At 68.9% G+C, this 55,147-nt stretch carries 57 protein-coding genes and 1 pseudogene (1 of these 58 running past the window's edge); 28 read left to right on the forward strand and 30 right to left on the reverse strand.

Annotated features, from left to right (window positions below):
* Positions 1-25 precede the first annotated feature (25 nt).
* Positions 26-1,177 (forward strand): hypothetical protein, encoded by a 1,152-nt coding sequence (locus ACWEOO_RS04700; RefSeq protein ID WP_452141796.1) that lies wholly within the window; start codon positions 26-28, stop codon positions 1,175-1,177.
* 371 nt (positions 1,178-1,548) lie between these two features.
* Here the strand turns inward: ACWEOO_RS04700 and ACWEOO_RS04705 are convergent, their stop codons facing one another.
* Positions 1,549-2,346, reverse strand: coding sequence for an NAD(P)H-binding protein (locus tag ACWEOO_RS04705; RefSeq protein WP_359928367.1), 798 nt, complete (start codon positions 2,344-2,346; stop codon positions 1,549-1,551).
* Positions 2,347-2,402: 56 nt separating this feature from the next.
* On the opposite strand from ACWEOO_RS04705, the gene ACWEOO_RS04710 reads away from it, so the two are divergent.
* Entirely contained in the window at positions 2,403-2,786 is a 384-nt protein-coding gene (locus ACWEOO_RS04710) for a winged helix-turn-helix transcriptional regulator (protein WP_452141797.1), read from the forward strand.
* A 436-nt stretch (positions 2,787-3,222) separates the two neighbouring features.
* On the opposite strand, the gene ACWEOO_RS04715 is transcribed toward ACWEOO_RS04710, so the two are convergent.
* A complete protein-coding gene (locus tag ACWEOO_RS04715; RefSeq protein WP_452141798.1) occupies positions 3,223-3,630 on the reverse strand; it encodes a hypothetical protein in 408 nt (135 codons plus the stop codon).
* A gap of 254 nt (positions 3,631-3,884) precedes the next feature.
* Here ACWEOO_RS04715 and ACWEOO_RS04720 point away from each other — a divergent pair, with 254 nt between their 5' ends.
* Positions 3,885-4,850 carry a BtrH N-terminal domain-containing protein gene (locus tag ACWEOO_RS04720; RefSeq protein WP_452141799.1) on the forward strand — a complete coding sequence of 322 codons (966 nt, stop codon included), beginning with the start codon at positions 3,885-3,887 and terminating at the stop codon, positions 4,848-4,850.
* A 151-nt stretch (positions 4,851-5,001) separates the two neighbouring features.
* On the opposite strand, the gene ACWEOO_RS04725 is transcribed toward ACWEOO_RS04720, so the two are convergent.
* Positions 5,002-7,398 (reverse strand): arylsulfatase, encoded by a 2,397-nt coding sequence (locus ACWEOO_RS04725; protein ID WP_452141800.1) that lies wholly within the window; start codon positions 7,396-7,398, stop codon positions 5,002-5,004.
* On the opposite strand from ACWEOO_RS04725, the gene ACWEOO_RS04730 reads away from it, so the two are divergent.
* On the forward strand, positions 7,358-7,768 hold the full coding sequence (locus tag ACWEOO_RS04730) for an FAD-dependent oxidoreductase (RefSeq protein ID WP_452141801.1): 411 nt from the start codon (positions 7,358-7,360) through the stop codon (positions 7,766-7,768). The two genes, ACWEOO_RS04725 and ACWEOO_RS04730, sit on opposite strands and share 41 nt — an antisense overlap.
* A gap of 22 nt (positions 7,769-7,790) precedes the next feature.
* Here ACWEOO_RS04730 and sepH read toward each other — a convergent pair whose 3' ends face one another.
* Positions 7,791-9,194: a septation protein SepH gene (gene sepH, locus ACWEOO_RS04735; RefSeq protein ID WP_452141802.1), complete on the reverse strand. Its 1,404-nt coding sequence runs from the start codon at positions 9,192-9,194 to the stop codon at positions 7,791-7,793.
* Positions 9,195-9,382: 188 nt separating this feature from the next.
* On the reverse strand, positions 9,383-11,839 hold the full coding sequence (pepN, locus tag ACWEOO_RS04740; protein WP_452141803.1) for an aminopeptidase N: 2,457 nt from the start codon (positions 11,837-11,839) through the stop codon (positions 9,383-9,385).
* Positions 11,840-11,873: 34 nt separating this feature from the next.
* Between pepN and ACWEOO_RS04745 the strand changes: the two genes are divergently transcribed.
* Both ACWEOO_RS04745 and ACWEOO_RS04750 read left to right on the forward strand, forming a co-directional pair.
* Positions 11,874-12,818 (forward strand): aldo/keto reductase, encoded by a 945-nt coding sequence (locus ACWEOO_RS04745; RefSeq protein ID WP_452141804.1) that lies wholly within the window; start codon positions 11,874-11,876, stop codon positions 12,816-12,818.
* The gene (locus ACWEOO_RS04750) at positions 12,815-13,576 is read left to right on the forward strand and encodes a YaaA family protein (protein ID WP_452141805.1); all 762 of its coding nucleotides are present in this window, start codon (positions 12,815-12,817) and stop codon (positions 13,574-13,576) included. The genes ACWEOO_RS04745 and ACWEOO_RS04750 overlap by 4 nt, the downstream gene beginning before the upstream one ends.
* A gap of 4 nt (positions 13,577-13,580) precedes the next feature.
* Here the strand turns inward: ACWEOO_RS04750 and ACWEOO_RS04755 are convergent, their stop codons facing one another.
* On the reverse strand, positions 13,581-14,150 hold the full coding sequence (locus ACWEOO_RS04755; RefSeq protein WP_452141806.1) for a L,D-transpeptidase family protein: 570 nt from the start codon (positions 14,148-14,150) through the stop codon (positions 13,581-13,583).
* A gap of 336 nt (positions 14,151-14,486) precedes the next feature.
* On the opposite strand from ACWEOO_RS04755, the gene ACWEOO_RS04760 reads away from it, so the two are divergent.
* Positions 14,487-15,116 carry an HNH endonuclease family protein gene (locus tag ACWEOO_RS04760; RefSeq protein WP_452141807.1) on the forward strand — a complete coding sequence of 210 codons (630 nt, stop codon included), beginning with the start codon at positions 14,487-14,489 and terminating at the stop codon, positions 15,114-15,116.
* Between the two features lie 66 nt (positions 15,117-15,182).
* On the opposite strand, the gene ACWEOO_RS04765 is transcribed toward ACWEOO_RS04760, so the two are convergent.
* Both ACWEOO_RS04765 and ACWEOO_RS04770 read right to left on the reverse strand, forming a co-directional pair.
* On the reverse strand, positions 15,183-16,130 hold the full coding sequence (locus tag ACWEOO_RS04765) for a MarR family transcriptional regulator (protein WP_452141808.1): 948 nt from the start codon (positions 16,128-16,130) through the stop codon (positions 15,183-15,185).
* Positions 16,131-16,296: 166 nt separating this feature from the next.
* Positions 16,297-17,250 carry a DUF389 domain-containing protein gene (locus ACWEOO_RS04770; protein WP_452142043.1) on the reverse strand — a complete coding sequence of 318 codons (954 nt, stop codon included), beginning with the start codon at positions 17,248-17,250 and terminating at the stop codon, positions 16,297-16,299.
* Positions 17,251-17,352: 102 nt separating this feature from the next.
* On the opposite strand from ACWEOO_RS04770, the gene ACWEOO_RS04775 reads away from it, so the two are divergent.
* Entirely contained in the window at positions 17,353-18,768 is a 1,416-nt protein-coding gene (locus tag ACWEOO_RS04775) for an APC family permease (RefSeq protein ID WP_452141809.1), read from the forward strand.
* On the opposite strand, the gene ACWEOO_RS04780 is transcribed toward ACWEOO_RS04775, so the two are convergent.
* A complete protein-coding gene (locus ACWEOO_RS04780; protein ID WP_452141810.1) occupies positions 18,710-19,909 on the reverse strand; it encodes a Cmx/CmrA family chloramphenicol efflux MFS transporter in 1,200 nt (399 codons plus the stop codon). The genes ACWEOO_RS04775 and ACWEOO_RS04780 overlap by 59 nt on opposite strands.
* Before the next feature lie 110 nt (positions 19,910-20,019).
* Here ACWEOO_RS04780 and ACWEOO_RS04785 point away from each other — a divergent pair, with 110 nt between their 5' ends.
* A complete protein-coding gene (locus tag ACWEOO_RS04785) occupies positions 20,020-20,628 on the forward strand; it encodes a rhomboid family intramembrane serine protease (protein WP_452141811.1) in 609 nt (202 codons plus the stop codon).
* On the opposite strand, the gene ACWEOO_RS04790 is transcribed toward ACWEOO_RS04785, so the two are convergent.
* Positions 20,621-21,541, reverse strand: a complete 921-nt coding sequence (locus ACWEOO_RS04790; protein WP_452141812.1) for a threonine/serine dehydratase — start codon at positions 21,539-21,541, stop codon at positions 20,621-20,623. The genes ACWEOO_RS04785 and ACWEOO_RS04790 overlap by 8 nt on opposite strands.
* A 50-nt stretch (positions 21,542-21,591) precedes the next feature.
* Between ACWEOO_RS04790 and ACWEOO_RS04795 the strand changes: the two genes are divergently transcribed.
* Complete coding sequence (locus ACWEOO_RS04795) at positions 21,592-23,484, forward strand: propionyl-CoA synthetase (RefSeq protein ID WP_452141813.1); 1,893 nt, start codon at positions 21,592-21,594, stop codon at positions 23,482-23,484.
* On the opposite strand, the gene ACWEOO_RS04800 is transcribed toward ACWEOO_RS04795, so the two are convergent.
* Entirely contained in the window at positions 23,452-24,231 is a 780-nt protein-coding gene (locus ACWEOO_RS04800; RefSeq protein WP_452141814.1) for an alpha/beta fold hydrolase, read from the reverse strand. The two genes, ACWEOO_RS04795 and ACWEOO_RS04800, sit on opposite strands and share 33 nt — an antisense overlap.
* A gap of 17 nt (positions 24,232-24,248) precedes the next feature.
* Between ACWEOO_RS04800 and ACWEOO_RS04805 the strand changes: the two genes are divergently transcribed.
* Both ACWEOO_RS04805 and ACWEOO_RS04810 read left to right on the forward strand, forming a co-directional pair.
* Complete coding sequence (locus ACWEOO_RS04805; RefSeq protein ID WP_359928324.1) at positions 24,249-24,899, forward strand: SDR family oxidoreductase; 651 nt, start codon at positions 24,249-24,251, stop codon at positions 24,897-24,899.
* A 60-nt stretch (positions 24,900-24,959) separates the two neighbouring features.
* Entirely contained in the window at positions 24,960-25,367 is a 408-nt protein-coding gene (locus tag ACWEOO_RS04810) for an OsmC family protein (protein WP_452141815.1), read from the forward strand.
* Here the strand turns inward: ACWEOO_RS04810 and ACWEOO_RS04815 are convergent.
* Together ACWEOO_RS04815 and ACWEOO_RS04820 are read right to left on the reverse strand one after the other, a co-directional pair.
* Positions 25,357-26,151 carry a sugar nucleotide-binding protein gene (locus tag ACWEOO_RS04815; protein ID WP_452141816.1) on the reverse strand — a complete coding sequence of 265 codons (795 nt, stop codon included), beginning with the start codon at positions 26,149-26,151 and terminating at the stop codon, positions 25,357-25,359. The genes ACWEOO_RS04810 and ACWEOO_RS04815 overlap by 11 nt on opposite strands.
* 52 nt (positions 26,152-26,203) lie before the next feature.
* Complete coding sequence (locus ACWEOO_RS04820; RefSeq protein WP_452141817.1) at positions 26,204-26,665, reverse strand: Lrp/AsnC family transcriptional regulator; 462 nt, start codon at positions 26,663-26,665, stop codon at positions 26,204-26,206.
* Between the two features lie 93 nt (positions 26,666-26,758).
* Between ACWEOO_RS04820 and ACWEOO_RS04825 the strand changes: the two genes are divergently transcribed.
* A complete protein-coding gene (locus tag ACWEOO_RS04825) occupies positions 26,759-27,592 on the forward strand; it encodes a TIGR03619 family F420-dependent LLM class oxidoreductase (protein ID WP_452141818.1) in 834 nt (277 codons plus the stop codon).
* Between the two features lie 23 nt (positions 27,593-27,615).
* Positions 27,616-28,041 carry a nucleoside deaminase gene (locus ACWEOO_RS04830; protein ID WP_452141819.1) on the forward strand — a complete coding sequence of 142 codons (426 nt, stop codon included), beginning with the start codon at positions 27,616-27,618 and terminating at the stop codon, positions 28,039-28,041.
* Positions 28,042-28,073: 32 nt separating this feature from the next.
* Here ACWEOO_RS04830 and ACWEOO_RS04835 read toward each other — a convergent pair whose 3' ends face one another.
* Complete coding sequence (locus tag ACWEOO_RS04835) at positions 28,074-28,979, reverse strand: LppU/SCO3897 family protein (protein WP_452141820.1); 906 nt, start codon at positions 28,977-28,979, stop codon at positions 28,074-28,076.
* A 45-nt stretch (positions 28,980-29,024) separates the two neighbouring features.
* A complete protein-coding gene (locus tag ACWEOO_RS04840) occupies positions 29,025-29,984 on the reverse strand; it encodes a helix-turn-helix transcriptional regulator (protein WP_452141821.1) in 960 nt (319 codons plus the stop codon).
* A gap of 92 nt (positions 29,985-30,076) precedes the next feature.
* On the opposite strand from ACWEOO_RS04840, the gene ACWEOO_RS04845 reads away from it, so the two are divergent.
* Positions 30,077-31,030 carry a helix-turn-helix transcriptional regulator gene (locus tag ACWEOO_RS04845; protein WP_452141822.1) on the forward strand — a complete coding sequence of 318 codons (954 nt, stop codon included), beginning with the start codon at positions 30,077-30,079 and terminating at the stop codon, positions 31,028-31,030.
* Positions 31,031-31,089: 59 nt separating this feature from the next.
* Complete coding sequence (locus tag ACWEOO_RS04850; protein WP_452141823.1) at positions 31,090-31,638, forward strand: isochorismatase family protein; 549 nt, start codon at positions 31,090-31,092, stop codon at positions 31,636-31,638.
* On the opposite strand, the gene ACWEOO_RS04855 is transcribed toward ACWEOO_RS04850, so the two are convergent.
* Entirely contained in the window at positions 31,628-32,299 is a 672-nt protein-coding gene (locus tag ACWEOO_RS04855) for an HAD family hydrolase (protein ID WP_452141824.1), read from the reverse strand. The two genes, ACWEOO_RS04850 and ACWEOO_RS04855, sit on opposite strands and share 11 nt — an antisense overlap.
* 193 nt (positions 32,300-32,492) lie before the next feature.
* A pseudogene (locus ACWEOO_RS04860) lies at positions 32,493-33,200 on the reverse strand (LysR family transcriptional regulator); the annotation flags it as partial.
* A gap of 75 nt (positions 33,201-33,275) precedes the next feature.
* Between ACWEOO_RS04860 and ACWEOO_RS04865 the strand changes: the two are divergent.
* Positions 33,276-33,782: a hypothetical protein gene (locus tag ACWEOO_RS04865; RefSeq protein WP_452141825.1), complete on the forward strand. Its 507-nt coding sequence runs from the start codon at positions 33,276-33,278 to the stop codon at positions 33,780-33,782.
* 17 nt (positions 33,783-33,799) lie between these two features.
* On the opposite strand, the gene ACWEOO_RS04870 is transcribed toward ACWEOO_RS04865, so the two are convergent.
* The gene (locus tag ACWEOO_RS04870) at positions 33,800-34,726 is read right to left on the reverse strand and encodes an aldo/keto reductase (protein WP_452141826.1); all 927 of its coding nucleotides are present in this window, start codon (positions 34,724-34,726) and stop codon (positions 33,800-33,802) included.
* A gap of 71 nt (positions 34,727-34,797) precedes the next feature.
* Here ACWEOO_RS04870 and ACWEOO_RS04875 point away from each other — a divergent pair, with 71 nt between their 5' ends.
* Positions 34,798-35,625, forward strand: coding sequence for a phosphotransferase (locus ACWEOO_RS04875; protein ID WP_452141827.1), 828 nt, complete (start codon positions 34,798-34,800; stop codon positions 35,623-35,625).
* 30 nt (positions 35,626-35,655) lie between these two features.
* Positions 35,656-36,408: an SAM-dependent methyltransferase gene (locus ACWEOO_RS04880; RefSeq protein WP_452141828.1), complete on the forward strand. Its 753-nt coding sequence runs from the start codon at positions 35,656-35,658 to the stop codon at positions 36,406-36,408.
* Here ACWEOO_RS04880 and ACWEOO_RS04885 read toward each other — a convergent pair.
* Complete coding sequence (locus ACWEOO_RS04885; RefSeq protein ID WP_452141829.1) at positions 36,379-36,855, reverse strand: NUDIX hydrolase; 477 nt, start codon at positions 36,853-36,855, stop codon at positions 36,379-36,381. The genes ACWEOO_RS04880 and ACWEOO_RS04885 overlap by 30 nt on opposite strands.
* Positions 36,856-36,972: 117 nt before the next feature.
* Between ACWEOO_RS04885 and ACWEOO_RS04890 the strand changes: the two genes are divergently transcribed.
* The 3 genes from ACWEOO_RS04890 to ACWEOO_RS04900 are packed head-to-tail and all read left to right on the forward strand — an operon-like array spanning position 36,973 to position 38,601.
* A complete protein-coding gene (locus ACWEOO_RS04890; RefSeq protein WP_452141830.1) occupies positions 36,973-37,368 on the forward strand; it encodes a tautomerase family protein in 396 nt (131 codons plus the stop codon).
* 43 nt (positions 37,369-37,411) lie between these two features.
* Positions 37,412-37,855, forward strand: coding sequence for an NUDIX domain-containing protein (locus ACWEOO_RS04895; protein WP_452142044.1), 444 nt, complete (start codon positions 37,412-37,414; stop codon positions 37,853-37,855).
* Positions 37,855-38,601 carry a DUF3626 domain-containing protein gene (locus tag ACWEOO_RS04900; protein ID WP_452141831.1) on the forward strand — a complete coding sequence of 249 codons (747 nt, stop codon included), beginning with the start codon at positions 37,855-37,857 and terminating at the stop codon, positions 38,599-38,601. The genes ACWEOO_RS04895 and ACWEOO_RS04900 overlap by 1 nt, the downstream gene beginning before the upstream one ends.
* Here ACWEOO_RS04900 and ACWEOO_RS04905 read toward each other — a convergent pair.
* The 6 genes from ACWEOO_RS04905 to ACWEOO_RS04930 all read right to left on the reverse strand — a co-directional run bounded on the left by ACWEOO_RS04905 (position 38,586) and on the right by ACWEOO_RS04930 (position 46,106).
* Positions 38,586-39,812, reverse strand: a complete 1,227-nt coding sequence (locus tag ACWEOO_RS04905) for an RNA polymerase sigma factor (protein ID WP_452141832.1) — start codon at positions 39,810-39,812, stop codon at positions 38,586-38,588. The genes ACWEOO_RS04900 and ACWEOO_RS04905 overlap by 16 nt on opposite strands.
* The gene (locus tag ACWEOO_RS04910; RefSeq protein WP_359928265.1) at positions 39,809-40,132 is read right to left on the reverse strand and encodes a YciI family protein; all 324 of its coding nucleotides are present in this window, start codon (positions 40,130-40,132) and stop codon (positions 39,809-39,811) included. Before ACWEOO_RS04910 ends, ACWEOO_RS04905 begins: the two co-directional genes overlap by 4 nt.
* An 86-nt stretch (positions 40,133-40,218) precedes the next feature.
* Entirely contained in the window at positions 40,219-41,979 is a 1,761-nt protein-coding gene (locus tag ACWEOO_RS04915) for an ABC transporter ATP-binding protein (protein WP_452141833.1), read from the reverse strand.
* Positions 41,972-43,723 carry an ABC transporter ATP-binding protein gene (locus ACWEOO_RS04920; RefSeq protein ID WP_452141834.1) on the reverse strand — a complete coding sequence of 584 codons (1,752 nt, stop codon included), beginning with the start codon at positions 43,721-43,723 and terminating at the stop codon, positions 41,972-41,974. The genes ACWEOO_RS04915 and ACWEOO_RS04920 overlap by 8 nt, the downstream gene beginning before the upstream one ends.
* A gap of 74 nt (positions 43,724-43,797) precedes the next feature.
* Positions 43,798-44,823, reverse strand: a complete 1,026-nt coding sequence (locus ACWEOO_RS04925; protein WP_452141835.1) for an NAD(P)/FAD-dependent oxidoreductase — start codon at positions 44,821-44,823, stop codon at positions 43,798-43,800.
* A gap of 41 nt (positions 44,824-44,864) precedes the next feature.
* Positions 44,865-46,106 (reverse strand): serine hydrolase domain-containing protein, encoded by a 1,242-nt coding sequence (locus tag ACWEOO_RS04930; protein ID WP_452141836.1) that lies wholly within the window; start codon positions 46,104-46,106, stop codon positions 44,865-44,867.
* A 16-nt stretch (positions 46,107-46,122) separates the two neighbouring features.
* On the opposite strand from ACWEOO_RS04930, the gene ACWEOO_RS04935 reads away from it, so the two are divergent.
* The 3 genes from ACWEOO_RS04935 (at position 46,123) to ACWEOO_RS04945 (ending at position 48,267) form a co-directional block, all read left to right on the forward strand.
* Positions 46,123-46,470: an HIT domain-containing protein gene (locus tag ACWEOO_RS04935; RefSeq protein WP_452141837.1), complete on the forward strand. Its 348-nt coding sequence runs from the start codon at positions 46,123-46,125 to the stop codon at positions 46,468-46,470.
* Positions 46,471-46,517: 47 nt separating this feature from the next.
* A complete protein-coding gene (locus ACWEOO_RS04940) occupies positions 46,518-47,252 on the forward strand; it encodes a class I SAM-dependent methyltransferase (protein WP_452141838.1) in 735 nt (244 codons plus the stop codon).
* Between the two features lie 241 nt (positions 47,253-47,493).
* Positions 47,494-48,267 carry a class I SAM-dependent methyltransferase gene (locus tag ACWEOO_RS04945; protein ID WP_452141839.1) on the forward strand — a complete coding sequence of 258 codons (774 nt, stop codon included), beginning with the start codon at positions 47,494-47,496 and terminating at the stop codon, positions 48,265-48,267.
* Positions 48,268-48,429: 162 nt separating this feature from the next.
* Here the strand turns inward: ACWEOO_RS04945 and ACWEOO_RS04950 are convergent, their stop codons facing one another.
* A complete protein-coding gene (locus ACWEOO_RS04950) occupies positions 48,430-48,954 on the reverse strand; it encodes a hypothetical protein (RefSeq protein WP_359928244.1) in 525 nt (174 codons plus the stop codon).
* A 552-nt stretch (positions 48,955-49,506) separates the two neighbouring features.
* A complete protein-coding gene (locus ACWEOO_RS04955; RefSeq protein WP_452141840.1) occupies positions 49,507-50,025 on the reverse strand; it encodes a hypothetical protein in 519 nt (172 codons plus the stop codon).
* A gap of 432 nt (positions 50,026-50,457) precedes the next feature.
* On the opposite strand from ACWEOO_RS04955, the gene ACWEOO_RS04960 reads away from it, so the two are divergent.
* From ACWEOO_RS04960 to ACWEOO_RS04970, 3 genes are all read left to right on the forward strand, one after another.
* Positions 50,458-51,630, forward strand: a complete 1,173-nt coding sequence (locus ACWEOO_RS04960; RefSeq protein WP_452141841.1) for a phosphotransferase family protein — start codon at positions 50,458-50,460, stop codon at positions 51,628-51,630.
* Positions 51,631-51,674: 44 nt separating this feature from the next.
* Positions 51,675-52,703: a MarR family winged helix-turn-helix transcriptional regulator gene (locus tag ACWEOO_RS04965; protein ID WP_452141842.1), complete on the forward strand. Its 1,029-nt coding sequence runs from the start codon at positions 51,675-51,677 to the stop codon at positions 52,701-52,703.
* Positions 52,704-53,119: 416 nt separating this feature from the next.
* The gene (locus tag ACWEOO_RS04970; RefSeq protein WP_452141843.1) at positions 53,120-53,356 is read left to right on the forward strand and encodes a hypothetical protein; all 237 of its coding nucleotides are present in this window, start codon (positions 53,120-53,122) and stop codon (positions 53,354-53,356) included.
* Here ACWEOO_RS04970 and ACWEOO_RS04975 read toward each other — a convergent pair.
* The 3 genes from ACWEOO_RS04975 to ACWEOO_RS04985 form a co-directional block, all read right to left on the reverse strand.
* Positions 53,350-53,802, reverse strand: a complete 453-nt coding sequence (locus tag ACWEOO_RS04975) for a DinB family protein (protein ID WP_452141844.1) — start codon at positions 53,800-53,802, stop codon at positions 53,350-53,352. The genes ACWEOO_RS04970 and ACWEOO_RS04975 overlap by 7 nt on opposite strands.
* Positions 53,803-53,849: 47 nt before the next feature.
* Positions 53,850-54,356, reverse strand: a complete 507-nt coding sequence (locus tag ACWEOO_RS04980) for a hypothetical protein (protein ID WP_452141845.1) — start codon at positions 54,354-54,356, stop codon at positions 53,850-53,852.
* A 427-nt stretch (positions 54,357-54,783) separates the two neighbouring features.
* Positions 54,784-55,147: the final stretch of an amidohydrolase gene (locus ACWEOO_RS04985; protein WP_452141846.1), read on the reverse strand. The gene runs 914 nt beyond the window's last position; only the last 364 of its 1,278 coding nucleotides appear in the window; its start codon lies beyond the right edge, outside the window — the gene reads right to left on this strand; it ends in the stop codon at positions 54,784-54,786.

Consider the following 55,147-nt stretch of genomic DNA (forward strand, 5'->3'; position numbering starts at 1 on the left):
CGACGTAAACCGGTAGGGTGGCGTCATGACGGAAACGGATCTCGGCGCGCAGCGTCGGCAAGGGCTGTGCGAGTTCCCGGGCGTGAGCTGTGCGAACCCGAAGCAGGCGGACCCCGGGACGCCGGGCCGCCCGCCGAAATACTGCGGGCGAGAGGGAGCGGGCGTCGACGGGAAGCCCGTCCTGCACAACAAGGCGAACGCGTGGGCCGCGAAGAACCGTCTGGCCAGACAGCCGGTGCGGCGTGACACCGCGGCGCCGGCCGGCTCCGAACCGACGACGGGTCCGGTGACCGCGGCCCGGATGACGCTCGAGCAGCTGATGAAGGGCAACCTGCCGCGTCTGGTGGAGGAGCTGGAGGGATACCTCGCGCAGATCGCGGAAGCAGTCCGCACGTACGGCGATGCGGAAGCGGTCGCCGCCGAGGTGGAGCAGTTGCAGGCGTCGTCCCGCGCACAGCTCGCCGACGTCGAGCGGCAGCGAGGTCAGGAAGAGCACCGTCGGCGCCAGGCGGAGCAGCTCGCGGCCGAGGCCGAGGATGCCCGGGATGAGGCCGACGAGGCTGCACGGGAAGCAGTCACCGCGCTCGACGAAGCGCGCGTGGATGTAGCGGTCGCCGAGGAAGCGGCTCAGCAGGCTCGGCTGGACGCGGTGGCCGTCCGTGAGAGCGCGGCGGCTGACCTGGAGAAGGCCCGGCAGGAGATCGCGGCTGCCGGTGAGGCCGCGGCTGCGGAGGTTGAGCTGGTCCGCGCCGAGGCAGAGCAGCGGATCCGCGACCTGCAGGCCACGGCCGAGGAGCAGCTCCGCCAGGCCCGCAGCGAGGCGGAGGCCGCGCGGATCGCTCAGGCTGCGGCCGAAGCCGAGCGCCAGACCGCGCAACAGTCGGCCGACCAGTTGCGCACCGAGCTGCGCCAAGAGCGCGAGCGGCACCGCGCCGAGCTCGACGCGGTCCGCAGCGACTTCCGTGCCGACCGCGAACAGCTACGCGCGGATCATCAGTTCCAGCTGGCCGACGTCAAGAAGGCCGCCGAGGACCGCTTCACCGCACTCAACGCCGCCCAACGAGCAGCAGAACAGGTAGCCGAAACCCTCCGCCACCAACTAGAGACCCGCCCCACCCCAGCCCCGGCCTCCCCCCACGGCAAGGAAGAAGCCGCAGAGGTTCTCCCAGCCAACTGAACAGGCCCGCACTCCGCTCCCACCACCTCCCACGGCAAGCACGGGGCGGCGGAGGTTGTGGCAGCCGACGGAACGCCAGGTCGTCGAGCGCCTGCCCTCCTCTTCAGTCCCGCCGCCGCTTCCCGTGGCAAGGAAGAAGCAGAACAGATCGTGGCCAGGCAACCGAACCACAGGTCGTCGAGCGCCCGCCCGTCCGCTTCGGTCCGCGTCCTCCCGCGGCAAGTGCGGAGTGGGGAGGTTGTCGCAAGCAGGGAGCGGCGGATCGTCGAGCGACTGCCCTCCGCTTCGGTCCGCCGCCAACCGTGGCAAGGACTAAGCGGGGAGGTGGTGGCAGGCGGCTGGACGGCGGGGCGTGGGGCGGCTGTGCTTGTTTAGCGGAATGCGTGGATGTTTCGGTGGACCCAGTCGGCGAAGGTGTGTGGTGGGCGGCCGAGGACTGTCTCGATGTCGGGGCTCGGCTGTTGTTCGGCGGGGGTTGGTGTGCCGAGGACGTTGAGGGTGGCCTCGACGACAGGCTCCGGCATGAAGGTCAGCATGCCGGCGCGTGCCTGGTCGCGGGTCAGTTCCGTGAAGCTGATCGGCGTACCGATAGCCGTCTGGATCACGTCGGCTTGCTGGCGGGGTGAGATGGCGGCGGGGCCGGTCAGGGTGTAGACGGTGTTCGCGTGGCCGGGCTCGCGGAGGGCCGCGGCGGCGACCTCGGCGATGTCCTGCGGGTCGACGGCGGGCAGGGCGACGTCCGCGAACGGCGCGGCCATCGCACGCCGGGTGCGGATCGACTCCGCCCACGCGAACGCGTTGCTGGCGAAGTTGCCGGGACGCAGGATCGTCCACTCCAGACCGGACCCGGTGACTGCGTCTTCGTGGATCGCAGGGTGGCGCTCGGTCGCGACGCCTTGCGACGACAGCAGCACGACGCGCGGGACACCGGCGTCGCGGATCACGTCAACGACGGGCTGGAGGTTGCCGCCGGCAAGGAAGTCGGCGGAGGTGAGGAGGAAGACGGCCTTCGCGCCGTCGAGGGCCGGGGTCAGGGTTTCGGGACGGGTCAGGTCGGCCTGGTGTCCGTCGCCGTGTCGCGAGACGGGGAGGACATCTTCGCCGGCGGCGGTCAGGGTCTGGACGAGTGGGCGGCCTACGTTGCCGGTTGCTCCGGTGATCACGATCATGAGGACGACGCTACTGGCCTCGGGATAGTAGGTACCTAGAGGATAGTATTGGGTTTGTGAAGGAGAACACAGCAGTCGATCCGGTCGCAGCCTGTCCGATCGCGCCGGTCGTGGACCTGGTCTTCAGTCGGTGGACGACGCCGATCCTGTGGACGCTGAACGAGTACGGCCGGCAGCGGTTCGTCGAGCTGCAGCGGCGGATCGGGGTGATCACGCCGAAGGTGCTCACCCAGCGCCTGCGCCAGTTGGAGCGCGACGGCCTGATCACCCGCACGTACCACGCGGAGGTTCCGCCCCGCGTCGAGTACGACATCAGCCCTCTCGGCCGCAGCCTCGCCCCGCTCTTCCACTCCCTCGCCGAGTGGTCCCCGAATCTGGCGAAAGTAGCGGAAGCCCGCCACCACTTCGACACCCACGAACCCGCCCACCGCCGCCCCTGACCCACCGCCCCCTGACCCCGCCGCGCTCCTGACCCGCCGCGCTCCGCCGCACCCCTGACCCTGACCTGCCGCGCCGCTGACCCGCGCGGGCTTGGCCGTGCGGCGTGGGTCGGATTGCCGACGCCCCACTCCGCCTTTCAGGCTTGATTCGCGCACCTTGACCCTGTGCCGCCGATGAGCCGGGCGTTCCTGGCCCACGCCGCGGCTCCGCCCGGCTGCGTACCAGGGGATATCCAGTGACGTCGGGGGTTCTTCCGTCGCATACCAACTGAGAACCCTCAACGCGAGGGGATATCCCTTCGTGTGCGGAAGTTGTGTCAGCTCGACAGGACGTGTCAGGCCGGTAGGTAGTGCACCTGAGCGTGGATCCGTCCGCGCGTACGGTGTCTCGCCGGTGCACTACCTGTCGTCCGTGCACACCGTCCCGCCCGGCTGGTCAGGCGACGCCGACGAGTTCGCGGGTGGGGAGGGTGGCGAGCAGGGTGAGGAAGTGGGTGGTCGCGTCGGGGAGGCGGAGGAGGCCCGCTTCGTTCCGGCGCCAGCCGAACTCGAGCTCGCCGTCGAGGGTGCGCTCCGCGAGCGGTACGGCGTACCGGCTGAGCGTCACGCGGGACTGGCCGGTCTGCGGGTGGTGGTCGCCGCAGCCGCACTCGGCGGGGATCGTCACCGCGGTCAGTGCGTCCGGCGCGTAGGTGCGCAGGCGCAGCGTCGTACCGCGGGCGGTGAACCGGGCGATCGTGGCGTCGGGCAACTGGACGAGCAGCTCTACCGGCACAGCGTACGAGCCGGGGAGGAGCCGGAGACCACGAGAGGCGAGCAGATCGGCGAGAGCCGGGAGATTCATGCGATGTTCCTGTGTGTGCTGTGTCGGCGGGCGGGCCACGGAAAAGGTCAGGGCCTCGTGCGCCGGGAGTCGGCGCTCGTCAGCGACAACAGCAACAACACAGCATCTGCATGCCGAAGATCATGACAGCACGGACGGCCGAGCACCAAACACCGTCCGCGATCTGGGACGCCTGTCCGTGATGTGTCAGGCACAGTGTCAACGCAGTGTAGGGGGCTGGACTCTCCGGTTGCCGGAGGGTCCATGATGCCGGTGTGTCAGGTGACGAGCACTGCGAGACGACAACGCTGGGCGTGCTGCTCAGGCATCAGGGGCTCGAGCTGTCCGAGCCGATGATCTTCGGCCTGGGATCCGCGCTGTCGTTCATCTACTGGGACAGCAAGCAGCTGGACTTTCCCTTTCTCGGCGGACGGATCAAGCCGTTCGAGCTGACCAGGAACCTGGCTGAAAGGCTCGGGCTGGAGCTCGTGGTCCGGGAGACGGCGTCACCGCGGAAGGCCTGGGAGAACGTCGCCGCGTCGATCGACAACGGTCAGCCGGTGGGATTGCAGCTGGACAGCTACTACCTGGAGTACTTCAGCTCGAAGGTGCACTTCGGCGGTCATGTCGTGGCCATGTACGGGTACGACGACCACTCCGCACATCTGGTGGACACGCGCCAGCAGGGCGGTGAGGTGACCACCAGCTTGACCAGCCTCGCCGAGGCCAGGGCCGCGCGAGGACCGATGACCGCCAGGCACAGATCTTTCACCCTCACCGCCCCGAGAGGTATGCCGGAGTTACCGGAGAGGATCGTTCCGGCGATCACCGCGTGCGCGGACGCGTTCCTGCATCCCCCGATCGCCAACGTGGGGCACCGAGGCATCGAGAAGGCCGGCAAGCTGGTGCGGACGTGGCTCCAGCGGACCGACACCCCGGAGCGGGACCTGCCACAAGCCGCACTCCTCATGGAGAAGGCGGGCACGGGCGGCGCCTTGTTCCGCAATCTCTACCGCGACTTCCTCGGCGAGTGCACCGAGATCCTCGACAACAACGACCTCCGCACCGGCCACAGGTTGTACTCCGAGGCGGCCACCGTCTGGACCGAGGTCGCAGCACTGATCACCCGCGCCGGCGAATCAGAAGACCCGCAGTACCTCGTGAAAGCCGGCGCCGCTCTGCACGACGTCGCCCAGATCGAACGCAACGCCATGCAGGCGCTCAGCCGTATCGGCGCTTAGCACCGTCGTACCCGGACTCGACGAACTGCCCGAACCAGCGCTGGCCTCCGGATGGTCCAGCAAGTGCAGCAGGAAGAACCCACCCTGCCCGTAGGTGCCGAACATGAATGATGAGCAGTTGCCGTGCTGGGTGTACCTCGGGAGTTCCGGTTCACTCGCGTGACATCATCGCGACGGCCTCGCGCTCCAGGTCGACGTAGGGTTCGCCGCTGACGTCGATGGCGACGCTCTTGATCGTCCCACCGGTGAACGACCAGGGCGCTTGACCGGGGTAGTCCTGGGTCACTGGGTCGCTGCTGTCGCGGCCGACGCACAAGCCGTCGCCGGCGATCGAGAACTTACCCGGCTGAGTCTTGATGCGGCTCTCGCCGACCTTGACGTCACCGTGGAACAGCGACAAGGTGCCCACCGCGACGCCAGGCGGGTCCTCGCCCTCCTTCTCGAAAGCGGCGGACAGGATCACGTCCTTCCCGGTCGGCAGCTCCTCGGACGCGACAATCTTCTGCTCGAGGCTCCCGACGAAGCTGTAGACGTAGTGCAGCCGGTTGTCCTTGACGTAGAGGCAGTGGCCGCCGAAGCGTGAGCCGTGTGCGAACAGGACGCCTTGAGCCCCTGGCTCGGCGACATCCACCCGCGCGGCGATCGCGTACGAACGGTTGCGGATGCTGACCGCCTGGGACTCCGGCACCTCGGCGACGCCCGGGTAGTAGAGATAGCGATTCCGCGGCGGCGCGAGTACCGGTCGGGGCGTCGTGAGGAGCTCCAGTGCGGAGCGGTCGTCAAGCGGGAAGGCTGCGTTGCTGCCGGCCTCCGCATACCAGAGGTTGATCAGTTCGCCCAGACGCTCGGGTTCCTCGGCGGCGAGGTCGTGCACCTCGGAGCGATCGACGTCGGTGTGGTAGAGCTCCCACGTGTCCTTGCCGTAGGCACCCCACCCGCTGATGGTCGGGTGAGTCGTGACGGCCTTCCATCCCTGGTGCCAGATGCTACGAGAGCCGAGCATCGAGTAGAACTGCGTCTGGCGTGCGCTGGGCAGCGACGCGCTGTCGAAGCTGTAGCGCATGCTGATGCCGTCGAAGTGGCTCTGCTGGTGCCCGGCGATGGTCGCGGGGGCTTCGACACCGAGCACGTCGAGGATCGTCGGGACCAGGTCGATCGCGTGGTGGTACTGCTCGCGGAGCTCGCCCCTGGCCTTGATGCCCCTTGGCCAGGAGATGATGCACGGGTCGGACGTACCGCCCTGGAACTCGTAGCGCTTCCACATCTTGAACGGCGTGTTGAACGCCATCGCCCAGCCGTTGGGGTAGTGGTTGTAGGTCGCCGGGCTGCCGAGTTGGTCGATCTTGGCGAGATTCTCCTCGAGGTCGTCCGGGATCCCGTTGGCCACCTTGTTCTCGTTGACCGACCCGTTGGGGCCGCCCTCGCCACTGGCGCCGTTGTCGGAGACCAGGAGGATCATCGTGTTCTCGCTCTGGCCGGTCTCCTCGAGGTAGTCCAGCAACCGGCCGATCTGGGCGTCGGTGTGCGCCATGAAACCGGCGTACACCTCTGCCATGCGGCTGAACAGCCGCTGCTCCGCACTCGACAGCGAGTCCCACGGCCTCGTGTAGTCGAGGGCCGGGTAGGGCTGGCCATCCGGACCGGTCCGGGACTCGGGCGTCCCGATCGGATTCAGCTGTGGCAGCTCGGTCTCGGGCGGGACGACGCCCATCTCCTTCTGACGTGCGAGGGTCTGCTCCCGCAGTACCTCGTAGCCGCTGTCGAACTGACCCTTGAAGCGATCGATCCACTCCTTGGGCGCGTGGTGTGGCGCGTGGCAGGCGCCCGGCGCGAAGTAGAGGAAGAACGGCTTCTGCGGTGCCATCACCTTGGCGTCCTTGATGAACTCCAGCGCCTTGTCGGTGATGTCCTCGGTCAGGTGATAGCCCTCCTCGGGCGAGCGCGGCGGGTCGACGGGGTGGTTGTCGTAGATCAGGTCCGGATACCACTGGTTCGTCTCGGCCCCCAAGAACCCGTACCACCGCTCGAACCCCCGGCCGCTCGGCCAGTTTCGTCGCGAGGAGGCGAGGTTCATCTCGGCCTCCGGGCACAGGTGCCACTTCCCGACCATGTACGTGTTCCAGCCCTGGGCGCCGAGGATCTCCTGGATCTGGCCGTTCTCGGGCGGGATCACCCCGTTGGCGTTGGGGAACCCGCTGGCGCACTCGGTGATGCACGCCATGCCGTTGCGGGTGTGGTTACGGCCGGTCAGCAGGCTGGAGCGCGTCGGTGAGCACAGCGCCGTGGTGTGCCACTGCGTGTACCGCACCCCGGCGCCGGCGATCCGTTCGATGTTCGGCGTCGGGATCGGGCCGCCGTAGCAACGCATGGCCGAGAAGCCCACATCGTCGAGCACGATATACACCACGCTCGGTGCCCCTTCGGTTGCCTTCGGCGGCTCGAACGGCGACCAGTCCGGCACCGACTCACGGATGTCGGTGTTGATCACGCCCTTGAACGCCTCGCCCATGATCGGCTCCTTCTGGATCGACAGCCTCCCGGGGGCCATCGCTCCACCGGGCTCGTGCACCAAACTGGTCGATCCGACGCCTGCCACGCCTCCTTCGCAGCGGATGATCGAGGCTCAGAAGCCTGCGGTCAGCCGGAACCAACACCCGACGGCGGACATCCACCTGCTCGTCCAGCGGGCGACCGCGATCGACGCCGACGCGCACACTGTCGCGACCATGGGTGGCGTCGTCGAGTACGACCGCCTGATCGTGGCCACCGGCGCGGCACCCAACAAGCCGCCGATCGACGGCCTTGACCAGCTCGGTACGACATACGGCGTGCACCTGCTCCACACGATGACCGACACCTTCGCGATCATGGAGACGCTCGATCGTCCAGAAACGAACTCGAACGCAACACCGCTGTGAGCTGGCGGCGGCGACCAGGGGTTCAGTCGGCCTTCTTGCCGAACATGATTTCGTCCCAGCTCGGGACACTGGCGCGCTTGCCGCGGCGGGCGGGCTTCTTCTTCGGCTCGACCGGGGTGTCGTCGGCGGGCTGAGTGTTCTCGGCGGCGTCGGGCAGGGCCTCCTGTGCAGCCGGTGCCGCGACAGGCTCGGGACGCGGTGCCTCTGGCGAGGGGCTGCGAACGGGCTCTGGGCGAGGCGAGCGCTCCTCGGGCCCGGGTTGCGGACGGCGCGGCTGCTCCGCGCGAGCAGCGGGAGCAGCAGTAGCAGGTCGCGGCTCCGCGGGGCGAGGCGCCTGCGGTACGTCGGGCTCTTCGTCCGCGGCTCGCTCCTCCGAGGCCCGGTCGTCCGGGGTGGCGGGGGAGGCGAACGCCGGCGGCTCCGCGGGACGTTCGACGGCTCGAACGGACGGCCGGGGCGCCGGAGGCTGGTCGACAGGTACGTCGATCAGGGTCGGCTCCTCGTCCGGGTCCGGCACCGACTGCACGCGCCGCGGGCCGCGCTCCACCTCCCGCGAAGCGTCCCGCGCGACCTCCCGGGGGAATTCGCGCGGCTGCTCTCGACCGTTGTCGCGAGTGACCTCGCGGGTCTCCAGACCGAACTCGCGGCCGTCGCGGGAAACCGGGTGGTTTCGACGCCGTAGCGCGATCGTGTCCTCGAAGCCCGCCTCGTAACTGTCGGCACCGTGGTCAGGGGCGATCAGCGGGTCGATGTCCGCGACCGCGGCCAGCCGCCGCTCACCGGGCTGCGGCTGAACCGGCGTCGGCATCACCTGCGCCTGCTCGCCGACCAGCCAGCGCGCCTCGTCGTCGTCCGGCACCGCGTAGCGCCCGGGGGCGTCGTACGCGAACATGGCGATCTTCTCTTCCTTCTGCTCCGTCCCGGAGTCCTCGCTGTCCTCGGACTCGACGAAGTACGACACGCGCACGGCCCAGCGGCCATCCTCACGGCGCCACGCGTCCCACTCGGCCGACGCCGGGTCGATGTGGCGCGTGCGCAGCCTATCGGTGACCCAGGCGCCGAGGTTGCGGGTCGGGGCGTCGCCGCCGCCCCGACGGCGGACGGACGCGCGCTGCGCGAGGCTGGCGATGTGATCGCGCTCGGCGAGGACCGGGCCGGCGAACGCCATCACGCGTTCCATCGGCATCTGGGCGACGGCTGCGACCGCCTCGGGACTTTCGCCGGCGCGGATACGAGCCTGGATGTCTCGTGGGCGCAGCGCGCTCTCCATTTGAATCTCCAGCTGGCCGAGTCGGGCACGGTCGCCGCGGAGGGCCGCACGCAACCGGTCGTCGACCGGAACGGCGAACTCCTCACCCGTCTCTGCCATCGCCAGGACGAGTTGGGTTCCGTCCTGGCTCAGACCGACGAGCCTCGCCTCGCGCATTGACCTTGTTCTCCTGTGCGGTTCTAGACAGTCTCTCCCGGACGCTGGGCCTGACCAAGACCGGCGCGCCGTGCCGCGCGGTCATTGTGGAGGTTACGTCACGAAAACACATCTTGCCTGGTCACCAGGGTCCTCCTGATCACACCAGTCACACTAGTCACAACACGGTGTGACAGCTAACCGACTTGTCAATTCGTGAAGGCCGAACGCACCGCAAGCGCACGCTTCAGGTCGTCCGCGCCGTCGCCGACGGACCGCCGGATGCCGGCCGCCACGGAATCGTCGGCGATCAGGTCGGCGGCCCGGTCGACCACGCGCTGCTCGACCGTGTACCGGGGGAACGCGAGCTTCGCGCTGGTCGCGACGACCCAGCCGGAGCGGAGCTTCTCGGTGCCGGCGATCTCCGCGAAGTACCGGTCGACGTACGGCGCCGTGACCGCGGCCTGCGTCGGATGCCAGAACCCCTCGCACGCGGCGTACAGCTCGTAGTTCGCCAGGTCCGCATCGGTGGTGATCTGCGTCCAGGCCCGCTCCTTGGCCTCGGCCGTCGGCAGCGCGGACCGGCACCGGGTGGCGTGCACGACGCCTTCGGACGAGGAGTCCCGCTCGAGCTCGGCGTCGATGTCGGCCTCGCCGATCGCGCCGAGCCGGGCCAGCTGCAGCGTCACGATCCAGCGCAGGTCGGCGTCCATCGTGACGCCCTCGGGGACGCCGTCACCGGCGAGCCAGCCCTTCAGCAGGTCGGCGTCGTCGGTGAACCGCGCGAACCCGCGCGCCACCGACAGCTGCACGCTGCTCCCGGCCTCGACGGTCTCCAGCCGCGCACGCAGTACGTCGGCCAGCTGCCCGCGGTACGGCTCGTACGGCAGGTAGACACCGAGCAGGTGCGTGCCCGACCAGTTCAGCAGCGTGCCGACCGCGATGTCGCTGGTCTCCGTCGGCAGCATGCCGAGCACCACGTCGAAGCCGACCTTCGGGTCGAGCTCCGCGTCGGCGACCGCGTCCCGCACGCTGTTGAGGATGACGGCGCGCGTGACGCCGTCGTCGATCTTCGGCAGCAGCGCCGCGAGGTTCTCCAGGCTGACGGCGTCGAGCCGGATCTTCGCCCAGCTGTCGTCACCCGCGTCCGGGATCACGACCGCGAGCGACGGGTCCAGGTCGACGTCCACCTCGTCGGCGTCGATCAGCACGTCGGCCGTGGTCCGGTTCCCGTCGGTGTCGTACCCGCCGACGGTGAGCTTGTGCGGCCGTGCCGCCGGATACGCCTCGGGTGCCTTGCGGTGCAGCTTGATGCCAGTGGCGGTGCGGGACACGCTGATCGTGTCGAGACCGGCCGTCCGCAGCCAGGCCTGCGCCCAGTCGTCGAGACCGGTCGCGCCGGCCTCGGTCCACTTCGCGACCAGGTCGGCGAAGGTGGCGTTGCCGAACTCGTTGGCGGCGATGTGCGCGTTGACGCCGGCCAGGAAGACGTCGTCGCCGAGGTACGCCGCGAGCTGCTTGAGGACCGCGGCGCCCTTGGCGTAGGAGATGCCGTCGAAGTCGTCGAGCGACGCGAGCGCGTCCTTGACCGCGTCGGCGGCCACCGGGTGGGTCGAGGACCGCTGGTCGGCCTGCAGGCCCCACCACTTGCGGATGTAGGCGAAGTCGATCCAGTTGTCGGTGTAGCGGGTCGCCTCGGTCGAGACCCGGTGCGCCATGTACTCGGCGAACGACTCGTTCAGCCAGAGGTCGTTCCACCACTTCATCGTCACGGTGTCGCCGAACCACTGGTGCGCCATCTCGTGCACGATCGTCCGCGCCCGGCTGCTGCGCTCGCCGTCGGTGACCGCGGAGCGGAACACCATCGGGTCCCGGAACGTGACGCAGCCCGGGTTCTCCATCGCGCCGGCGTTGAACTCCGGCACGAAGGCCTGGTGGTACTCGCCGAACGGGTACCGGTAGCCGAACATCCGGTGGTAGGCGTCGAAGGACTGCTTGGTGACCTCGAAGATGTCCGCGGCCTCGCGCTCGAGGGCGTCCTTCAGCGACTGCCGCGAGACGACGCTGAGGTTGATCCCGTCGTGCGCGTCGGTGATCTGGAAGTACGGTCCGGCGACGACGGTGACGAAGTACGTCGACAGCGGCTTGGTCTCGGCGAGCTCCCAGCGGCCGGGGGAGACCTGCGTGGAGGCGCCGTTGCCGAGCACCAGCCAGTCCTGCGGTGCGGTCACCGTCATCCGGTACGGCGCCTTGAGGTCGGGCTGGTCGAAGCAGGCGAAGATCCGCGGGGCGGCGTCGAGGAACGACATCGCGTAGGTGTAGGTGAGTCCGTCGGCGGCGTCGACCGCGCGGTGCAGCCCCTCGCCGTCGTGCGAGTACAGCATCGCGGCGACCACGACGAGTTCGTTGTCCGGCTGCAGGCTGGTGAGCTCGAGCCGTCCGTCGTTCAGTCCGGCGACGTCGACCGCCGTACCGTTGAGGGTCACCGAGATCAGCTCGTCGGGTTTCACGTCCAGCCAGGTGGACGGATCGGTGGCCCGGAACCTGATCGTGGTGGTGGACCCGAACGTCCGATCGCCCTGGGTGAGGTCGAGATCGACGTCGTACGACTGGACGGAGAGCGCGGCGGCCCGAGTGCGGGCGCCGTCGACGGTGAGACTCGGCATGGGGGTCACTGTATGCCGTGATTAGGCTGAGCACATGACGGATATGGAGTACCGGCAGTTGGGTGACTCCGGTCTTACGGTGAGCGTTGTCGGGCTGGGCTGCAACAACTTCGGCCGGCGGCTCGACGCGGGCCGGACCGAGGCCGTGGTGAACGCCGCGGTCGATGCGGGCATCACGTTGTTCGACACTGCGGACATCTACCGGGGCGAGCACGGGTTCAGCGAGGAACTGCTCGGCAAAGCGCTCGGGTCGCGCCGCGACGAGGTCGTGATCGCGACCAAGTTCGGCGGCGACATGGGCGGGGTGAACGGCCCCGACTGGGGCGTCCGCGGCTCCCGCCGGTACATCCGCAAGGCCGTCGAGTCGAGCCTGCAGCGGCTCGGCACCGACTGGATCGACCTCTACCAGTTGCACTTCCCGGACCCGGTGACGCCGATCGAGGAGACCCTGGCGGCGCTGTCCGAGCTGGTTGCCGAAGGCAAGGTCAGGTACGTCGGCAGCTCGCAGTTCGCGGCCTGGCAGGTCGTCGACGCCGACTGGACCGCCCGGACGAACGGTCTGGAGCACTTCGTCAGCGCCCAGAACCAGTACTCGCTGCTCGAGCGCGACGTCGAGGACGAACTGGTCCCGGCCTGTGAGCACCTCGGCCTCGGCATCCTGCCGTTCTTCCCGCTCGCGTCGGGTCTGCTCACCGGCAAGTACAAGCGCGGTACGACGGCGCCGGAAGGCACCCGGCTGGCGACGCAGCCCGAGCGACTGGCGCACGCGGACTTCGACAAGATCGAGGCCCTCGAGACGTTCGCGGCCGAGCGCGACCTGACGATGATCGACGTCGCGATCGGCGGTCTTGCGGCCCAGCCGGCGGTGGCGTCGGTGATCGCGGGCGCCACCAGCCCCGACCAGATCGCGCAGAACGTCCGGGCCGGCCTGTGGGAGCCGACGGCCGCCGACCTCGCCGCGCTGGACGACCTGACGTGACACTGATTCTCCTGCCGCCGTCCGAGGGCAAGACCGGACGGTTGCGCGGTCGTGCGGTGGACTTCGCGACGCTGTCGTTCCCGGAGCTGAACCCGGTCCGCGAGCAGGTCCTCGAGACCTTGGCGAAGGTGTCCGCGTCGGCCGACGCGCACGATGTTCTCGAGGTCGGCGCCTCGCTGCGCGACGAGGTCGAGCGCAACATCCGCTGGCGCACCGAGCCGTCCGTGCCGGTGTCGGAGCTGTACTCCGGTGTCCTGTACGACGCCCTCGGCTACTCGACGCTGTCGGCGGGCTCGAAGCGCCGGGCCGCGAATCGGCTGCTGGTCATCTCGGCCGCCTGGGGTGCGCTGCGGCCGGGCGACCGCGTCCCGCCGTACCGGCTCTCGATGGGGACGACGCTGCCCGGCCACGGACCGCTCGCGTCGGTGTGGCGCGATCCGCTGGGCGCCGCGCTGGCCGACGTGGACGGTGTGATCGTGGACTGCCGCTCCTCGACGTACGTCGCGGCATGGCGGCCGAGCGGCGACCAGGCGGACAAGTGGGTGTCGGTGAACGTCGTCCGGGAACGCGGCGGCGTGCGCTCGGTCGTCTCGCACAACGCCAAGCACACCCGCGGTCTGGTGGCGCGGCACCTGCTGGAGTCCGGCAAGGACCCGGGGACACCGAAGTCTCTGCACAAGCTGATCAGCGAGCGCTGGAACGCCGAACTCGATCGGGCCGGGGCCGGCTGGACCCTGACCGTGATCGAGCACGCCTGAGCAGTCAGTAGCGGCCGTAGACGACGACCTTTCGGCCGATGGGCGTCTCGTTGAAGATGTAGGCGATCTGGGGCCGCCAGGTTCGCACGCAGCCATGGCTGGCGGGGTAGGGCTTGACCAGGCTGTTGGTGGACGAGCCGTGCAGGGCGATACCGGGGTGGTCACGGCGGAAGTAGATCGAGTCGTACATCCAGGCGCCGCCGTAGATGCTGCTCTCATGCCAGCCTGCCCACTTGCGCCACACGTACCCGGTGCCGCTCGGTGTGTCGTAGCCGCGCATCCCGGTCGAGACCCACACGATCCGCCGGTTGTAGTGGCTGACAACCTGGTACAGAACTTGGCATGTCTTGTTGACGTACAGCCCGTTGCTCCGCGAGGTGTACGGGCGCCGACTCGCCGCGAGTACCGAACGGATGTCGCGGGTCGTCAGCGTGTAGCGGCCGATCGGCAGCCCATGCGTCTCCCGCCACGCGCACAGCGCCTGGCGCGTGCGGACGCTGATAACGCCGTCGACGGTGCCGGTCGGATAGCCAAGAGCGGCCAGCCGAGCCTCGACCCGGTAGGCAGTGCTCACGGTGCTCACGGTGCTCACGGTCTGATCCGACGCCACCGCCTGCGCCGACGGCGGTGAGACCACCACAACCCCCGTCACAGCCAGCGGCACTGCCGCAAGAATCTGCAGCCACCTGACGATGTGCATAGTCATAACGCCTCGTCCCCTCCCGCAGAGCATGCCGAGCACACCGCTCGTGCACACTCAACGTCACATCGTCCGGGGCGCCGGTGCAGGGACGTTGGTCCCGAAATTCACAAGGCTTTCACCGGTGCGGGGTTTCCGCCCGCGGACGCGCAGGGAAGGCTGGGGGCAGCACGTCAGGGGGGCCCGCCCCACCCATCGGAGGCCTGACCAATGCGACGTATCACCACGTTCCTGATCACCGCGGTGGCCGCGACCACAGCCTGGTTCCTGAGCGCCGGGCCGGCGTTGGCCTACCCGCCCACACCGCCGTCGGCGAGCACCGCGGCCAGTCAGCTCGCCAGTCTCACCGTGAAGACGGAAGGCTCGACGAGCGGCTACAGCCGGGACCTCTTCCCGCACTGGATCATCCAGTCCGGGACCTGCGACACCCGCGAGCAGGTGCTGAAGCGCGACGGTACCGGGGTCACTGTCGACAGCAGCTGTCACCCGACCGCCGGGAAGTGGTACAGCGTGTACGACGCGGTGTGGGTGACCGATTCCTCGTCGGTCGACATCGATCACATCGTGCCGCTGGCCGAGGCCTGGAAGTCCGGTGCGAACGCGTGGACGACGGCCCGGCGGCAGCAGTTCGCGAACGACCTGACGATCGCGCAGCTGATCGCGGTCTCGGCGTCCAGCAACCGCTCGAAGGGTGACTCGGACCCGTCGGAGTGGAAGCCGACCAACACGTCGGTGCACTGCATCTACGCACGCGAGTGGATCTGGGTGAAGTACACCTACAAGCTGTCGCTGCAGTCCGCGGAAAAGACAGCCCTCACCCAAATGCTGGGCACCTGCTGACAGCCAGTGGCTTGCGTCCGAAGAAGCGGCTGGACGTCTGTGCAGTTCTTCGGACGTAACGGGGCGCTAGTCCTCGAGGAGGTGGCGGCGCTGGGCGTGGATGCCGGCCTGGAAACGGGTCCGCGCGCCTAGCGTCTCCATCAACTCGGCCACCCGCCGGCCGACCGTGCGGCTGCTCAACGCGAGCTGCCGCGCGATCGCGTCGTCCTTGAACCCGGCGGCAAGCAACGTCATCAGCCGGGCGTCGGTCGGGTCGGCCTTCGCGGCTGGAACCACCGGCACGGCCTGGTCCCAGAGCAGCCAGAACATCTCGATCAGCGCGTCCAGCAACGCACACGGATGCACGACCAGCGCGCTGTCGACCAGTTGGTCAACTGAGAGCGGCAGCAGGGCGATCTTCCGGTCGAACACGGCCAGCTTCATCGGCACCTGCGGATGCACGCGTGACGTCTCACCGGCGTCCGCCGCGCTGTACGCCTCGTCGACACCGCCCGGGATGTCGAGCGAGTCGGGGGAGTAGATGCCATGCACGACGACGCCCTCGCCGAGGAGTCCTCGCACGGTGCTGTCCGACTCGTCGGCCTGAGCGGCGTACGGCGGCCGGTCCAGGACCAGGAGCTGATGACTGGTGCCATTGAGAAGCTGTGCGAACCGGGCGGCGATCGCCTCCTGCCCGACGATCACCTCGACCAGATTCTCCGGCCGGTACTGCTCCTGCGTGCTCAGCTCGGACAGCAGCACCCGGGCCTCGGCGCGGACACGGTCCAGCTCGGCCCGCCGTACGGCGACCAGCGCGTCGACCGCGACGTCCGGACGGGTCGGGAGCAGCCGCACCGGGTCGTCGGAGGTGCTCGTCAGCAGACCGAGCTTCTCGAGGCGGCCGACGGTGGCGACGACGTCCTGCTCGTCCCGGCCGAGGCGCTCGGCGAGCTCACGGATGTTGCAGCCCGGGGCCGACAGCAGCGCCCGGTAGGCCTCCTCATCGGGTTCGTCCACCCCAACCGACTCCAGCATTCGAACAGGCTATCTCGTCGGTTGGACGGCCTCGACCGGTTTGGCGACTTCGCGCCATGTCCGGGATAGGTCAGCGCACTGCCGGGTGCTGCCAGGTGCACGGACCCCTCAGGTGGGGTATGTCTGACGGTGCCGGGCGCGCGCGGATCGGACAGGGGACGTCCGGTCAAGCCTCAACGCGCGCGCCCGACCTTCGCTTCACCCGCAGGTAGCTGCGCCAGATCATCTGCTGCAGCATCAGCGTGACCACTCCTGCGGCTGTCATCCCGGCCAGGTTGATGCCGAGCTGCGCCGCCGATCCGCCGATCTGATGCGGCGCCCAGAGCGCGATCGACAGGGCGAGGTCACCGGCGGCCGGGACGGTCGTCACCGAGATGAAGACGCCGACCAGTGCGTTGCCCCGGCCCGCGGTCTGCGACAGGACGCCGGCACACCCGGCCAGGACGGCGACGACGGCCGACCAGCGGTCCGGTCGCCAGATGAAGCCGGTCAGCGGCCGGTCCGCCGTCACGTCGGCGGTGTCGACCCAGCCGACGGCCCGCGCCAGCAAGGCGGCCACCACCGTGATGGCGATCGCGATGACGAAGCCCTTGACCAGGAGTGCCAGCGACCGCCGGGTCAGACCGCCCTTGCGCAGGAACAGGCCGACCGCGAGCGCGGCGACGACACCGAACTCGGGGCCGACGACCATGGCGCCGACGACGAGGATCGAGGAGTCGGTGATCACGGCGACCGACGCGATCATCGTCGCCAGCGTGAGGAACACGTAGTACGACCAGGACCCGCCGGCCTCGTTGTAGGCCTGGTCGACGACGGCGTCCCAGATCACCGCGTCGTCGGGTGCGCCGGGCGCCGCCTTCTCCGCGGCCTGTGCGTTCCGTGACGGCGCCGCGTCGACCACGCTGACCGCGACCGCGCCGTCGTCGTACAGGCCCTCGGACTTGAGGAAGGCCAGGACGTCCGAGGTGGCCTCGCGGGTCACGTCGCACTCGACGACGTCGCCCTCCGGCCGGTGTGCGGCGCCGGGCAGCCGGACGATGCTGGTGACCCGCGGATCGGCGACGAGCGTGTCCAGGACGCGCTCGCTGCGGTCCGATGGGACGATGAGACGAAGGTGCATCACGGGCCACATGCTGTCAGGCCGCCGGTCACCTTCCGGTCATGGCCTCGCCCATGCACCCCCGGATATGGTCCACTGACGCACCGGATCCAGGGAGGCACAATGAGTGACAGAACGGCTGCCGCCAGGCCGAGCGCGGGCGAGCGTCCCGAACTGAAGCGGGTGATGGGGCCCGGGCTCCTGCTGCTGTTCGTGGTCGGCGACATTCTCGGCACCGGCGTCTACGCGCTGACCGGCAAGGTGGCCGGCGAGGTCGGCGGTGCGGTGTGGCTGCCGTTCCTGTGCGCGTTCGTGGTCGCGCTGCTGACCGCGACGAGCTACCTGGAGCTCGTCACGAAGTACCCGAAGGCCGGCGGCGCCGCGGTGTACACGCACAAGGCGTTCGGCATCCATTTCCTGACCTTCCTGCTGACGTTCGCGGTGATGTGCTCGGGCCTGACCTCGGCGTCCAGCGCGTCGAAAGCGTTCGCGGCGAACTTCTTCTCCGCGGCGCACATCGACCCCGACCGCGGCGCGCTGCTGATGATCACCGCGCTCGCCTTCATGACCCTGATCGCGCTGGTGAACCTGCGCGGCGTCGGCGAGAGCGTGAAAGCGAACGTGGTCCTGACCTGCGTGGAGCTCGGTGGTCTGCTGATCGTGATCGGGATCGGCGCCTGGGCGCTGATCGGCGGCGACGGCGACACCTCCCGGCTGACCGAGTTCCACGTCCCCGAGGGCGAGTCGGGGTTCGGCGCGGTGACCGCCGCGACCGCGCTGGCGTTCTTCGCGATGGTCGGGTTCGAGGACTCGGTGAACATGGCCGAGGAGACCAAGGACCCGGTCCGGATCTTCCCGCGGATGATGCTGATCGGGCTGTGCATCACCGGTGTGATCTACGTGCTGGTCGCGATCTCCGCGGTCGCGCTGGTCTCGCCGGACGAGCTGAACAAGGGCGCGACGCCGCTGCTGAAGGTCGTCCAGGCCGGTGCGCCCGGGTTCCCGCTCGAGGTGTTCGCGTGGATCACGATGTTCGCCGTCGCGAACTCGGCGCTGATCAACATGCTGATGGCCAGCCGGCTGCTGTACGGGATGTCGCACGAGCAGGTGCTGCCCGGTCCGCTCGGCCGGGTGCTGCGCCGCCGCCGGACGCCGTACATCGCGATCCTGTTCACCACGCTGCTCGCGTTCGTCCTGATCGGGTACGCCGACCTCGCGGCGCTCGGCGGGACGACGGCGTTCCTGCTGCTGTGCGTCTTCGCGATCGTGAATGTCGCGGTGCTGGTGCTGCGCCGGGACCCGGTCGAGCACAAGCACTTCCATGCGCCGACCGCGCTGCCGGTGCTGGGCGCTGTGCTGTGCGTCTACCTGGCGAGCCCGTTGTCCGGGCGAGCGTCGGCCGACTACAAGATCGCCGGCTGGCTGATGGTGGTCGGCGTCGGGCTGTGGGCGCTCACGTGGCTGCTCAACAAGTACGTGTTCAACCGGCACGCCGATTTCGACCCCTCGCACCTCGATCAGCAGGGGCCGGTGAACTGACCGGCAGGTACGCCGCGACCACCACGGTCACCAGGGCCAGGGCTCCGGTGGCGACCGCGATCCAGCCGAGTGCGGGGTAGCCCGCACCGGCGTCGATCGCCAGGCCGCCGAGCCACGGCCCGGCCGTGATGCCGACGTTGAACGCGGAGAAGTTCGTCGCGGTCGCGAGCGTCGGCGCGTCACCGGCCAGGCCGAACACCCGGGCGTTCAGAGCCGGGTTGGCGGCGAATCCGAAGCCGCCGAGCAGCGCGGTCACCGTGATCGCTGCGGCCGGAACGCCGGCGGCCAGCGCCAGTACGGCGGACAGCAGGATCAGCCCTGTGATGCTGATGAACAACGTGTGGAACGGCAGCGCATCGGCGAATCGGCCGCCGATGGTGATCCCGATGAAGGCGCCGAGGCCGTACAGGGCGAGGACGGCGGGGACCGCGCCGTCCGGCAATCCGGTGGTCCGGGTGAGCAGCGGCGCCAGGTAGCTGAAGACGACGAGGATCGTGGCGGTCACCAGGGCTGTCGTGGCGAAGGCCAGCCAGAGCCGTGCGTTGCGCAGGACCCGGAGTTCGTCGGCGAGCCGGGGTGCGCTCGCGGGATCGAGCCGGTCGGCCGGGACGGTGGCCAGCACGCCGGACATCGCGAGGACGCACAGGCCGGCGACGGTCCAGAACGCGGATTGCCACCCGAGATGCTGACCCAGGACAGTGCCCAGCGGGAGCCCGACGATGGTCGCGATCGTCAGGCCGCCCGTCACGATGCTCATCGCGCGGGCGCGGCTGGTCGCCGGTACGAGGTTCACGACGGTCACCGCGGCGACGGACCAGAACCCGGCGTACACGAACGCGCCGGCGATCCGGGTCGCGAGCAGCACCGCGTAGCTCGAGGTCAGCGCGCCGGCGACGTGGGTGAGCGCGAAGACCCCGAGGAAGACGAGCAACGCCGTACGGCGGGACCAGGTGAGCGTCGCGACCGCGAGGACCGGAGCGCCGACGAGCATGCCGAGCGCGAACGCCGAGATCAGCAACCCGGCCCGGGGGATCGAGACGTGCAGGTCGCTCGCGAGTTCGGGCAGCAGTCCGGCGAGCATCAGCTCGGACGTGCCCTGCGCGAAGATGCTCAGCCCAAGGACATAGACAGCGATCGGCATCGTTCCCCCTCACTCCGACGAGTGCCACTCGCAGTATCACAGATATCACTGTCCGCTGTCGCCGCGCCTGTCTCGGGCTGAGACTTGGGGGAGTACGGCATCGTAGAGACATGAGCTTTCAGAGCCCCGCGAAGCGATCTGGGCGGAGTGTGGACACCGCCAAGATCGGTAGCGGGCTGAAGCTGCTCGTCGCGCTGGTGGGGCTGATGTGGCTGTCCGAGGTCGTCGACACGGCGATGAACGGCGCGCTGGACCAGTACGGGATCATCTCCCGTGAGCCGCGCGGCCTGGTCGGCATCCTCACCGCGCCGTTCCTGCACCTCGGGTTCGGGCACCTGATCTCGAACACGCTGCCGCTGGTCACCCTCGGCGCGCTGATCGCGGTCAGCGGCGCGGCCCGGCTGTTCGCGGTGACCGCGATCGTCACTGTGATCGGCGGCTTCGGCACCTGGCTGATCTCACCGCCGAACACGATCACGATCGGCGCCAGCGGCCTGGTCTTCGGGTACGCGTCGTACCTGATCCTCCGCGGGCTGTTCAACCGGCGGCTCGGTCAGGTGCTGCTGGGCATCCTCGTCGTGATGGTGTGGGGCAGCGCGCTGCTAGGCGGGCTGCTGCCGCAGGACGGGATCTCCTGGCAGGGCCACCTGTTCGGCGGTATCGCCGGGGTGCTCGCGGCCTGGGTGCTGGCCGACGACAAGCAACAGCGCGTCAAATAAGCGTGCTCGGGTCCGTGTTGGCCCCGCAGACCACCACGACGACCCGCTCGTCTGCCGCTGGTTCGTAGGCGCCCGAGGTCAGAGCCGCGTACGCCGTGGCGCCGCCGTGCTCGGCCGCCAGGTGGTACGTGTGCCACAACTGTTTGCGGGCGGCAATGATCGCCTCGTCGTCCACCAGGACGGATTGCACGTGATGGCCCTGGACTGCCTCGAACGCGAGATCGCCCAAGCGGCGGGCTCCGAGCGAGTCGGCCGCGACCCCGCCGACCGATCCGTCCGCGGGCTGCCCTGCACGCAGGGCGCGGTGCATCGTGGGTGCTTGCGCCGGCTCGACGCCGATGACCTGGGCATTGGAACCGATCGCGGTGGCGATGCCTGCGATCAGGCCACCGCCGCCGACGGCGACCAGGACCGTGTCGAAGCCGCCGGCCTGCTCGAGCAGTTCGAGGCCGACGGTGCCCTGGCCGGCGACGATCTCGGGCTGGTCGTAGGCGTGCACCAGCAGTGCGCCCGTCTCCTCCCGCTCGGCGAGCGCCGCCTGGTACGCCTCGGCGTACTCGGATCCGACCTGCACGATGTCCGCCTCGAGCGTGCGCAGCTTGCCGAGCTTCGCGGCCGGCGTCGTTTCCGGTACGAAGATCCGCGCAGGTACGCCGAGTTCGCGGGCCGCGTACGCCGCGGCCAGCCCGTGGTTGCCGCCGGAGGCCGCGACGATGCCCTGGCCGGTCAGCTCGCCGCTGTCCTTCGCGGTCAGCAGGCGGTTGAACGCGCCGCGCGGCTTGAACGAGCCGGTGTGCTGGAGCAGTTCGAGCTTGAACGTGAGGCCGGGCGCCACCGGGATCACCGGGGTACGCCGTACCCGCCCGGCGATCCGTTCCGCGGCGCGCTGGACGTCGTCGAGGCTTACTGTCATGCCCCAACCCTGCCACGATGGGAACCAGCCGACGGTTGGGAGGCCAGGCAATGGCTGGGATGGGCGCGTACGAGGAGAGCTACCGGCGGAGCCTGGACGACCCGCACGGATTCTGGCTCCAAGCCGCGGAGGCGATCACCTGGACGCGGCCGCCGACCCGCGCGATCGACGCCACCCACGCCCCCATCTTCCGCTGGTTTCCCGACGGCGAGCTGAACACGTCGTACAACGCCCTCGACCGGCACGTCGAGGCCGGTGACGGACAGCGGACCGCCCTGATCTACGACTCGCCCGTCACCGGGAGCGGCCGCACGTACACCTACGCGCAACTGCGGGACGAGGTGGCGGAGTTCGCCGGCGCGCTCGCGTCGCTCGGGGTCGGCAAGGGCGACCGCGTGATCGTCTACATGCCGATGATCCCGGAAGCAGTCGTCGCGATGCTGGCCTGCGCTCGCCTCGGTGCTATCCACTCGGTGGTGTTCGGCGGCTTCGCGCCACGCGAACTGGCGGCCCGGATCGAGGACGCCGGCCCTCGCGTGATCGTCGCGGCGTCGTGCGGCATCGAGCCGACCCGGGTGGTCGAGTACAAGCCGATCATCGACCAAGCGCTGACGATCTCCTCCCACCAGCCGGAGCACACGATCGTGTTCCAGCGCGAGCAGGCCCCGGCCGAGCTCGGTGAGCGCGACATCGACTGGACCACGCTCACCGCAAAGGCCCAGCCGGCCGGGCCGGTGCAGGTCGCGGCCACCGACCCGCTCTACATCCTCTACACCTCCGGTACGACGGGCAGGCCGAAAGGTGTCGTCCGCGACAACGGCGGCCACGCGGTCGCACTCGCCTGGACGATGCGCAACGTGTACGACATCGGCCCGGGCGACGTGTGGTGGACCGCCTCCGACGTCGGCTGGGTGGTCGGGCACTCGTACATCGTCTACGCACCGCTACTGGTCGGCGCGACCACGATCCTGTACGAAGGCAAGCCCGTCGGTACGCCGGACGCGGGCGCATTCTGGCGGGTGATCTCCGAGCACGGAGCGAAGGCGCTGTTCACCGCGCCGACCGCGTTCCGGGCGATCAAGAAGGTCGACCCGGAGGCCGCCGAGCTGGCGAAGTACCCGATCGACAGGTTCCGGACGCTGTTCCTGGCGGGGGAGCGGCTCGACCCGGAGACGTACCACTGGGCGCACCAGCACCTCGGCGTACCGGTGGTCGACCACTGGTGGCAGACCGAGACCGGCTGGCCGATCGCGGCGAACCCGCGCGGGCTGGAGCCGCTGCCGACCAAGCCGGGATCGGCGACCGTGCCGATGCCGGGGTGGAACGTGCAGATCCTCGACGCCTACGGCAAGGAGCTGCTGCCACACGAGGAAGGCGCGATCGCGATCAAGCTGCCGCTGCCGCCCGGCGCACTGCCGACGCTGTGGGGCGACGACCAGCGCTACATCGACAGCTACCTGAAGGAGTACGACGGCTACTACCTGACCGGTGACGGCGGGTTCATCGACGACGACGGCTACATCTTCGTGATGGGCCGCACCGACGACGTCATCAACGTGGCCGGCCACCGGTTGTCGACCGGATCGATCGAGGCCGTCGTGGCGGCGAACCCGGCGGTGGCCGAGTGCGCGGTGATCGGCGTGCACGACCCGCTGAAGGGTCAGTTGCCGCGCGCGTTCGTCGTACTGAAGGCCGGTGCGACGGTCCCCGAGGACGTGCTGCGCGACGAGCTCGTGGCCGCCGTACGCCGGGAGATCGGGCCGGTCGCCGCGTTCCGGGACGTGTCGGTGGTCGACGCGCTGCCGAAGACCCGCTCGGGCAAGATCCTGCGCCGGACGATGCGCGGGATCGCGGACGGCCGCGACGAGCCGGTCCCGTCGACGATCGAGGACGCCGCGGTGCTCGACGCGCTACGCCCGGTCCTGCGCGGCCAGGAAGGCTAGAACGGCGGGACTCGCCACCGACCGGAACTCGTGGAAGTAGGCGTGCCGCGCGCCAGGGATCAGCTCGGCCCGTGCGCCCGGGATCCGGTCGGCGAGCAGTTGCGCGTTCGCGACCGGGCTGAAGCTGTCGTCGGTGCCGTGCAGGATCAGCGTGGGCGCCGTGATGCTCGGCAGGCCGTCCCACGCGTCATGCCGGTTGCTGGCCACCAGATGACGGCCTTTGGCGTACGGCGGCATGCCCGTGTCACCGAGCACGTAGTACGGGCCGGGGTTGTGGGCGAGCCACTCCGGTGTGTACATGAGCTCGAGCAGGACACGGTCGCTGCGCGCCGGGTCGGCCAGCGCCTTACGGATCTCCCGGCTGCGTTCGTACCCGTGCTCGGCGCCTGGTGACGTGCAGCCGAGGACCAGCTTGCCGACCCGATCCGGCGCATCGATGGCGAGCCACTGCGCGACACGGCCGCCCATCGAGGTCCCGTAGATGTCCGCGCGGTGCAGGCCGAGTGCGTCGAGTACGGCGATCACGTCCTGCGCGAACCCGCGCGTGCTGTACGGCTCGTCGGGTTTGTCGCTGTCACCCGTCCCGCGCCAGTCCGGGGTGATCAGCCGCCGTCCTCCGAAATCGGGAAGGATCGGATCCCACCACGTGTGGTTGTTCGACTGACCGGCCAGCAGGACAAGTGGTTGCCCCTCGCCACGAACCTGATAGGCGATCTTCGTCCCGTCAACAGCTGCCGCGTGTGGCACAGAGATAGTGTGCAGGTATGCGAGTCGTGATTGCTGGTGGACACGGTCAGATCGCCCTGCGGTTGACGCGGTTGCTGAGCGCCGACGGGCACCAGGTCGTCGGCGTGGTGCGGAACCCGGATCACGAGGCCGACATCGCCGCCGCCGGCGGGCAGGCCGCCGTCCTGGACCTCGAACAGGCCGACGCCGGCGCCGTGGCCGAGGTGCTGTCCGGCGCGGACGTGGCGATCTTCGCGGCCGGCGCCGGGCCCGGCAGCGGCAACGCGCGCAAGGACACCGTCGACCGCGGCGCGGCCGCGCTGTTCGCCGACGCGGCCGAGCAGGCCGGCGTCCGGCGGCACCTCCAGGTCGGCTCGATGGGCGCCGACCGCGCCGAGTCACTCACCGACGACTCGACGTTCACGATCTACCTGAAAGCCAAGTGGGCCGCCGAGGAGGACCTCCGGGCGCGCGACCTGGACTGGACGGTCCTGCGGCCGGGCGGCCTGACCGACGACCCCGGCACCGGCACGGTGTACCTCGCCGACAAGACCGGCAACGGCCGGATCACCCGCGACGACGTGGCGCTGGTGCTGGCCGGTCTCTGTGACACTCCGGCCGCGATCGGCCGGACGCTCGAGCTCGTCGCCGGGGACACCCCGGTCCGCGAGGCCCTCGAGAACCTCTGAAGTTGCCACAAGCAACAGAATGCGACGGGACGGCGACATATGGCAGACACACTCCGGCAGGTGACCTTCGAGCGCCTGGTGAACAGCAGCTACGAGGTGCGGAACGCCCGCGGCGGGCGCATCCGGGTCGGCTCCGGCGGGGCCGACACCGACTTCACGCCGGTCGAGCTGCTGCTGGCTGCGATCGGGACCTGCTCGGCGATCGACGTCGACATCGTGGTGAGCCGCCGGTCCGAGCCGACCGAGTTCAGCGCGGTGGTCCGCGGTGACAAGATCCGGGACCCCGAGGAGGGCAACCGGATGGAGAACCTCGCGGTCGAGTTCACCATCAACTTCCCCGAGGGTGAGGACGGCGACAAGGCCCGCGAGGCCCTGCCGCGCGCGGTGAAGATGTCCCACGACCGGCTGTGCACGGTCAGTCGCACGGTCGAGCTCGGCACACCTGTCACGACGACCGTCAACGACTGAGTCGGCTCGCCGGACTCAGGAACTCGGTGGCCGGCCGGAGGCGGGTGTGCAGTAGTTCCTGGGTCCGCCGGCTGTCGAGCCGGATGTCGGACGGCGCACCCGGGACCGAGGGCAGCGTGTCCGGGTCCAGGCCGTCGCGGATGGCGATCCGGCGCCCGAGCTCGAGCCGGCTCAGCGCCTCCGGACCCGCGACGTGCGCGACCCCGGCGACGTCCGAGGTGAGCAGTTCGAGCAGTGCCGCCGCCAGATCCGCGACGTGGACCGGACAGCGGATGTTGGCGGTGTAGAACGCGCCGGGCTCGCCGGCCGCCAACCGGCGTACCCGTAGCTCCTCTTCCGACAGGCCGTCGGATCCGATGATGAGCGACGTACGCGCGATGACGGCCTTGGGCAGGATCGCCTGGATCGCCGTCTCGGCCGCCGCCTTGGCCGCGCCGTACGGCGTCGTCGGGCACGGCAGCTCGTACTCCTCGAAGGCGGCGGCCCGCGGTCCGAACACGGCATCGCTCGACACGAACACGAGCCGCGCACCGCCCGCTGCCAGCGCGACGTTCACCGCCCCGTCGGTCGTCGTCGCCCAGTCGTCCTGCTTGTACGCGGTGTGGATGATCCCGTCCGGCCGGACATCGCGGATCACCGCCCGCACCTCGTCCCGGCACCGTACGTCGAGCTTCACCCCGCCCGGCACGGTCTGCGAGTGGTACGCCGGCACGACCTCGTGGCCGGCGGCACCCAGCAGTTGACGCCCCAGGAAACCGGTGGCCCCAGTGACGAACAACCTCACCTGGCCACTGTATGACGTTCGAGCCGCCAACCGGCAATCCGCGTGGCACGCTTCACGCCTGGTCGGTCACCGGCTTTTGCGGTCCGCGGTAGCGCTGCGTCTGCGAGTAGACCAGGTTGGTCGTCGTACTGCCGAAGTCGGTCAGCTCGTTGACGAGCTCCTCCAGGTGCGGCATCGACGCGGCCGCGACCTTCAGCGTGTAGCAGTCGTCGCCGGTGGTCCGCAGGCATTCCAGGATCTCGCGGCGCTCGGCCAGCAGCCGGCGCAGCGGCTCGTGCTTGTTGCCCGGGTACTTCAGCCGTACGACGGCCAGCACCGGGTAGCCGACCTTCGTCAGGTCGACCTCCGCGCGGTAGCCGGTGATGACGCCGATCGACTCGAGCCGGCGCACCCGCTCGGTGGTGGCCGACGCGCTCAGGTTGACCCGCCGGCCGAGCTCGGTGAGCGACAGCCGGGCGTCGTCCTGCAGCTCGTTCAGGATCGTCCAGTCGATCGGATCGAGAGTCTCGGTCATACGGTCAATCTACCGTCGATTCCCCGGCAGATGGTGCCGTACGCCGGGAGGAATCTCTTCAGCAGCGGCCCTTCGCCTGGATAGCCTGAGGGCGTGGAACTTGGAGTGAACGTACCGAACTTCGGCCCGGGGACGAACCCGGCGCGGCTGCGGGACTGGGCCGGCGTCGTGGAAGGTCTCGGCTACGACCTGCTGATGGTGTCGGACCACGTGGTGATCACGCCGGACGTCGCGGAGCAGTACCCGGCGCCGTTCTACGAGCCGTTCACCACGCTCAGCTGGCTGGCCGGGATCACGTCCCGGGTCCGGCTGGGGACGACGGTGCTGATCGCGCCGTACCGGCACCCGTTGCTGGTGGCAAGGATGGCGGCGAACCTGCACGCGTTGAGCGGCGGCCGGCTGGTGCTCGGCGTCGGGGTGGGCTGGGCGCGCGGCGAGTTCGAGGCGCTCGGCGCGGAGCACGCGCGGCGCGGCCGCCGGACCGACGAGATCCTCGCCGAGGTGCGCCGGGCATGGGCCGACACCGCCGACTACGGCGACGGGACCGTCCCGATCTGGGTCGGCGGCTCGAGCCCGGCGGCGCTGCGGCGGACCGTCCAGTACGGCGACGCGTGGCATCCGTTGCGGCAGACGATCGGCGACCTGCGGGACGGACTCGACCGGCTGCGGACGACCGCCGCGTCGCTCGATCGGCCGGCGCCGGCGTTCGCGCCGCGGATCCTGCTCCGGCTCACCGACAAGCCGCTGCGCGACGACGAGCGGGTGGCCGGCGAAGGCTCGACCGATCAGGTCGTGCAGGACCTCGCCGTCCTGCGGGAGCTCGGCGCGCAGAGCGTCGTGCTCGACCCGTTCGTCGGCGACCCTACCGAGACCGAGCGGCCGGAAGCGGCCTGGCAGGCGCTGGCGACGATCGCGGCGCACCGGTGACCATCCCTATGACTGGAGACGCTGTGACCCCTGAAGAAGAGAACTTCCTGCGCCGCGCGATCGCCCTCGCCGCCGCGTCGCGCGAGGCGGGCGACCCGCCGTTCGGCTCGCTGCTGGTCGGACCCGACGGGTCGGTCCTCGCCGAGGACCACAACACCACGATCAGCGAGGGGAACATCAGCTTCCATCCGGAGCTGAAGCTGGCGGTCTGGGCGGCTCAGCACCTGACGCCCGAGGTCGCGGCCGGCACGACGATGTACACGAGCTGTCAGCCCTGCCCGATGTGCTCGGGCGCTCTTGCGCGCTCCGGCCTCGGCAGGGTCGTGTTCGCGTTGTCAGGGGAACAACTCGACGGCCTCAAGTCGACCGGCGGCTTCCCGGCTGTCCCGTTGGAGGGCCCGGCTTTGTACGACGAGGCCCGCGTACCGGTCGACGGCTACTACAGCTGACACGGGGTCCCGTTGCCGGGACCCCGCAGCGACTACTTGACCGGCGTCAGGCAGAGCACGTACTTGGTGGAACCGTTCTGGTAGCGGTACGACGCCTCGGCGTTCTCGCCGCACTGGCTGTCGTCGGTCGAATCGTCGATCTTGTCGACGATCTTGTACTCGGCCTCCGACGAGGCGCAGTCGACGACCTTGACGTCCGGGTTGACCGACGTGCCCTTGTTCACCACGCAGGCGCCGATCTTGGCCTTGGCCTCGGTCGAGTTCAGGTTCGCGAACACGATCGCGGCGATCAGCGCGATCGGCAGGATCAGCATGGCGATCGCCGGGCGCTGGAACAGCGGCTTGCCCGGGTCCATCGGACGGCCCGGGCCCGGCGTGGGCTCGGGGAGAGCCTTGAACTTCTGCATCGGGCCGATGTTCATCAGCATGATGAACGGGTTGATGATCGCCGAACCGATGCCCCACCAGCCCTGCCAGAGGCTCTTCGACGTCATGTCGCGCACCGACGCGATCCCGCAGGTACGGCAGAACGGGCCGGTCAGCTTCAGCCAGCGCATCAGGATGATCATGCCCTGGTGGCCGCGGACGGTCGCGTCGGCCGCCGGGTAGCCGCCGCAGAAGCGGCAGGTCATCTGGCCCTGCGGCGCGTAGCCCTGCTGCGGGAACGACTGGTCCTGCTGGTACTGCTGGCCCGGGTACTGACCCTGCTGCGGCGGGTACTGCTGACCGGCGTCCTGCTGGTACTGCTGGCCTGCGTACTGCTCACCGCCGTACGGCTGCTGGTACTGCTGGCCGCCGTACTGTTCCTGACCGGGTTGCTGGGGCTGCTGGCCCGGGTCGGTGTACTGCGGGAACTGCTGCTGCTGGGGTGGCGGACCGTAGCCGGCCGGCTGACCTGCGTAAGGGTTCTGCGGCGGCTGGGGAGGGGATGTGGTCACGGATATTTCCTGAGGCTTGATCGGGACACTTTGAACCATCGCACCTTACTCATGCACCTGGTCCACCGCGGCGTAGCGCTGCGTCAATTCCCGGCCAAGTCGCGCGAGCTCCGCCTGTACCGACGGCGGGCCCACCACCTCGATCGAACCGCCCCAGCCGGCCAGGTGCTGCGCGATCATCAGCGGCGTCGGCGCGGTGACCCTGACCCGCACGCGATCGCCGTCGGTCCCGTCGACCTCGCAGTTGCGGCCGAGCCGGTCCTGCATCACCCACACGAACCGCTCGTCCATCAGAACCGTTGCCGTCAGCCCTGATCGTCGTTCCTCCATCAGCTCGACGATCTCCGCCCACGCCGTCGACAGGTCGAAGCCGGGCGGCCGCTCGAAGGAAGCACCGGTCGGCTCGGCCGCCGCCACCCGGTCGATGCGGAACGTCCGCTGACCCTTCTCGGTCCACGCGATCAGGTACCAGACGTCGTCCTTGTCGACGAGCCCGAGCGGATCCACCACCCGCTCCGACGTCTCGCGGCCGCGCCCCGAGTAGCGCAGCCGGACGCGCTCCCGGCGTACGACGGCGTCCTGCAGGCGGCGTACCAGCTCGGGCCGGTCCTTCACGTGCTCGCCCCAACGTGCCGGGTCGATCACCACGGCCTCGGCCGCCGCCTGCGCGTGCTCGCGGAACGTGTCCGGCAGCGCGCGAACGAGCTTGCGCAGCGCCGCCTTCGCATCCGGGGCGATCGACGCCGCGGGGCCGACCAGCAGGAACAAGGCCTGCGCCTCGGTCGCCGTCAGCCCGCTCAGATCGGTGCGCGCACCGCCGATCAGCTGCCAGCCGCCGTTGCGTCCCGGCTGTGGATAGACCGGGATGCCGGCCGTCGAGAGCGCCTCGAGATCACGCCGGGCCGTCGCGACCGAGATCTCCAGCTCCGCCGCCACGTCGGCCGCGGTCACCCGGCCCCGGGCCTGCATCAGCAACAGCACCGCCACCAACCGATCCGCCCGCATGCCCCGATCGTCGCAGAGAAACCGCTCACCGTCTGAGCAGTTAAAACGGGCTACGCTCAGATCCGGACGGCCTTCTTCCGGAATGGTGACTGATGGCGTACGACGTGAGCCCGACGGCGCGGACCCTGATGGTCCTCGAGCTGATCCAGAACAGTCCCGGCATCACCGCCGAGCAGTTGGGGGACAAGCTCGGGGTCTCAGAGCGCGCGGCCCGCCGGTACGTCGCGATCCTGCGCGAGGCCGACATCCCGATCGAATCGGTCCGCGGTCCGTACGGCGGCTACCGGGTCGGACGCGGGTTGCGGCTGCCGCCGCTGATGTTCACGCCCACCGAGGCGCTCGGGCTGGTGATGGCGGTGCTCGAAGGGCCGCGCGGCGCGGCGGATCCGGTCGAGGATGCGCTCGGGAAGATCGTCCGGGTGCTGCCCGAGGCCGTCGCGCGGTCGACCGACGCGATCCGCCGGGTCAGCGCCCGCGGACCGGATCCCGGTGCGCGCACGCCCGATCCGGAGATCACCGCCGCGCTCGTCTCACACAGCGCGGACTCGCGGCGGGTGACGATCCATTACCGCCGCCACGAGGACGAGTGGCCGATGGACGTCGACCCGTGGGCGGTCGTCGTACGCCGCGGCCGTTGGTACCTGCTGTGCTGGTCGCACGGCAAGGAGGCCCAGCGCGTGCTCCGCGTCGACAAGATCACCAAGGTCGAACCACAGCCGGCCGAGTTCGTCGCACCCGCCGGCCTCGATCCGCTCGCCGCCGTCGAGGAACACCTGGCGATGGGGTGGCGCTACGCGATCGAGGTCGAGATCGACGCGCCGCTCGACCAGGCCGCGGAGTGGATCCGGCGCAGCATGGGCCGCCTGGAAGCGATCGACGAGAACCGCACCCGGCTGCTCGCCAGCACCGACGAACCCGACTGGTACGCCGCGCAGCTGTCCGCGATCCACGCGCCGTTCCGCATCATCGGCGGGCCGGAGCTCCAGGCCGCCTGCCGCGCGCTCGCCGACCGCCTGCACACCGCGAGCGAACCGGCGGCACGATGAACGACTGTCGGCGGGCGGGTCTAGCGTTCGCCGTACACGTTCCGTAGGGAGGAGCCGAGATGTCCACGCTGTCCGACCGGCCGCACACGGCCTTGCTGGTGGTCGACGTCCAGAACGGTGTCGTCGCGGAGGCGCACGAGCGCGACCGGGTCGTCACCAACATCAGCACCCTCGTCGGCAAGGCGCGCGACGGGGGCGTCCCGGTCGTCTGGGTCCAGCACTCCAGCGACAACTTGGCCAAGGACAGCGACGAGTGGCAGCTCGTCCCCGAGCTGTCCCGCGACGGCTCGGAGCCGCTCGTCCACAAGACGTATGCCGACAGCTTCGAGGCCACCGACCTCGAGGACGTCCTGGCCCGCGCCGGCATCGGTCACCTGGTCGTCAGCGGCGCGCAGACCGACGAGTGCATCCGCTCCACGATCCACGGCGCGATGGTCCGTGGGTACGACGTGACGCTGGTCGGCGACGCTCACACCACCGAGGACCTCAGCGAGTACGGCGCGCCCACGCCGGACAAGGTCATCGCCCACACGAACCTTTACTGGCAGGAGCACCGGGCTCCGGGCCGCACCGCCGCCGTCCAGAAGACCGACGAGATCACCTTCTGACGACGTCGAGGACCTGCGTCAGCTCCCGCACCCGCGGTACGTCGGCGCCCGGCTGCGCGTCGTGCCGGTCGACGAGCACGGCCGGGATCCCGACGGACTGTGCGCCCCGGATGTCGTTCTCGAGCGAGTCGCCGACCATCACCACGTCATGCGGTTCTGCCGCGAGCCGCTCCAGCGCGTGCGCGAACGCCCGCGGGTCGGGCTTGCCCACCGGTAGCGTGTCGCCCGAGATCAGCTCGTCGATCTCGTCGGTCAGCCCCAGCCGGTCGAGCTTCATCCGCTGGTGATCCCCGTTGCCGTTCGTCAGCACCACCGCGCGCAGCCCGTCGGCCCGGACCGCGCGCAGTCCCGGCACGGCGTCGGCGTACACCGTCCATCCCGCCTCGTAGCGCCAGACGTAGCCCTCGAACATCGCGTCCGCTTCGGCGTCGCTCGCGTCGACCGCGAGGAACTCCCGCACCCGGCGCCGCCGCTGCTCGGGAAAGGTGAGCTCCCGGCGCTGGAAGCGTCGGTAGTGCTTCTCCGACACCGCAGCCCACCGCGTCACGACGTCGGGACCCGTCACGCCGTACTCCGCGGCCCACTCCACCACCGCCGCGGCAGCCGCCGCCCGCTCCTCGACCAAGGTCCCGTCGAGGTCGAACAACACGGTCTTCAGCATCCGCGTCGGTCCTTTCGTCCGGATCGCGCGATCGTACGTCACCGCCGGGCCGACTCCTGGAGAGCACCGACGAGGGCGGCGACCGGCGGCGGATCGGGCGGTTCGCCGTAGGTCGCGACGTACACTGGCGGCGGGAGCCCGGCAGTTCGGTGGCCGTGATGCCGGCGGACCGGTGGGTGCGCAGCGCGAGTCCCGGCATCGTCGTCACCCCGAGCCCGGCCGCGACGAGCGCCTGCATCACGACCATGTCGTCCGACGTGTACCCGATCCGCGGCTCGTAGCCTTCTGCGGCGCACAGCGCGATCAGGTGGCTGCGGCACCGGTCGCAGCCGGCGATCCAGGTGCTGTCGCGCAGCTCGGCGATCGTGGCCGGGCCGTTCGCGAGCACGTACAGCGGGTCGTCGACCAGGTGATGCAGCCGGACGCCGCGCGGCTCGGGTGCGGTCTCGTCGTACCGGAACACGATGGCCGCGTCGACCTTCCCGGTGCGGAGCAGCTCGAACGCCTCGGGCGGATGCGTGTCGACGAGGTTCACCTCCAGCCCGGGATGCTTCGCGGCCAGCCCGGCGACGGCTGCCGGGACGAGCGCGCCGATCGCCGACGAGAACCCGGCGAGCCGGATCCGGCCGGCGCTCAGGCCGACGTGCGCCGACAGCTCCGCGTCGACCGCGTCGATCCGGCCGATGATCTCCGCGGCCCGGTCGGCGAGCAGCCGGCCGGCCTCGGTCAGCCGGATCCCGCGGCCGACGCGTTGCAGGAGCTGCGCGCCGGTCTCGGCCTCGAGACGCGCGAGGTGGTGCGTGACGGACGGCTGAGAGTAGTGCAGCTCGCGCGCGGCCGCGGTCACCGAGCCGTGACGTGCGACCGCGTCGATCACCCGCAGCCTCGTGACATCGAGCATGTATCAATTCCATCTATCAGTGAGCACGAAGGTTGGCATTAGACGTTATGGGTTGACCCGGCGCAGGCTCAAGGCATGACGACAACAGCCACCACCTCCGAACTCACAGACCTCCTGAGCGGCGTGCGAAGCGCCATCGGCCGGCACTCCGACTGGAACCGGACTGCCCACGACGTCGGCGCCGCGCTCCGGCAGCACTTTCCAGGCCCGGACGTGCTGACCGCCGAACAGCGCCTCGGATCACCCGACGGCCACCAGGGCCACACACTCCACGTCGAACCCGACGGCTCGTTCTCCGTCATCGCGGTGGTGTGGCGTCCCGGGCAGCTGACCCGGATCCACGACCACGTCACCTGGTGCGTGGTCGGGGTGGTCCAGGGCGTCGAGCACGAGGAACTGTTCGACGCGGACCTGCGGCTGATCGGCGCGAGCGACAACCACGTCGGCGAGGTGAGCGCGTTCGCGCCGCCGGGCGACATCCACCGGGTGCACAACACGTTCGCCGAGACCGCGATCTCCCTGCACATCTACGGCACCGACGTGACCCGGATCGGCTCGAGCGTCCGCCGCTACTACGACTGACGCCCGAGCCGGCGGTGTCAGTCGACGACCGAGTCCAGGACCGCGAGATCCTCGGGGGAGAGAGTGAGGTCCGCGGCTCGCAGGTTCTCCTCCAGGTGACGCGGGCTGGACGTCCCCGGGATCGCGAGCACGTGGTCGCCGCGGCTCAGCGTCCACGCGAGGCGCACCTGCGCGACGGTCGCCCCGTGGCGGTCCGCGATCTCCTGCACCGCGTCGGACCCGGCGACCCCGCCGGCCTCCCGGGACTCCGCGGTGACCGCGAAGAACGGCACGAACGCGATCCCGAGCTCACCGCACAGCTCGAGGATCTCGTCGTTCACCCGCCCGAACCCGACGCTGTACCTGTTCTGCACCGCGACCACCGTCGCGATCTCCCGCGCCTCGTGCAAATGCGCGACCCGCACGTTCGACACGCCGAGGTGCCGGATCATGCCTTTCGCCTGCAGCTCGGCCAAGGCCCCAAAATGCTCCGCGATCGAATCCAGTCCCATCTGCCGCAGGTAGACCAGGTCCAGCGAATCCACGCCGAGGGTCCGCAGATCCTCCTCCACGAGCTCCCGCAACTCGTCCGGCCGCGCCAGCCCGTGCTTCGTCGGCCCGACCTTGGTGGCGATCAGCAGGTCCTCCGGGTACGGCGCGAGCGCGCGGCGGATCACCTCGTTCGCCCAGCCCAGACTCTCGAACCGCGTCTGGCCGGCCTGTCCGTGACTCGGATAGAACGCCGCGGTGTCGATGTGGTTCACCCCGAGCTCGACGACGCGCCGCAGGAGCGCGACCGCGCGGTCCTGCACGTCGGCGCCGCCGGCACCCGCCAGCCGCTTGGCGCCGAACCCGATCCGCCGGACCGCCAGGTCCCCGAACGACCAGAATTCGCCGGACTTGCTTTCCGCAATTCCTGATGATAAGTTAATTGGTGAAGGTGCATTTTCCTGTGAATTCTGCATCCGGCCAGGATAAATCCTTCGGGGATATTCGTCCATCTTTTCCGGGCATTTTTCTGCGCTAGTCTCTGCCCGTGGGCCTCACCGAGCGACAGCAACAACTTCTCGACCGGTGGCTGCCGTCCGCCGTGATCGTGCGCGACCACAGCTGGGGTGTCATCGGCACGCTCGTCCTGGAGTTGGAGGACGGCGGGGAGCGCTACATCGTGAAAGCCGGCGATGACGCCGACCACCACCTCGCCCGCGAACTCCGTGCCCACCGCAACTGGTTGCGGCCGTGGACCACCCGGGGGAGAGCGGCCGAGCTGGTCCACGCGGACGAATCCGCCAAGCTCCTCGTGACCCGATTCCTGCCCGGCGAGCTCGTCGAAGGCACACCGTCCGAATGGTCACCTGATATCTATCGGCAGGCCGGTGAATTGCTGGCCGCATTTCACCGGCAGTACGGCCTACCGGACGCCGCCTACGAATCCCGTGAGAACGAGGGCACACTCCTCGATCTCGGCAAACCGCACCGCATCGCACCGGACCTCGCCGACCGCATCCGCTCCACGATCCGGGCCTGGCCCACCCCGCCGGCGACTCTGGTGCCGACCCACGGCGACTGGCAGCCGCGCAACTGGCTCGTCGACGACGGCACTGTCCGCGTCATCGACTTCGGCCGCGCGGACCTGCGCCCGGCGTACACGGACCTCGCCCGGCTGGCCGCGCAGCAGTTCCGCTCCGACCCGTCGCTGGAGCCGGCATTCCTCGCCGGCTACGGATCCGATCCGCGCGACCCGGACGCCTGGCAGCGGACACGGCTGCGCGAGGCGGTCAGTACCGCGGTTTGGGCACACCAGGTCGGCGACGAAGCCTTCGAGGCGCAAGGACATCGAATGATCGCCGAAATCCCGTTGTGAGCCGGCGGAGCACGCTGACATCGTCACCGCATGTCCAGCGAACTCCTGCGCGAAGCGCTCACCCTTGACCGTTATCCCCGCTCGAACGCCTACGACCAGCAATGGGTCGTCGACAACCTGATGGGTCCGCACCCGCTGTGGTGCAGCGAGAGCCTGCTGCAAGTGATGCCGCTGCGTCCCGGGATGCGGGTGCTCGACCTCGGCTGCGGTACGGCGCTGTCGTCGATCTTCCTGGCCCGCGAGTACGACGTCGACGTGTGGGCCGCGGACCTCTGGGTCGACCCGACCGAGAACTGGCGACGCGTTGACGACGCGGGACTCGCCGGACGGGTGCACCCGATCCAGTCGGACGCTCGGAAGCTGCCGTTCGCGCGGGGCTTCTTCGACGCGGTCGTGAGCGTCGGGTCGTACCACTACTTCGGCACCGGCGTGGACTACCTCGCGTACCTGTCCGAGTTTGTTCGCCCGGGTGGAGCCATCGGCTTCATCAGTCCCGGTATCCGCACCGCTCCGGACTTCACGCCACCGCCGTACCTCGCGAACCGCTGGGGACCGGACCTGTGCACCTGGCTGCCGCCTGACTGGTGGCGAAGCCTCTGGGAGCGCACCGACCTCGTCACCGTCGACACCGCCGACTTCGCGCCCGACGGCTGGGCGGACTGGTTGCACTGGCTGCAGACCTGCGCCAAAGTCGGCCGCGGCTACGAACCGGACGAGCAGATGCTGCAGGCCGATCGGGGCGACCTCCTCGGCCTAACCCGCGTCGTCGCTCATCTGAAGTAGGCGTGTCAGCTGCTGATACAGCTCGGCCGGATAGATGTCCTCCAGATCCGTCGCGTCGACCCATTTCAGGGCGAAGTGGTTCGTCGCGCACTGCTCGGCGGCCTCGTCACCCGACAATTCCGGTACGCCGCTCACGCCGGTCACCAGGAAGTAGTACGCGGGCCGCCCGTTGTGGGAGCCGGTCCACAACAACCGGTCGACCGTGCCGGTCAGCGTCGTCTCCTCCTCGAGCTCGCGCACCGCAGCGACCGCGGCCGACTCGCCCGGCTCCACGTGCCCGCCGGGCAGCACGGCGTACCGATGACCGTCGCACTGAGGTCCCGGAGCGTCGGCGTACTCACACATCACGCACTCGGCCGACGTCTCGAACCGCAGGTAGCGCTTCACCACCAGCACCTTGCCTGCCTGGACGACAACCGCGGCCCCGCGCGGCACCTTTGTGCTCATGGGGTGCGAGTGTGGCCGACAGCACCGACAAAACCGACAAAACCGAAAATCGCTCGCCGGAGCCGGTGCTTCGTGGTGAGGTCTGGGGAGTCGACCCTTCTGGAAGGATGCCTGCCCATGCCGAGCGCGCAGATCGAAGTCCGCCGTGAGTACTCCCCAGCCGACGAGGCCGGCCTGATCGAGGCGGTGCACGCAGCGATCGTCACCGCGTTCCGGATCCCGCCGCAGGACAAGGACGTCCGCCTGCTCGTCCACGCGCCGCACCGCTTCGCCTGTTCCCCGCGGCTGACCGAGCCCGAGTTCTTCACGCTCGTCACCGTCGACTGCTTCGCCGGCCGCTCGCTCGACGCGAAGCGCACGCTCTACACCGAGATCATCGGCAACCTGAAGCCGTTCGGCATCCCGGCCGACCACGTCACGATCCTCGTCCGCGACCACCCGACCTCCAACTGGGGCATCCGCGGCGGGCAGGCTGCGTCCGACGTGGACCTGGGCTTCGACGTCAACGTCTGACGTGGCGCTCCGTTCGGCCCGGCACCTGACGTCGGTGTACCTCGTGCGGGAGGGGAGCGTGCTGCTTCTCTACCGCCGCGGCTCCCGCGCGATCGCCGACTCCTGGGTCGGCATCGGCGGCCACCTCGAACCCGGCGAACTCACCAACCCGACCGCGGCCGCGCTCCGGGAACTCGAGGAGGAGATCGGCGTCACGGCCGACCACCTCACCGGCCTTGCGCTGCGGTACGTCGCCGTCCGCGACACCGGCGACGAGGTGCGTACGACGTACTACTTCACCGCCGATCTGCGCCCCACGGCGCCGGTGCCGACCGAGTGCACCGAAGGCGATCTCCGATGGTTCGAGCTGACGACGGACCCGACCGCGCTCGACATGCCACCGACAGCCCGGATCGCCTTCGCTCACTGGCTGACCACCGGCCGCCACGACACCGCACTCCGCTTCATCACCGTCAACGCCACCGGCGACGAGACGGGCCCGTCCTGATGCTGACCATCCACTTCCACCCGAACTGGCCGCACGGCGCGCGAACGGTGATCGAGTCGATGGCCGCGGACGGGATCTACCGGTCGCAGTTCACGACCGGAATCTCGAACGGAGGACTGACGGCGTTCCGCGGGGGAGACCGGTGGCGATGGGAGAGCCGCTTGTTCTCCGGCCGGTACGACGAAGGCCCGGCGACCGACCGCCCGGTGTACGGCGTCTGGAACCGCCGATCCGACGTATACGGCGGAGCAGTTCGCTTCGGCTCGTCGTACCTCCGGCTGAAACCCGAGGCGATCGAGCGCGCAACGTTCTGCTTCCCGGACTCCGCCCGCAACCCGGCCGACTTCGGCGACCGCCACACCCTGCCGCGCCTGTGCCGGCTCGCCGACGAGGCCGGCAGCGACGACCTGAACGACTACGTGGAGGCCCAGATCCACGGACCGGTGCTGCTGGCGAGCGACGTCGACGCCGTCGTCCTGGACCCGTCGTTCAGGGCTACACCCGTAGAGGACGCCGCCCGCGGGCTCGGCTGCCCGATCGAGTACCACCCGGGCTTCCGCGCTGCGCCGAGTGCCTTCGACCCGGCGTACCGCGGACCGGAGATCGTCGAGCTCGCGTGCTCACTCGGCCCCGAACTGACGCCTGACCTGCTCGGCGCCGCGGCGCGGTCAGGTGTCCATCCCGCGCAGTCGGTGAAGTACGTCTGGCACTGTTTGGCTCGGTTCGGGCGTCAGCCGGCGAGCTGATCGCGGCGCCGGGTCAGGTAGGCGACTTCGGCGGTGTTGGCGGCGAGCGTGATCGCTTCGTCGTACGCCGCCCGGGACTCCTTGCTGCGGCCCATCCGGCGGAGCAGCTCGGCGCGCGTCGCGTGGTACAGGTGGTACGCGGGCAGCTTGTCCCCGAGCCGGTCGACCACCGCCAGCGCGACCTCCGGACCGTCGAGCTCGGCCACCGCGATCGCGCGGTTCAGCGCGACGATCGGCGAGCGATCGATCCGGACGAGCTGGTCGTACAGCGCGACGATCTGCGACCAGTCGGTGTCGCGGGCGTCGCGGGCCGACGTGTGGACGGCGTTCACCGCCGCGAGGATCTGGTAGCGGCCCGGCGGCAGTCCGGTGGCGAGGCGTTCGCGCACCAGGTGGTGGCCTTCGGCAACGAGTGTTGTGTCCCAGGCGCCGCGGTCCTGCTCGTCGAGCGGGATCAGTTCGCCGGAGCCCGACACCCGGGCGGTACGGCGAGCCTCGGTGAGGAGCATCAGCGCGAGCAGACCGGCCACCTCGCCGTCGTCCGGCAGCAGTGCCCGGATCAGGCGGGTGAGACGGATCGCCTCCGCGGTCAGTTCGTGGCGGACGGGATCCGTGTCCGGGCCGGTCGCCAGGTAGCCCTCGTTGAAGACCAGGAAGAGCACGGCGAGTACGCCGGACACGCGGCCCGGGAGATCCTCCGCGGCCGGCACCCGGTACGGGATCCGCGCCGCCTTGATCTTCGCCTTCGCACGGGTGATCCGCTGCCCCATCGCGGTCTCCTGCACCAGGAACGCGCGGGCGATCTCGGGCACGGTCAGCCCGCCCACCATCCGCAGCGTCAGCGCCACGCGGGTCTCCATCGCCAGCGCCGGGTGACAGCAGGTGAAGATCAGCCGGAGCCGCTCGTCGTCGATCGCACCGAGAGGCTCGGGCTGGTCGTCGTACGACATCTGAGCCTCCTTCTGCTTGTCGTCACGTTTGCTCTCGCGCCGGATCCGGTCGATCGCCTTGCGGTTGGCGGTCGTGGTCAGCCAGGCGCCGGGGTTGGGCGGTACGCCGTCCGCGGGCCACCGCTCGACGGCGGTCGCGAACGCCTCGGCCGCGGCTTCCTCGGCTATGTCGAGGTCCCCGAACCGCTTGGTCAGCGAGGCAACCACCCGCGCCCATTCCTGGTGGTGCGCGCGGGTGATCGCCGCTTCGACGTCGGTCACTGGAATGGCCGCACCTCGATCTTCCGGTCGCAGACCTTCGACGCCTCGGCGGCGAGCTTGAGGGCCACGTCGAGATCCGGAGCCTCCCAGACCCAGACGCCGGCCAGGTACTCCTTCGACTCCACGAACGGCCCGTCGGTGAACACCGGCTGCTCGCCCCGGTTGTCGATGACCGTGGCTGCGGTGGTGTCGGCGAGTCCGCCCGCGAACACCCAGTAGCCCTCGGCGATCAGCCGGTCGTTGAACACGCTGATCGCGGGCTGCCGGTCGGTGCTGCCGGGGTTGTCCTTGTCGTCGATCACAGAAACCAAGTACTGCATCACGATCTCCAGTTCAGTCTGCCGAGCTGCTTACACCCACCCAACGAACCGCGCGAGGCCATTCCGACACAACCCGCCGATGTTCCCTATCCTGACCCGCCGGGACCGTCGGTGCGCCAGGTCCGCCAGAGCCTGCCATAGACGCGGTCCGCGCTGACCAGTTCGTCGTGGGTGCCCAGCTCGACGAGCTCACCGGCCTCCATGACAGCGATCCGGTCCGCGTCGTGCGCGGTCTGCAGGCGGTGGGCGATCGCGATCACGGTGCGGCCGCGGAGCACGGCGGCCAGCGACTGCTCGGTCCGGCGCGCGGTCCTGGGATCGAGGAGCGCGGTGGCCTCGTCGAGGATCAGGGTGTGCGGATCGGCGAGGACGACGCGTGCGAGCGAGAGCTGCTGGGCGCCGGCGTCGTCGAGCGTGAAGTCCTGGCCGACTTCGGTGTCCAGCCTGTCCGGCAGCTCCTTCGACCACGTGGCTCCGACGGCGTCCAGCGCGGCGTACAGCTCGTCGTCGGTCGCGTCCGGCTTGGCGATCAGCAGGTTGTCACGCACGGTGTCGTGGAAGACGTGGTGGTCCTGGGTGATCAGGACGACGTGTTCGCGGAGCTGATCGGGCGGCAGGTCGGCCACCGGTACGCCGCCGATCGTGACGGAGCCCGTGTGTGGGCGATCGAGGCCGGCGAGAAGACGGGCGAGCGTCGACTTTCCCGCTCCGGACGTGCCGACGACAGCGAGGCGTTCGCCGGGTTCCACCGCAAGTTCGATGCCGTGCAGTACGTCGCGCGCTCCGGTGTAGCTGTAGTGCACGTCGCTGACCTGGATCCGGTCCCCGCTGCTCCCGCTCTGCGTGGCGGAGTCGGACTCCTCGGGAATGTCGGCCAGGCCTTCGACGCGGGCGTACGAGGCCGCGGCACCCTGGAGCTGCTCGATCCAGAGCATCAAGGTGTCGAGTGGGCCGACGAGTTGCCGAAGATAGACCGTTGCGGTGACGACGATTCCGAGGCTGACCAGGTCGTTCATGTAGAGCGCGCCGCCGACCAGCAGGACTCCGACGACCGGTAGCGCGAGCGAGATTTCGGCCCACGGGAACAGCACCGTTCGCAGCCAGAGTGCCCACAGACGCGCGGTCCGTGCTTCGGCGATGACACCTTCCGTCGCCTCGGTTCGGCGATGTTCCAAGCCGAGCAGCTCGACCGTACGGGCACCCTTCGCGGTGCCGGCGATCACGTCGGCCATCTCCGCTCCCGTACTCGCAACGGCAAGGTAGGCCGGCCGGGCACGACGCAGGTACCACCGCACGGCTGCTCCGACACCGACCAGGCACACGAGCCCGCACAGCCCGAGCCACAGGTCCAGCACGAGGACCGCGACGACGAGGAACAGGGCGTGGACGACGGCCACGAGCACCTCGGGGACCGCGGAGCGCAACGTCATCGCGACCAGCGACGCGTCCGTGCTTCCGCGCGCGATCAGGTCCCCGGCCGGGAGATGATCCGCCGCGCGTGGCGGCAGCGCCAGCGTCCGCTTCAGGAACCGTTCGCGTACGCGGGCCGCGGTGCGTTCGCCGTACCGGTAGCCGAGCTTGAGAGCCCACCATCCCAGGACGGTCTGTACGACGGTGAACAGCAGCGCGCCCAACGCGAGCCGGTCGACCGTGTCGAGCACGTCACCGGATCCGGCCTGGATCGTGTCGATGATCCGGCCGAGCAGCCAGGGACCGACCAGACCCGCTGCCGAGGCGAGCGCGTTGACGAGGACGACTCCGGCGACGGCCTTGCGGTCCGCGCCCAGGTCACGCCGCGCCGCCGCACGTACTTCGCGTGGCGTCGCGATCGGCATCTGCTTACTCATCGGCAGCCCCGTTCTGGGCGCGGGACACCAGGTCGCGATAGCAGAGATCGGTGCGTAGCAGCTCCGTGTGTGTGCCGACAGATGACACCTTGCCGCCGACCAGGACGACGACCTCGTCAGCACGGTCGAGCACGAGCGGCGACGTTGTCGTGATGACCGTGGTTCTGTCCTGCCTGGCGTGACGGAGCCGGTCGATCATGGCCGCTTCGGTGTTGGCGTCGACCGCTGAGGTCGGCTCGACCGCGAGCAGGACGTCGGGCCGGGCGTAGACGGCGCGGGCGAGCCGGATGCGCTGCCGTTGCCCGCCGGACAGGTCGCTGCCGCCGGCGGCGATCTCCGCGTCCAGACCACCGGGCAAAGCTTCGACGACGTCCTCGGCGACGGCTGTGTGAAGCGCCGTACGGATGCAGTCGTCATCGGGTTTCAGGCGTCCCGAGACGATGTCACGAACTGTGCCGGCGAAGACCTCCGCATCGTTGTCCGCGAGAACCAGCCGGTGCCTCAGCTCCTCCCGGGCGACGTCCGCGAGCCGCACACCCGCCCACGTCGTACCTGGCGGGTGCACGCCGATCTGCCCAAGCCGCTCGATCACGGCGCGCGTCTCGGCGGGCCGTGCCGCGACCAGCGCCGTCAACAGTCCCGGGCGGATGACCACCCCGGAGTCGGGGTCGACCAACGGGCCCGGTTCGGCAGGGATGGCCTCCGAGGTGCGGTCGTTGTCGTGAGCAACTGGGAGGTTGAGCAGGTTGATGATGCGCTGACCCGCGACTCGGGCGCGAGTGATATCGCTGCTGCCTTCGATGAAGAAGCCCACCGGAACGACCAGCACGGCGACGTACCCGTAGACGGCGACCACGTCGCCGATCGTGATGGCCCCGGTGGCCGCCAGCCGCGCCGACAACCACACCACGGTGGCCAGGAACAAGGCCGGCAAGCCCGTCGACAGTGCTCCTACCCAGCTCAAGGGTCCGGCGACGCGGTAGCCACGCCGTACCAGGCGCTGTGACTGTTCTTGGTAGCGCTCGGCGACGAACGTCTTTCCGCCGAGGCCGTTGAGGACGCGGAGTCCCGCCAACGCGTCGACCAGCCGCGTCGTGAGCCGGCCTTGGTGGCTGCGGTACTCGCCGCCTGTGCGTTCAATGCGGTGCAGGAGCGGGCCGACCGCGATCGCGAGGAGTGGGACTCCGGCGAGGACGACTACAGCGAGCAGCGGGGAGATGGTGAACAGTACGACGGCCACGACGGCGTACGCGACAACCGCGCCGACGCCCGGGCCGGTCACCGTCAACGCCTGCGCAACGACGTACACGTCCGCGATGCCGACCGTCACCACCTCGCCCGCGCTCACGTGCCGCGCCAGCGACGCGCCCAGGCGGGACGTGTGCCACACCGTCGCCCGGACTGAGCGAAACGACGCGTCCATGCGGACCTTGGTCATGGTTCGGTGCCGAGCGATGCCCAGGAGCGCGTTCAGGACGGCTACGGCCAGGAGGATCATCGACCAACCGACGAGCGCTTCCGTGTCGCGGGCGACGAGTCCTTGGTCGACGACATGCGACAAGACCCACGGGGGGACGGCCAGGCCGACCGTCCAGAGGGTGCCGAGGGCGGCGCCCGCGGCGATGCGGCGCGCTTGCGAGCGAGTCAGCCAGAAGAGGAAGCGGTACGGGCTCGTCAGGTCGGCGGGCGCCGGCGGGCTCCACGTCTCGGGTGTCCTGTCCAACCACTCGCGAACGGCCGCCATGCGGCGATCCTTTCAGCACCAGGGCATCCGCGGATACCCATTTGCGATCGGATTCACAAAGTCGTTGCGTGCGATCAGCGGAACCTGTCGGGCCGGCAGCCTGCGAGCTCGGGCGCCGCCGTTCCGGTGAGGATCTCGTCCGCGGCGAGGCGGCCGACGGCGGCGGCCAGCGTGATCGCCGAGTGCATCACCGCGACGTACAGCCCGTGCGTCCCGGCCGGGCGGCCGATGATCGGTTCACCGTCGACGGGCATCGGGCGCCAGCCGACCTCGGCGGAGACGACCTCCGTGTCGTCGGCCCCCGCGAACGACGACGCGAACCGGTCGCGGACGCGCTGGGCGGTCGCGTGCAGCGCAGCCTGATCCGCCTCGCCGCTGTACGCCGTGGGGGCCAGGATCGTTCCGTCGTCGAGCTGGCGGGCCTCCATGTCCGGCGTCGCGACGATCGCTCGGACGATGCCAGGGTTGGCGCGCAACCGGACGAGGATGGCGGCCGACGGCTTGACCGGCAAGGTGACGCCGACGCCGGAGCACAGTGCGACCGCTCCTGTGCCGGCGGAGAGGACGACCGTGTCTGCGTCGATGAGACCTGCCGTTGTTTGGACGCCGCTCACGGTGCCGTCTTCTTGGACAAGGGCGGTCGCTGGTGTGCCGGGCAGGAGCCGTGCGCCTCGGTCGCGCGCGGCTGCGATCAGGAGATCGATCGCCGCGACGGGGTCGAGCGCGCCGTCCTCCGGGTGATGCACGGCCTCGGCCGGGGGAGTGACGAGGTTCGGTTCGAGCGCCGCGGCGTCGTCGGTGCTCGGGCCCGGGGCCTCGTCGAAGCCGTCCCAGCTGAGCGAGCCTGTCCAGCGAATCGCCAACTGGGGGAGTTCTGCCTCGAGCTGGTGATATTCGTCCAGCGCGAGATACCGCAGTGGCGCCGAGGGCAGGTCGCTGCTGACCGGCCGTCCGATCCAGGCGAACGACGCACGGGTGGCGCCGGATCCGGGCAGACCCGCGTCGATCAACGTCACCAGTCGCCCATGACCGGCCAGGTGGTACGCCAGCGACGCACCGACGATGCCGGCCCCAACCACAACGATGCCGCGATCAGCCATGGCTGCGTTTCTAGCAGGACCGCGATCTTTACGACACCGAGTTATCGGTCTTTGAGCGCGTGGAGACGGACGTTCGCGTACGTCGGAGGCGTGCGGGTGAGGTCCAGGACCTCACCAGTCGTGGAGATGTACAGGCCCGGTTGGTGCTCCTGCAGCCCGACGGTCACGCCGGTCCAGTGGTCGAAGAAGAGTTCGCCGTTCGCCTTCCGCAACCAGGCTGTTCCGTCACGGACTCCACCCGCATGGATGGCGTAGGTACGGTTCCAGGGGCCGTCGACCTCGCCCGTCGCGAGAATTCGGGTGAAGATCTCGGCGACCAACTTCCATTGAAGAGGATGATCGGTGGAATTCGTCAGGACGACGACACCCAATTTCTCTTCCGGTGCCCAGTACATATCGGACAGGAACCCGAAACCTCCGCCGCCGTGGCCGCGCACAGGAATGCCGTTCACTTGCATCAGAGCCGTTCCCAGACCATATTCCAGACCGGTATACATTTCCTGCAGAAGGTCGGGGGAGAGGAGCGACTCACCACCGCGGAGGTGGAACTGGAGATACCGGCAGGCGTCGTCGACCGTCGTGTAGAGACCACCTGCCGCCACCATCGGAACACGAACCGGCAAGCGCCCATACCCTTTGGAATGCCCGATCGCCCGGCGCTCAGCGCTCCCGATCACCTTCGAGTCGAAGGTTGTCCGCTGCAGCGCGAGCGGGTCGAACAATGCCCGTCGTACGAACTCATGGAAAGGTAATCCAGTCACTCGCTGCAGGATATACCCGGCGAGATCTATACCAAGATTCGAATACTGATACCGTTCACCCACAGGAAACCGCAGCCAGGTGTCATAAATGCTGCGACAATGCTCCTCGAACGATTCTCTGCCGACCACATAATTTGATCCGACCGGTGCTTCATGGGTGAATCCGGCGGTGTGGCCGAGGAGGTGCCGCAGCGTGATACGACGCTCAGGATCCTGCTCGAACGAACTGTTGACGCGAAATTCCGGCAAATACCGGGGGACAGGCACATCAAGATCGACCAGTCCGTCCTGTACCGCCAGCAGAACAGCCGTCGCGGTGTACATCTTGGAGCACGACAGCACGCCGAACATCGTCTCGCTGTCAACCGGCAAGCCACCGCCGCGTCGGGTGCTCCCGAACCCAGCGGACCACAGCACCGAATCCGCGTCACAGACACCGACCGCAAGCCCAGGCACCTCGTGCTCATCGACCAACCCGGCCACCCGCCGCCGAAGCTCGCCAACCATCCGCTCGGTCAACACTCGATATCCTCCAATGATGGAACCGGCCCCGCGGTACAACGGCGACGACTTCTACTGCGACGTAGCGATCCCAGACCCTAGCCGCCTCAACGTCGTACACGAGGACGACCTGGTCCTGGCGTTCCACCACACCCGGCCATTCTGGACGAACCACATCGTCGCAGTACCGAAGAAACACATCGCATCGCTGATCACCCTGACACCGTCCGACGAACCCTCAGCCCGCCGGCTACTCGAAGTCGTCCAGTCAATCGCCGCCCACACAGTCCGAACCACAGGCGCAGCCGCAGTCCTCACCAACCTCGGCACCTACCAGGACTCAAAACACCTACACATCCACATCCACAGCGGCCCCCAACTGTGACCACCCAGGGGGACCGCTCCGATCTGTCATTGGAGAGGTGTGTCCACATGTCCACGATCAGTAACTCAGAGGCGATCGCAGCGTGGTCGGCGATGCCGACTGACGCGATTGAGGCGTACGACGATCAGGGCGACTTTCCCAAGCGCCACTTGATGAATGGGAACCTGCTCCGGATGCTGGGGCCCGTCGATGGTCGGAAAGTCCTCGATGCAGGCAGTGGCGAAGGCTATTTGAGCCGGCTGTTGGCCGCAGGCGGAGCTGAGGTCGTTGGTGTGGAGCCGGCTGCCGCGCTGCTGGCGCGCGCTCAGAAGATCGAGCAGGAGCGGCGTCAGGGAATCAGGTTCGTGCAGGCTGATCTCTCGTCGTTGCCGGAGGTTGGTCAGCCATTCGACGCGGTGGTCTGCAGCATGGTGCTGCTCGCCATACCCGCCTGGCAGTCGGCGATGGCGGCGTGCGTCAGCGCACTGAAGCCGGGCGGCCGATTCGTGTTCTCGATCACTCATCCGGCGTTTGAGAATCTCTACCGAACATGGCGGGATCACGGTCATTACCAACTTGATCGGTACCTGGATGAGTACGAGATGCCAGAGGGCCATGCACCCGACTTCCACCGCCCGCTGTCTGCCTACATCAACGAGCTCGTCGGTCTCGGGTGCCGCGTGACTGAAGTGTGCGAACCGAGACTTGATCCACAGGTCGCACGAGACAGCGGAATCGACGCGATCGAGTCCTACGTCGCACTGCCGAACTTCCTGATCGTCAGCGCCGAACGCGACAGATGAGGTTTGTGCCAGGGTGGTGCACTCATCCCCGGAGACGCCCGGTCCAGCCCTGTCGGTGCCGTTGCGCGGGGCAGTGGTTCCGCGGCTACGTACCTGATCATCTGATGCAATTCGGATGTATTGATATTTCCCGATCAGCTCGCGCTATCCGCGGGATGCGTGGACGGGTTGTCCGTGCGAAAACCATTTGGTGCTCGGCTTGCTCCGCTGATGGACTGACGTCCCGCCGGGAGTCTGCTGCATGACGGAGGTAGCGGTTGTGACGGATTATGACGTGCTTGCCGAGGTGTACGAATGGCTCATCTCGGATGCAAAGTTGCCGCCAGCCGAGTTCGCTGCGTCGTTCGATGACGTCCTCAGTCTCCTGCCGTCGAACGCTCACGTCCTCGACTGTTCGTGCGGAACCGGACAGTTGGCGGTTGGAATCGCCGGTCGTGGCATACAGGTGGTCGCAACTGACGCCAGCGAAGCGATGGTTCGTCGAACTGCAGAGTTGTCCGAGGAGTTCGGGGCATCCGTCCGGGCCGTGCAGGCGAGCTGGGAAGAGTTGCCCGACCATTTCGAGGACGGCACGTTCGACATGGTGTTCTGCGTTGGCAACTCGCTTCACCATGCCGCGGGCGCGACAGGCAGGGGTGCTGCTCTGGAGTCGATGTCACGGCTCCTGCGCCCTGGCGGGCGCTTGGTGCTCACATCCCGCACCTGGGAACTCGTGAGGGCCAGAGGTTCCCGGCTGGACATCAGTGACCGACTCGTCCGCCGGAACGGTCGCGATGCCGTCGTGGTCTACCGCTGGGAAATTGCGCCGAATTGGGAGGACGAGCACCACATCGAGATCGCGATCGCGCAAGTTGATGCGACCGGGTCGGTTCTTGTCCGCGCGGAACTGCTGTCCTGCTGGCCCTACCGGTACGAGGAACTCGAAGTCGAACTGCACCGGGTCGGACTCCGGACGGAAGTGAGCACGTTCGATCTTGAGGCCGAGAACTACATGGTGGTCGCGAACAAGGTATAAACACTGGGCTCTCAGCCCCTGGCCGGATCAGGGTCGCGGGCTGGTAGTTGACATAATGTCCGTTATCGGCGCTCGGCGATGACGTCACCGGGTACGCGTGATAGCGGCAGCCAGACATAGCAGAGCCCGGCGCACAGAGCTCATCTCAGACACCGGCCGGGGTCACCCTAGGAAGTCGACGTAGCGCTCCGACCTGGTGCATTCGGTCGACCCGAAACTGATCGGCGCATTGTCGAAATCGCAGTCCATCGTGCGAAGGCGAGCATTGCTCTCCGGCCACTGGAAGTCACATCGCGCCCATGTCCCGGAACCGTGCCCGTTCCTGCAGACATAGATGTTGTCGACAGTGAAGCCGATCTGCCCGAGTGCTGATCGGCCGTCGCTGTCAGTGTCCCGCACGAAGACCACGTCTCCGTCCCGCTTGATGCACACTGCAGCGTTCGGATGACTGCCGTCGTTGTTGTCCCACAGACAAAGGTCAGTGCGTGCGCGAACTTCGTCAGCAGTGAGGTCGACCTGTTCACCGGTTCCACAGTGAAGCCAGTCGTATGGGCAATCATCGAAGTAGCCCGCATCAGCGTGAGCAACGGGAAGCTGCGCTGCCCCAGGAACGACGATTTGCCCGAACCCGAACAAAACACTCGCCGCCGCGATGGCAGCAGCGCGACCTATGCCCTTGCGCAACATTCTCGAACCTCCTGGTCGAGGCGTGATCGTGCGACAGTGAAGCACACAGGACCGGGTGGTGTGAACGGCCCGAGCTCGGTGGACTCCTGCGTCCGGGGTGTCCGACCAGTTGGCGGTTAGCGTGACGTCGAGGGGCCCGGCTGGCGGGATCGCCCAGGCCGCCGGCATCAGCTGGATCCCTAGCCAGGCAAAGCAAAGGGACGTTGGACCTACAACACAGGTGAGCCAGAGCCTGAGCGCGCAACATGTCTAGCCTGGCGGCTCGTGGACGAACGACGGGTCTCCCGCGCCGGGTGCGGTGGCCTCGAACGCCGGGCGGTTAGCCCCGAGCACCTCTAAGCAAGCGGCGCGACCGCGGCCCCGGCGCCCCGCTCCCCCGCTACTCCCGGCTCATCAACTCCCGTCCCTGCCAGTCAAGAAGGATGAGTTGACTGCCTGACTGCGTAGATAAGTGATGGAGCCGCACACGCTCGCTGAGCTCCGGCGATCGAGGCACTCCGCTCCGTGGAACTTCCGGCTTACCAACTCCCCCTCCATGCCGGTTATGGGATGTCAGTACGCCGTTGTCCCGCGCACGGTCAGGTTGTACGTCGCCGTCGTCGCAAAGTCGCCGCTCGACCCGCGGATCACCAGCACGTGCCGGCCGGGTGCCGCTGGGGGCACCGCGAACCAGAGCCCGCAAGCGACGCCCTTGAGCAGCCCCGCTTCGAACCCACTGGGATTGCCTGCCTGAGCGGTGAACCGGATGTTTTCGGCTCCGAGCCGCTGGATCGGGACCGGCCGTCCGTCGAACGTCACGCTGCCCGTCGCGTCGGCCAGGAACGCCTGGCATCCCGCTTCGTCGTCGACCAGGTTGACCACCGGACCGGCCAACGGGCGTCCAGCAGGCCAGCCGCACGCGCGAGAAACCTGGCCGCCGAACGTGCCGGCGACCAGCCAGACATCCTCCGGCTGGTTGTTCCCACAGTGCGCACCGGTCTCGTCCAGCACCGGATTGACGTTCTCCGCGACCGACGCCCACTCCCACCAGCGCGACTGCAGTCGCAACGACCCGAGAGCGACGCGCTGCACCGGCACCTTCGTCCCTGACGACACAGCCGGAGTCGTCGGAGTCGGAGCGAGCGCGCTCTCGGTCGCAGGCAATGGGGTGGGTGCCGAGCTGCGGGGAACGGCGGAGCAACCACTCACCAGCCCCGCCGCAAAAACCATAGACAGGAACTTTCGCATCCGCGACCCTAACCCATGGCGCGGTGAGCCAGCAGTACCTGAACGACACGTCGCGGTGCCAGTAACCAACGGGAATTGCAGCTGACGCAAAGATCCCGTCTCTCGCCGATGTTGACATCGGCGCAGCTCCATCAGCACAACCTCTGGGCGTCTCCCCCCGCGACGGCGATGCGGCTGGCTTCCGCGCCGCCAGCAGGAGGACCAAGGCGAACCGAGGCGGCGGCTACGATTCGGGGCCGCCGAAGACATCCCGAGAGGTCCGGTATGCACTACCCGTTGACGATCGAGCGACAACAGGCCGTTCTGGACGGACTCGCCCGGATTTGTGGGCGGCGACCCGTCATCGCCGACGCTCAGCAGGTCGGTCATGACTGGGCGCCTGTCACTCGGCTGGTGTTCGACCGTGACCTGTCCGGCCTGGGCGCTGGTCCGACGGAAGGCCCAAGCCGAACGGTCATCGTCAAAACCAGACGAGTGGAGGGCGAAGGGCATGGCGGACCGGCCTATCTGCGGCGCGAGGCCGCCGGGCTGCGCACCGCAGTCCTCAGCGGCGTGGCTGCACGTGTGATCCTGACCGCCGACCAAGCCGGCGTCGTAGTCCAGTCAGACCTCGGGACGTGGCCAACCCTGGAGACAGTGCTGCTCGGCAACGATTCCGAGCGCGCAGCCACCGCGATGGTGGACTTCGCGCAAACCATCGGGCGGCTCCACGCCACCACGCTGGGCCGTCGTATCGACCACGACCTGGCGCTGGCAGAGTTCGGCTCCGCCGACGTCACCACCGGCGGTGGAGCCGGAACAGGAGGCGCCCGCCGATGGCACGTCGTCGAACAGGCCTGCGCAGAGCTGGGATTTCCGGACGCGCGAGCCGCGCGGGACGACATCGCCTTCGTCCGTTCACAACTCGAGGAGCCAGGTCGGTACGCCGCTCTCGTACACAACGACCTCAACCCGACCAACGCCCTGGTCACCGACCGAGGTATCCGGTTGGTCGACTTCGAAGGCTCTGGTTTCGGGCACATCGGGGTCGACGCCTCATTCCTGCACTACCCCTTCCCACACCACAGCGCGAACTGGTCCGTGCTCCCAGAACCGGTCACCGAAGCCGCAGACCACACCTACCGCAACGCGCTAGGAGCCGCCCTCGCTGCGGACGGGCTGCACGGGTACGACAAGATGCTCGCAGTTGGTGCGGCAGCAGCACTTGCCAGCAGAGTGACCCGCCTTCCGGTGATCGCCCGAACCAACCAGACTCCCCACGACAGTTGGCGCCGTCGTGCACAGCTTGTGCAGCAGATCGGAGTGTTGAATCGGCTGACCGATCGTGCCGGCACCCTACCGGACTTGGCGCGCTGGTTCTGCGAACTGGCCGACGCCATGACAGAGCGCTGGACCGACGCCGCCAAACCGCCACCGAAACTGTTTCCCGCCTTCGCGAGCCAGGGCTAGCGAGCTGGAGCCCGGCTGTCGGTGGCTGCTTCTAGCATCGCGGCATGAGCAACAACAGGGTGCTGGAGCCGGCTGTGTCTACCTTGCTGGCTCAGGCGTTGATGGCGTTCCGGATCGAGGTGGACAACGAGTTCGAGGCACAGTTGGCGCGGGCGGGGTTCCCAGGGTTCAAGCTGCCGGTCGTGTTCTGGTCGTTGCTGCGTCACGTCGACAACGTGGGTACGCCGGTCGTTGCGCTGCTCGAGCGGACGGGCTGGAGCGCGAAAGAGCTGTTTCCGATGATCGGCGGTGTGGAGCGGTGGGGGTACGTCGAGGTGCGGCTCGAGGCCGGCGGGCCGGTCCGGCGACCGTCGCGGGACGGGTACGGGAGCAGTCGGCGGCTGCGCGGTACGTCGGTGGTCATCCCGAAGGCTGTCTGTCGCCGCGCCATGGAATTCTGGCCGCCGATCATCGCGGCGACGGATGATCGGTGGACGCGACGCTTCGGACGGGTCGTGATGGGTGAGCTGCGGAGCTCGCTGGCGGCAATCACGGGCACGGCCGCGGAAGGGTCGATCGCTGATCCGCTTGCGGCTGCGCTGGAGGCCTTTGCATGCGAGGTTGAGGCGAGTTCGCCGGTGCCGATGGCGGTCGCCGCGAACTTCCTGCCTGTGCTCAGTGCCGACCCGATCCGAGTTCGGGAGTTGCCCGGGCGGACCGGGGTGACGGGCCGGCCGGTGGTGCCAGCGCTCGGGGCGCTGGAACGGGCGGGAATGATCGCTGTCAGTACGGCCGAGACGGGCCGCGGCAAGGTCGTCGCACTGACCCCGGCGGGGCTGCGGGAACGGGACGCCTACGCGGAGCGGGTGACGCAGGTTGAACGGAGCTGGCGTGCCCGGCATGGTGCGGCGGTGATCGAATCCCTGCGTGGCGCCCTCGAGGCGATGACGCCCCGGCTCGCCGACGGCCTGCAGCCGCCGCAGGGATGTTGGCGCGCAAGCCGCGAGTACACCGCGCAAACCCGAGCGATCCTCGACGACCCGCGCTCAGCTCTCCCCCGGCATCCCATCGGCCCCTGGCTCACAACGAGCTGACCAACGGCGCCCGCCCGGCTGTCGAAACATTGGCGACCGCTGGTGGACTGTCGCACGAGCCGGAGGCTCCAGGCAGGGCGATCTTCGACGACCCGCGCCCAGCCCTCCCCCGCCATCCCATCAGGCCCTGGTTCACAACCAGCTGACCACCTGGCCGCCCAAATGACGCCCGCCAGGTGTCGAAACATTGGCGACCGCTGGTGGACTGTCGCGCACAAGCCGAAGCTGGACAATCCGGACAGCCTCCTGGGGTTGCCTCCGTCGACACGGCCTGCTGATCGGCTTCACCTGCTGGGCCCACGACTGCCCATCCTTCGCGGCTACTGCTAGGACAGCGTCCTGGGTGTGGCATCCGCCGACTGGCTTTGGTGAGCGGCTTGGGCCGCTGGGGCCACGGCTGTCGGACCTTCGAGGCCATGCCCGAGACAGCCCGGACAGCGTCCTGGGTGTGGCCTCCGTCGACCTGCTCTGCTGATCGGCTGCGGTTGCCGACCTTTCCCGGCTATTGCCAGGCAGCGCCGCGGGCGTCATATGAATCGACCCGGGCCCGGGAGACCGAGACGCTGGCCGAGGTGACCGACGAGGTCGTCGGCGTACGACGGAACCACGCGACCGCTGGGCCGCGGCTGTTGAGCGGCCGATCGGGTCAGTAGCCTCGGGTGCCGTCTAGTTGTTCGCGCAGGATGTCCAGGTGGCCTAGGTGGCGGGCTGTTTCTTCGATCATGTGGGTGAGGATCCAGCGCAGCGATACCGGGGTGAACTGTGGTGGTGTGAAGTGCTGCATCGTGTCGAGAGTCAGTTGGGCGACGATGCGTCTCGACTGCGCGCACTCGGTGGCGTAGCCGCTCAACAGGTCGGTGATGGCGCGACCGCCGGTGGGCCAGCCTCCGTGCTGGTCGCGCTCGAAGGGCTCGTCGGCAAGTGTCGGAAAGCTTCCGGCGAACCAGTCGTGCTCGGTCTGCCGGAGATGCGAGACGACGCCGGCGACCGTCATGCGTGGGGACGTGTCCAGCAGGGCGCGGTCGGCGAGTTCAGTCGGCAGGCCGTCCACCTTTCGGTGCACGGTTGCTCGTTGCCAGTCGAGGAATCCGGTCAGCACCGCTCGCTCGTCGGCGGTGCCGTCAGGGAAGACGCGCTCCACGCGGGTCAGTTTGTCAGAGCCGCGACGATCGTTCCGAGGACTACTGCGATGACGGCGAAGCCCAGGGCGCAGAGCAGCGGGAAGGCGATCGGGTGGCGGCCGGCCCAGCTCACCGTGCCGGGTTGCTGGCGGGCCAGTTGCACCATGGTGATCGGCTTGTCCGATCCGCCGGTGGGCAGGCCGAGGTGGTTGACCAGCCGGTCCAGATCGGAGGGCGCGTAGAGGGCGCCGTTGATGGTCAGCAGGGCTTGCTGGCCGGCGTCGAGTACGACGATGGTCTGGGAGATGGCGCCGGGCTGGACCACCGTTGCCCGCAGCACCGATGCGGCGAGGGTGCGGTCGCGACGGCGGTGGAAGGTCAGGCCGCGGGCCGAAATCTCGGCCGGTGTGACGACGATGCGGGAGCGCGACAGGTAAATGGCCAGGGTGATGGCCAGCAGCAGCGCGAGGCTGACGCCGGTGATCAAGGCGGGCAGGCCTCCGGCCAGGACGCCGGCGATGACGAGGACCACAGCGATCACAACAGTGAACGTGAGGACCTGGCGTCGCGGACCCGCACCCGGCCGCAGTACGAGCACGTCGGTTTCATACACGGCTTGAACCCTACGGCAGCACAGGTCCCGACCACGCCCGGCGCGTCGACAACCAAGCGGCGGATAGGCGCACATCCGCGATGGTCTGCCAAGTTGCCCGCGGGCTTCTAGGCAACTCGATCCTTCAGCGTCAGCCGCTCCTGCATGATCGCCGTCGGCGATCTGCTGGATCAAGCGCCTTCATCGACCTGGCGATCTTCCGCAACAACGTGCCCGCCGATGAGGTTCGCGCAGCTGCCGGGCTGTACAAGATGGCCTCGTCTTTGGGGTCGGCGTTCGTGTAGTTCTCTCAGCGACAATCCACGCCGCAGGCACACACCTCCCGTCTGGCGTGGTGCGCAAGTTGTCAGCGGTGCTCGGGGGCTGAGGGGGTCAGGTCGTGGTTTAGCCATGCCATGGCGGCGACGACGAGGGCTTGGGTGCCGGTGTCGAGGGTGGGCTGGAGGATCGGGGCGAAGTTCGCGGAGTGGTTGACCGGGATGTCCTGTGCGACCCGGCCGGCCTGTTCGGCGGCGCGGTAGGTGTCGGGGTCGATGCCGCCGATTCCCCAATAGGTGTACGGCGTGCCGAATGCGGCCGGGATATCGCTGAAGTCCTCGCTCGCGCTCTGCTGGGGAAGATGGCCGGCGCGGTCACCGAAGAAGTCCGCGAACGCGGCGGCGACGCGGTCTGTGACGCCGGCGTCGTTGTCGGTCAGGGGGTAGCGGTCG

The sequence above is a fragment of the Kribbella sp. NPDC004138 genome (assembly GCF_053603655.1).

What these genes read in the sequence shown, in the direction of transcription:
- ACWEOO_RS04700 (WP_452141796.1), top strand. Translation starts at nt 26, where the DNA reads ATGACGGAAACGGATCTCGGCGCGCAGCGTCGGCAAGGGCTGTGCGAG.
- ACWEOO_RS04705 (WP_359928367.1), bottom strand. Translation starts at nt 2,346, where the DNA reads ATGATCGTGATCACCGGAGCAACCGGCAACGTAGGCCGCCCACTCGTC.
- ACWEOO_RS04715 (WP_452141798.1), bottom strand. Translation starts at nt 3,630, where the DNA reads ATGAATCTCCCGGCTCTCGCCGATCTGCTCGCCTCTCGTGGTCTCCGG.
- ACWEOO_RS04730 (WP_452141801.1), top strand. Translation starts at nt 7,358, where the DNA reads ATGATCGGCTCCTTCTGGATCGACAGCCTCCCGGGGGCCATCGCTCCA.
- ACWEOO_RS04725 (WP_452141800.1), bottom strand. Translation starts at nt 7,398, where the DNA reads ATGGCCCCCGGGAGGCTGTCGATCCAGAAGGAGCCGATCATGGGCGAG.
- sepH (WP_452141802.1), bottom strand. Translation starts at nt 9,194, where the DNA reads ATGCGCGAGGCGAGGCTCGTCGGTCTGAGCCAGGACGGAACCCAACTC.
- pepN (WP_452141803.1), bottom strand. Translation starts at nt 11,839, where the DNA reads ATGCCGAGTCTCACCGTCGACGGCGCCCGCACTCGGGCCGCCGCGCTC.
- ACWEOO_RS04745 (WP_452141804.1), top strand. Translation starts at nt 11,874, where the DNA reads ATGACGGATATGGAGTACCGGCAGTTGGGTGACTCCGGTCTTACGGTG.
- ACWEOO_RS04760 (WP_452141807.1), top strand. Translation starts at nt 14,487, where the DNA reads ATGCGACGTATCACCACGTTCCTGATCACCGCGGTGGCCGCGACCACA.
- ACWEOO_RS04765 (WP_452141808.1), bottom strand. Translation starts at nt 16,130, where the DNA reads ATGCTGGAGTCGGTTGGGGTGGACGAACCCGATGAGGAGGCCTACCGG.
- ACWEOO_RS04770 (WP_452142043.1), bottom strand. Translation starts at nt 17,250, where the DNA reads ATGCACCTTCGTCTCATCGTCCCATCGGACCGCAGCGAGCGCGTCCTG.
- ACWEOO_RS04775 (WP_452141809.1), top strand. Translation starts at nt 17,353, where the DNA reads ATGAGTGACAGAACGGCTGCCGCCAGGCCGAGCGCGGGCGAGCGTCCC.
- ACWEOO_RS04780 (WP_452141810.1), bottom strand. Translation starts at nt 19,909, where the DNA reads ATGCCGATCGCTGTCTATGTCCTTGGGCTGAGCATCTTCGCGCAGGGC.
- ACWEOO_RS04785 (WP_452141811.1), top strand. Translation starts at nt 20,020, where the DNA reads ATGAGCTTTCAGAGCCCCGCGAAGCGATCTGGGCGGAGTGTGGACACC.
- ACWEOO_RS04790 (WP_452141812.1), bottom strand. Translation starts at nt 21,541, where the DNA reads ATGACAGTAAGCCTCGACGACGTCCAGCGCGCCGCGGAACGGATCGCC.
- ACWEOO_RS04795 (WP_452141813.1), top strand. Translation starts at nt 21,592, where the DNA reads ATGGCTGGGATGGGCGCGTACGAGGAGAGCTACCGGCGGAGCCTGGAC.
- ACWEOO_RS04805 (WP_359928324.1), top strand. Translation starts at nt 24,249, where the DNA reads ATGCGAGTCGTGATTGCTGGTGGACACGGTCAGATCGCCCTGCGGTTG.
- ACWEOO_RS04820 (WP_452141817.1), bottom strand. Translation starts at nt 26,665, where the DNA reads ATGACCGAGACTCTCGATCCGATCGACTGGACGATCCTGAACGAGCTG.
- ACWEOO_RS04840 (WP_452141821.1), bottom strand. Translation starts at nt 29,984, where the DNA reads ATGCGGGCGGATCGGTTGGTGGCGGTGCTGTTGCTGATGCAGGCCCGG.
- ACWEOO_RS04845 (WP_452141822.1), top strand. Translation starts at nt 30,077, where the DNA reads ATGGCGTACGACGTGAGCCCGACGGCGCGGACCCTGATGGTCCTCGAG.
- ACWEOO_RS04850 (WP_452141823.1), top strand. Translation starts at nt 31,090, where the DNA reads ATGTCCACGCTGTCCGACCGGCCGCACACGGCCTTGCTGGTGGTCGAC.
- ACWEOO_RS04855 (WP_452141824.1), bottom strand. Translation starts at nt 32,299, where the DNA reads ATGCTGAAGACCGTGTTGTTCGACCTCGACGGGACCTTGGTCGAGGAG.
- ACWEOO_RS04865 (WP_452141825.1), top strand. Translation starts at nt 33,276, where the DNA reads ATGACGACAACAGCCACCACCTCCGAACTCACAGACCTCCTGAGCGGC.
- ACWEOO_RS04870 (WP_452141826.1), bottom strand. Translation starts at nt 34,726, where the DNA reads ATGCAGAATTCACAGGAAAATGCACCTTCACCAATTAACTTATCATCA.
- ACWEOO_RS04880 (WP_452141828.1), top strand. Translation starts at nt 35,656, where the DNA reads ATGTCCAGCGAACTCCTGCGCGAAGCGCTCACCCTTGACCGTTATCCC.
- ACWEOO_RS04885 (WP_452141829.1), bottom strand. Translation starts at nt 36,855, where the DNA reads ATGAGCACAAAGGTGCCGCGCGGGGCCGCGGTTGTCGTCCAGGCAGGC.
- ACWEOO_RS04890 (WP_452141830.1), top strand. Translation starts at nt 36,973, where the DNA reads ATGCCGAGCGCGCAGATCGAAGTCCGCCGTGAGTACTCCCCAGCCGAC.
- ACWEOO_RS04900 (WP_452141831.1), top strand. Translation starts at nt 37,855, where the DNA reads ATGCTGACCATCCACTTCCACCCGAACTGGCCGCACGGCGCGCGAACG.
- ACWEOO_RS04910 (WP_359928265.1), bottom strand. Translation starts at nt 40,132, where the DNA reads ATGCAGTACTTGGTTTCTGTGATCGACGACAAGGACAACCCCGGCAGC.
- ACWEOO_RS04915 (WP_452141833.1), bottom strand. Translation starts at nt 41,979, where the DNA reads ATGAGTAAGCAGATGCCGATCGCGACGCCACGCGAAGTACGTGCGGCG.
- ACWEOO_RS04920 (WP_452141834.1), bottom strand. Translation starts at nt 43,723, where the DNA reads ATGGCGGCCGTTCGCGAGTGGTTGGACAGGACACCCGAGACGTGGAGC.
- ACWEOO_RS04925 (WP_452141835.1), bottom strand. Translation starts at nt 44,823, where the DNA reads ATGGCTGATCGCGGCATCGTTGTGGTTGGGGCCGGCATCGTCGGTGCG.
- ACWEOO_RS04935 (WP_452141837.1), top strand. Translation starts at nt 46,123, where the DNA reads ATGGAACCGGCCCCGCGGTACAACGGCGACGACTTCTACTGCGACGTA.
- ACWEOO_RS04940 (WP_452141838.1), top strand. Translation starts at nt 46,518, where the DNA reads ATGTCCACGATCAGTAACTCAGAGGCGATCGCAGCGTGGTCGGCGATG.
- ACWEOO_RS04945 (WP_452141839.1), top strand. Translation starts at nt 47,494, where the DNA reads ATGACGGAGGTAGCGGTTGTGACGGATTATGACGTGCTTGCCGAGGTG.
- ACWEOO_RS04950 (WP_359928244.1), bottom strand. Translation starts at nt 48,954, where the DNA reads ATGTTGCGCAAGGGCATAGGTCGCGCTGCTGCCATCGCGGCGGCGAGT.
- ACWEOO_RS04965 (WP_452141842.1), top strand. Translation starts at nt 51,675, where the DNA reads ATGAGCAACAACAGGGTGCTGGAGCCGGCTGTGTCTACCTTGCTGGCT.
- ACWEOO_RS04970 (WP_452141843.1), top strand. Translation starts at nt 53,120, where the DNA reads ATGCCCGAGACAGCCCGGACAGCGTCCTGGGTGTGGCCTCCGTCGACC.